General features: G+C 72.1%; 59 protein-coding genes and 1 riboswitch (2 of these 60 running past the window's edge). Of the genes, 30 read left to right on the forward strand and 29 right to left on the reverse strand.

Annotated elements, in window-relative coordinates; translation table 11 throughout:
• The 4 genes in view from OM076_RS26435 to OM076_RS26450 are tightly spaced (at most 51 nt apart) and all read right to left on the reverse strand, a layout consistent with a single transcriptional unit that may run on beyond the window.
• Positions 1–516, reverse strand: the 5' portion of a protein-coding gene (locus tag OM076_RS26435) for an exopolysaccharide biosynthesis polyprenyl glycosylphosphotransferase (RefSeq protein ID WP_270043104.1). 945 nt of this gene lie to the left of the window's left edge; only the first 516 of its 1461 coding nucleotides appear in the window; the start codon lies at positions 514–516; its stop codon lies beyond the left edge, outside the window.
• Between the two features lie 51 nt (positions 517–567).
• Entirely contained in the window at positions 568–1956 is a 1389-nt protein-coding gene (locus OM076_RS26440) for a hypothetical protein (RefSeq protein ID WP_270043105.1), read from the reverse strand.
• Positions 1957–2005: 49 nt separating this feature from the next.
• Entirely contained in the window at positions 2006–2548 is a 543-nt protein-coding gene (locus OM076_RS26445; RefSeq protein ID WP_270043106.1) for a hypothetical protein, read from the reverse strand.
• Positions 2549–2552: 4 nt separating this feature from the next.
• The gene (locus OM076_RS26450) at positions 2553–3086 is read right to left on the reverse strand and encodes a hypothetical protein (protein ID WP_270043107.1); all 534 of its coding nucleotides are present in this window, start codon (positions 3084–3086) and stop codon (positions 2553–2555) included.
• Positions 3087–3169: 83 nt separating this feature from the next.
• Here OM076_RS26450 and OM076_RS26455 point away from each other — a divergent pair, with 83 nt between their 5' ends.
• The 4 genes from OM076_RS26455 (at position 3170) to OM076_RS26470 (ending at position 8900) form a co-directional block, all read left to right on the forward strand.
• Positions 3170–5158, forward strand: coding sequence for an O-antigen ligase family protein (locus OM076_RS26455; RefSeq protein ID WP_270043108.1), 1989 nt, complete (start codon positions 3170–3172; stop codon positions 5156–5158).
• Positions 5155–5400 carry a hypothetical protein gene (locus tag OM076_RS26460; RefSeq protein WP_270043109.1) on the forward strand — a complete coding sequence of 82 codons (246 nt, stop codon included), beginning with the start codon at positions 5155–5157 and terminating at the stop codon, positions 5398–5400. Before OM076_RS26455 ends, OM076_RS26460 begins: the two co-directional genes overlap by 4 nt.
• 69 nt (positions 5401–5469) lie before the next feature.
• Positions 5470–6594: a glycosyltransferase gene (locus tag OM076_RS46325; RefSeq protein ID WP_270043169.1), complete on the forward strand. Its 1125-nt coding sequence runs from the start codon at positions 5470–5472 to the stop codon at positions 6592–6594.
• Complete coding sequence (locus OM076_RS26470) at positions 6591–8900, forward strand: glycosyltransferase family 4 protein (protein WP_270043110.1); 2310 nt, start codon at positions 6591–6593, stop codon at positions 8898–8900. The genes OM076_RS46325 and OM076_RS26470 overlap by 4 nt, the downstream gene beginning before the upstream one ends.
• Before the next feature lie 380 nt (positions 8901–9280).
• Here the strand turns inward: OM076_RS26470 and OM076_RS26475 are convergent, their stop codons facing one another.
• The 5 genes from OM076_RS26475 to OM076_RS26495 all read right to left on the reverse strand — a co-directional run bounded on the left by OM076_RS26475 (position 9281) and on the right by OM076_RS26495 (position 14697).
• Entirely contained in the window at positions 9281–11086 is a 1806-nt protein-coding gene (locus OM076_RS26475; protein ID WP_270043111.1) for a glycosyltransferase, read from the reverse strand.
• 15 nt (positions 11087–11101) lie between these two features.
• Positions 11102–11917 carry an FkbM family methyltransferase gene (locus OM076_RS26480; RefSeq protein ID WP_270043112.1) on the reverse strand — a complete coding sequence of 272 codons (816 nt, stop codon included), beginning with the start codon at positions 11915–11917 and terminating at the stop codon, positions 11102–11104.
• An 83-nt stretch (positions 11918–12000) separates the two neighbouring features.
• A complete protein-coding gene (locus OM076_RS26485; RefSeq protein WP_270043113.1) occupies positions 12001–13308 on the reverse strand; it encodes an oligosaccharide flippase family protein in 1308 nt (435 codons plus the stop codon).
• A gap of 10 nt (positions 13309–13318) precedes the next feature.
• The gene (locus OM076_RS26490) at positions 13319–14059 is read right to left on the reverse strand and encodes a glycosyltransferase family 2 protein (RefSeq protein ID WP_270043114.1); all 741 of its coding nucleotides are present in this window, start codon (positions 14057–14059) and stop codon (positions 13319–13321) included.
• On the reverse strand, positions 14056–14697 hold the full coding sequence (locus OM076_RS26495) for an HAD family hydrolase (protein WP_270043115.1): 642 nt from the start codon (positions 14695–14697) through the stop codon (positions 14056–14058). Before OM076_RS26495 ends, OM076_RS26490 begins: the two co-directional genes overlap by 4 nt.
• A gap of 105 nt (positions 14698–14802) precedes the next feature.
• On the opposite strand from OM076_RS26495, the gene OM076_RS26500 reads away from it, so the two are divergent.
• From OM076_RS26500 to OM076_RS26510, 3 genes are read left to right on the forward strand one after another with little or no spacing between them, the layout of a single operon-like run.
• Complete coding sequence (locus OM076_RS26500) at positions 14803–15723, forward strand: glycosyltransferase family 2 protein (protein ID WP_270043116.1); 921 nt, start codon at positions 14803–14805, stop codon at positions 15721–15723.
• Positions 15720–16691 carry a glycosyltransferase gene (locus OM076_RS46330; RefSeq protein ID WP_270043117.1) on the forward strand — a complete coding sequence of 324 codons (972 nt, stop codon included), beginning with the start codon at positions 15720–15722 and terminating at the stop codon, positions 16689–16691. The genes OM076_RS26500 and OM076_RS46330 overlap by 4 nt, the downstream gene beginning before the upstream one ends.
• Positions 16691–17851 (forward strand): glycosyltransferase family 4 protein, encoded by a 1161-nt coding sequence (locus tag OM076_RS26510; RefSeq protein WP_270043118.1) that lies wholly within the window; start codon positions 16691–16693, stop codon positions 17849–17851. Before OM076_RS46330 ends, OM076_RS26510 begins: the two co-directional genes overlap by 1 nt.
• Here the strand turns inward: OM076_RS26510 and OM076_RS26515 are convergent.
• Both OM076_RS26515 and OM076_RS26520 read right to left on the reverse strand, forming a co-directional pair.
• Positions 17785–19335, reverse strand: coding sequence for an O-antigen ligase family protein (locus OM076_RS26515; protein WP_270043119.1), 1551 nt, complete (start codon positions 19333–19335; stop codon positions 17785–17787). The two genes, OM076_RS26510 and OM076_RS26515, sit on opposite strands and share 67 nt — an antisense overlap.
• A gap of 7 nt (positions 19336–19342) precedes the next feature.
• Positions 19343–20935: a tyrosine-protein kinase domain-containing protein gene (locus OM076_RS26520; protein WP_270043120.1), complete on the reverse strand. Its 1593-nt coding sequence runs from the start codon at positions 20933–20935 to the stop codon at positions 19343–19345.
• Between the two features lie 202 nt (positions 20936–21137).
• Between OM076_RS26520 and OM076_RS26525 the strand changes: the two genes are divergently transcribed.
• Positions 21138–21779, forward strand: a complete 642-nt coding sequence (locus tag OM076_RS26525) for a class I SAM-dependent methyltransferase (protein WP_270043121.1) — start codon at positions 21138–21140, stop codon at positions 21777–21779.
• Here the strand turns inward: OM076_RS26525 and OM076_RS26530 are convergent.
• From OM076_RS26530 to OM076_RS26560, 7 genes are all read right to left on the reverse strand, one after another.
• Positions 21764–22465, reverse strand: coding sequence for a class I SAM-dependent methyltransferase (locus OM076_RS26530; protein WP_270043122.1), 702 nt, complete (start codon positions 22463–22465; stop codon positions 21764–21766). The two genes, OM076_RS26525 and OM076_RS26530, sit on opposite strands and share 16 nt — an antisense overlap.
• A 2-nt stretch (positions 22466–22467) precedes the next feature.
• Positions 22468–23631, reverse strand: coding sequence for a dTDP-4-amino-4,6-dideoxygalactose transaminase (gene rffA / locus OM076_RS26535; RefSeq protein ID WP_270043123.1), 1164 nt, complete (start codon positions 23629–23631; stop codon positions 22468–22470).
• 11 nt (positions 23632–23642) lie between these two features.
• Complete coding sequence (locus tag OM076_RS26540) at positions 23643–25631, reverse strand: glycosyltransferase family 2 protein (protein ID WP_270043124.1); 1989 nt, start codon at positions 25629–25631, stop codon at positions 23643–23645.
• 5 nt (positions 25632–25636) lie between these two features.
• The gene (locus tag OM076_RS26545; protein ID WP_270043125.1) at positions 25637–26434 is read right to left on the reverse strand and encodes a hypothetical protein; all 798 of its coding nucleotides are present in this window, start codon (positions 26432–26434) and stop codon (positions 25637–25639) included.
• A gap of 2 nt (positions 26435–26436) precedes the next feature.
• Positions 26437–26946 (reverse strand): RNA polymerase sigma factor, encoded by a 510-nt coding sequence (locus OM076_RS26550; protein ID WP_270043126.1) that lies wholly within the window; start codon positions 26944–26946, stop codon positions 26437–26439.
• Between the two features lie 22 nt (positions 26947–26968).
• Complete coding sequence (gene ftsH / locus OM076_RS26555; protein ID WP_270043127.1) at positions 26969–28870, reverse strand: ATP-dependent zinc metalloprotease FtsH; 1902 nt, start codon at positions 28868–28870, stop codon at positions 26969–26971.
• Positions 28871–28994: 124 nt separating this feature from the next.
• The gene (locus tag OM076_RS26560; protein WP_270043128.1) at positions 28995–29756 is read right to left on the reverse strand and encodes a tyrosine-protein phosphatase; all 762 of its coding nucleotides are present in this window, start codon (positions 29754–29756) and stop codon (positions 28995–28997) included.
• A gap of 71 nt (positions 29757–29827) precedes the next feature.
• Here OM076_RS26560 and OM076_RS26565 point away from each other — a divergent pair, with 71 nt between their 5' ends.
• The 3 genes from OM076_RS26565 to OM076_RS26575 all read left to right on the forward strand — a co-directional run bounded on the left by OM076_RS26565 (position 29828) and on the right by OM076_RS26575 (position 32301).
• Positions 29828–30331 (forward strand): hypothetical protein, encoded by a 504-nt coding sequence (locus OM076_RS26565; RefSeq protein WP_270043129.1) that lies wholly within the window; start codon positions 29828–29830, stop codon positions 30329–30331.
• 65 nt (positions 30332–30396) lie between these two features.
• Positions 30397–31182, forward strand: a complete 786-nt coding sequence (locus OM076_RS26570) for a hypothetical protein (RefSeq protein ID WP_270043130.1) — start codon at positions 30397–30399, stop codon at positions 31180–31182.
• A gap of 45 nt (positions 31183–31227) precedes the next feature.
• Positions 31228–32301 carry an HD-GYP domain-containing protein gene (locus OM076_RS26575; protein ID WP_270043131.1) on the forward strand — a complete coding sequence of 358 codons (1074 nt, stop codon included), beginning with the start codon at positions 31228–31230 and terminating at the stop codon, positions 32299–32301.
• 506 nt (positions 32302–32807) lie between these two features.
• On the opposite strand, the gene xseA is transcribed toward OM076_RS26575, so the two are convergent.
• The 4 genes from xseA to OM076_RS26595 all read right to left on the reverse strand — a co-directional run bounded on the left by xseA (position 32808) and on the right by OM076_RS26595 (position 36196).
• Positions 32808–34178, reverse strand: a complete 1371-nt coding sequence (gene xseA, locus OM076_RS26580; protein WP_270043132.1) for an exodeoxyribonuclease VII large subunit — start codon at positions 34176–34178, stop codon at positions 32808–32810.
• Positions 34179–34394: 216 nt separating this feature from the next.
• Positions 34395–34664: a hypothetical protein gene (locus OM076_RS26585; protein WP_270043133.1), complete on the reverse strand. Its 270-nt coding sequence runs from the start codon at positions 34662–34664 to the stop codon at positions 34395–34397.
• A 31-nt stretch (positions 34665–34695) separates the two neighbouring features.
• Positions 34696–35007: a hypothetical protein gene (locus OM076_RS26590; protein ID WP_270043134.1), complete on the reverse strand. Its 312-nt coding sequence runs from the start codon at positions 35005–35007 to the stop codon at positions 34696–34698.
• Position 35008: 1 nt separating this feature from the next.
• Positions 35009–36196: a cell wall-binding repeat-containing protein gene (locus OM076_RS26595; RefSeq protein ID WP_270043135.1), complete on the reverse strand. Its 1188-nt coding sequence runs from the start codon at positions 36194–36196 to the stop codon at positions 35009–35011.
• Between the two features lie 148 nt (positions 36197–36344).
• Positions 36345–36489: riboswitch (cyclic di-AMP (ydaO/yuaA leader) on the forward strand.
• A 49-nt stretch (positions 36490–36538) separates the two neighbouring features.
• Between OM076_RS26595 and OM076_RS26600 the strand changes: the two genes are divergently transcribed.
• The 7 genes from OM076_RS26600 (at position 36539) to OM076_RS26630 (ending at position 41602) form a co-directional block, all read left to right on the forward strand.
• Positions 36539–37114, forward strand: a complete 576-nt coding sequence (locus OM076_RS26600) for a hypothetical protein (RefSeq protein WP_270043136.1) — start codon at positions 36539–36541, stop codon at positions 37112–37114.
• A gap of 114 nt (positions 37115–37228) precedes the next feature.
• On the forward strand, positions 37229–38017 hold the full coding sequence (locus tag OM076_RS26605) for a PspA/IM30 family protein (RefSeq protein WP_270043137.1): 789 nt from the start codon (positions 37229–37231) through the stop codon (positions 38015–38017).
• Positions 38014–38292 carry a PspA-associated protein PspAA gene (gene pspAA / locus OM076_RS26610; protein ID WP_270043138.1) on the forward strand — a complete coding sequence of 93 codons (279 nt, stop codon included), beginning with the start codon at positions 38014–38016 and terminating at the stop codon, positions 38290–38292. Before OM076_RS26605 ends, pspAA begins: the two co-directional genes overlap by 4 nt.
• Positions 38293–38366: 74 nt before the next feature.
• The gene (locus OM076_RS26615) at positions 38367–39602 is read left to right on the forward strand and encodes a sensor histidine kinase (protein WP_270043139.1); all 1236 of its coding nucleotides are present in this window, start codon (positions 38367–38369) and stop codon (positions 39600–39602) included.
• Positions 39590–40243, forward strand: coding sequence for a response regulator (locus tag OM076_RS26620; RefSeq protein ID WP_270043140.1), 654 nt, complete (start codon positions 39590–39592; stop codon positions 40241–40243). Before OM076_RS26615 ends, OM076_RS26620 begins: the two co-directional genes overlap by 13 nt.
• Positions 40240–41067 carry a DUF4097 family beta strand repeat-containing protein gene (locus OM076_RS26625; protein ID WP_270043141.1) on the forward strand — a complete coding sequence of 276 codons (828 nt, stop codon included), beginning with the start codon at positions 40240–40242 and terminating at the stop codon, positions 41065–41067. The genes OM076_RS26620 and OM076_RS26625 overlap by 4 nt, the downstream gene beginning before the upstream one ends.
• A gap of 28 nt (positions 41068–41095) precedes the next feature.
• A complete protein-coding gene (locus tag OM076_RS26630; RefSeq protein WP_270043142.1) occupies positions 41096–41602 on the forward strand; it encodes a hypothetical protein in 507 nt (168 codons plus the stop codon).
• On the opposite strand, the gene OM076_RS26635 is transcribed toward OM076_RS26630, so the two are convergent.
• A complete protein-coding gene (locus OM076_RS26635) occupies positions 41599–41928 on the reverse strand; it encodes a winged helix-turn-helix transcriptional regulator (RefSeq protein WP_270043143.1) in 330 nt (109 codons plus the stop codon). The two genes, OM076_RS26630 and OM076_RS26635, sit on opposite strands and share 4 nt — an antisense overlap.
• A gap of 66 nt (positions 41929–41994) precedes the next feature.
• Here OM076_RS26635 and OM076_RS26640 point away from each other — a divergent pair, with 66 nt between their 5' ends.
• Together OM076_RS26640 and OM076_RS26645 are read left to right on the forward strand one after the other, a co-directional pair.
• Positions 41995–42831: an SDR family oxidoreductase gene (locus OM076_RS26640; RefSeq protein WP_270043144.1), complete on the forward strand. Its 837-nt coding sequence runs from the start codon at positions 41995–41997 to the stop codon at positions 42829–42831.
• Positions 42832–42876: 45 nt separating this feature from the next.
• A complete protein-coding gene (locus OM076_RS26645; RefSeq protein WP_270043145.1) occupies positions 42877–43629 on the forward strand; it encodes a class I SAM-dependent methyltransferase in 753 nt (250 codons plus the stop codon).
• On the opposite strand, the gene pspAB is transcribed toward OM076_RS26645, so the two are convergent.
• Both pspAB and htpX read right to left on the reverse strand, forming a co-directional pair.
• Complete coding sequence (gene pspAB / locus OM076_RS26650) at positions 43626–44198, reverse strand: PspA-associated protein PspAB (protein WP_270043146.1); 573 nt, start codon at positions 44196–44198, stop codon at positions 43626–43628. The genes OM076_RS26645 and pspAB overlap by 4 nt on opposite strands.
• Positions 44199–44207: 9 nt before the next feature.
• A complete protein-coding gene (gene htpX / locus OM076_RS26655; protein WP_270043147.1) occupies positions 44208–45107 on the reverse strand; it encodes a zinc metalloprotease HtpX in 900 nt (299 codons plus the stop codon).
• Positions 45108–45229: 122 nt separating this feature from the next.
• Here htpX and OM076_RS26660 point away from each other — a divergent pair, with 122 nt between their 5' ends.
• The 7 genes from OM076_RS26660 to OM076_RS26690 are packed head-to-tail and all read left to right on the forward strand — an operon-like array spanning position 45230 to position 52268.
• Positions 45230–46432, forward strand: a complete 1203-nt coding sequence (locus tag OM076_RS26660; RefSeq protein ID WP_270043148.1) for a murein hydrolase activator EnvC family protein — start codon at positions 45230–45232, stop codon at positions 46430–46432.
• A gap of 22 nt (positions 46433–46454) precedes the next feature.
• A complete protein-coding gene (locus OM076_RS26665; RefSeq protein WP_270043149.1) occupies positions 46455–47192 on the forward strand; it encodes a prolipoprotein diacylglyceryl transferase in 738 nt (245 codons plus the stop codon).
• 11 nt (positions 47193–47203) lie between these two features.
• A complete protein-coding gene (gene lysA, locus OM076_RS26670; RefSeq protein ID WP_270043150.1) occupies positions 47204–48430 on the forward strand; it encodes a diaminopimelate decarboxylase in 1227 nt (408 codons plus the stop codon).
• The gene (locus tag OM076_RS26675) at positions 48414–49637 is read left to right on the forward strand and encodes a homoserine dehydrogenase (protein WP_270043151.1); all 1224 of its coding nucleotides are present in this window, start codon (positions 48414–48416) and stop codon (positions 49635–49637) included. The genes lysA and OM076_RS26675 overlap by 17 nt, the downstream gene beginning before the upstream one ends.
• A 2-nt stretch (positions 49638–49639) precedes the next feature.
• Entirely contained in the window at positions 49640–50647 is a 1008-nt protein-coding gene (thrC, locus tag OM076_RS26680) for a threonine synthase (protein WP_270043152.1), read from the forward strand.
• A complete protein-coding gene (gene thrB, locus OM076_RS26685; protein WP_270043153.1) occupies positions 50644–51498 on the forward strand; it encodes a homoserine kinase in 855 nt (284 codons plus the stop codon). Before thrC ends, thrB begins: the two co-directional genes overlap by 4 nt.
• Positions 51495–52268 (forward strand): alpha/beta fold hydrolase, encoded by a 774-nt coding sequence (locus tag OM076_RS26690; protein WP_270043154.1) that lies wholly within the window; start codon positions 51495–51497, stop codon positions 52266–52268. The genes thrB and OM076_RS26690 overlap by 4 nt, the downstream gene beginning before the upstream one ends.
• Here OM076_RS26690 and OM076_RS26695 read toward each other — a convergent pair.
• From OM076_RS26695 to OM076_RS26705, 3 genes are read right to left on the reverse strand one after another with little or no spacing between them, the layout of a single operon-like run.
• Positions 52193–52564 (reverse strand): response regulator, encoded by a 372-nt coding sequence (locus OM076_RS26695; RefSeq protein ID WP_270043155.1) that lies wholly within the window; start codon positions 52562–52564, stop codon positions 52193–52195. The two genes, OM076_RS26690 and OM076_RS26695, sit on opposite strands and share 76 nt — an antisense overlap.
• A 14-nt stretch (positions 52565–52578) precedes the next feature.
• Positions 52579–53349 (reverse strand): ParA family protein, encoded by a 771-nt coding sequence (locus OM076_RS26700; protein ID WP_270043156.1) that lies wholly within the window; start codon positions 53347–53349, stop codon positions 52579–52581.
• A 16-nt stretch (positions 53350–53365) separates the two neighbouring features.
• The gene (locus OM076_RS26705) at positions 53366–53827 is read right to left on the reverse strand and encodes an FHA domain-containing protein (RefSeq protein ID WP_270043157.1); all 462 of its coding nucleotides are present in this window, start codon (positions 53825–53827) and stop codon (positions 53366–53368) included.
• A gap of 199 nt (positions 53828–54026) precedes the next feature.
• On the opposite strand from OM076_RS26705, the gene OM076_RS26710 reads away from it, so the two are divergent.
• Genes OM076_RS26710 through OM076_RS26720 form a run of 3 tightly spaced genes read left to right on the forward strand, consistent with a single transcriptional unit; the run spans position 54027 to position 55303 of the window.
• On the forward strand, positions 54027–54224 hold the full coding sequence (locus OM076_RS26710) for a hypothetical protein (RefSeq protein WP_270043158.1): 198 nt from the start codon (positions 54027–54029) through the stop codon (positions 54222–54224).
• 23 nt (positions 54225–54247) lie between these two features.
• On the forward strand, positions 54248–54739 hold the full coding sequence (locus OM076_RS26715; protein WP_270043159.1) for an SRPBCC family protein: 492 nt from the start codon (positions 54248–54250) through the stop codon (positions 54737–54739).
• Between the two features lie 12 nt (positions 54740–54751).
• A complete protein-coding gene (locus tag OM076_RS26720; RefSeq protein WP_270043160.1) occupies positions 54752–55303 on the forward strand; it encodes a hypothetical protein in 552 nt (183 codons plus the stop codon).
• Here OM076_RS26720 and OM076_RS26725 read toward each other — a convergent pair.
• Positions 55300–55378, reverse strand: the end of a protein-coding gene (locus OM076_RS26725) for a penicillin-binding transpeptidase domain-containing protein (protein WP_270043161.1). 1643 nt of this gene lie beyond the right edge of the window; 79 of the gene's 1722 nt are visible here — the last part of the coding sequence; its start codon lies beyond the right edge, outside the window; the stop codon is at positions 55300–55302. The genes OM076_RS26720 and OM076_RS26725 overlap by 4 nt on opposite strands.

Here is a 55378-nt window from a genome sequence, read left to right on the forward strand (position 1 = left end):
GAACAGGCAGCGCTCCTGCGGTGTCAGCGAGCGCGCGACGCCCCGCGCTCCGCGGCGCGCGAGCAGCGTGAAGACGAACATCGTGCCCCACAGGACGACCAGCTGCAGCGCGCCGAGGTCGCCCTTGAGCAGGTGGTCCTGCAACACGACGAACAGCAGCGTGTAGAGCGTCGCGAGCTGGAAGAGCTGCGGCGCCTGGTCGAGCGTCGTCTTGTTGACGACGATCTCGTCGCGGTCATAGACGCCGCCGAGCTTGGCGGCGATGAGCACGAGCGGCAGCGCGAGCAGCAGCTGGAGCCGGAGCTCGTCGGCGCCGACGACCGTCACGCAGATGACGACGGCGCCCGCGGCGGCGAGCACGTCCGCCGTCGCCAGCGCGCGGCGGAAGAGCGCGTCGCGCCGGCGCACCTCCGCGCGCGGGTCGCGCTCGCGGATCGGCGCCGGCAGGCGCGTCAGGCGCCGGCGGCGGCGCGGACTCGTTTCAGACGCCCGTGGGCCGTCGAGGAGTTCCGGCATGTCCGCGCAGACGCTGCCGACTCCGGACGCCCCGCGTGTGAATCTGTCGTGTCAGCGCACCCGCCACGCGAGCGTCTGATCGTCACCGAGCCGGGCGCGGACGCTGCTCGCGCCACTCGCCCTGATCGTCGTCTGGAACGTATTGCCCGCGGTGACGGTGAGCGTTCGGACCGTCCGCCACGCGGTGCCGGCCCGGCGTTCGATGCGGACCGTCCCGCTCGTCGGCGGCCGGCCCCAGAGCGCGACCTTGGCCTTGCTCGCGCGATGGGCGTAGAACGGGAAGCGGAACGACTTCTGGGCGGGCTTGGGCCGGCCGTCGAGGTAGTAGATCCCGGACTGGTTGGTGGCCGCGTAGCTCGGGTCGGGCGCCTGGTCGCGGACCTGGAACCAGAACACGGCGTCCACGCCCGCCTTGGCGAGGAGAAAGAACGTCTGCGACAGGTACCCGGCGTGCGTCGTCGCGGGGATGCCGTCCGGGTCGGGGGGCGAGGAGTCGTAGGAGACCTCGGTCACCCAGAGGCGATGGCGGGGCGCGCCGAGCGCGAGCTTGTCCCGCTCCGCCGCGCGCAGAACGGTGCTCAGCTTCCCGAGGTCGGGGATCGAGACGTCGTCGGGGTTGAGCGCCTTGCGCGTCGGAGCGCCGACCGAGTACGGGTGGTGCGCGAGCACGTCGAAGTGCGCGGGATCGGGGCACTCGGTGGCCTGCAGGGTGCGCTTGGCGGTCTGCCTCTCACACAGCAGCTCGCGCACGAAGCGGGCCGGCGGCATGCGGTTGCCCGTCGTGCCCGGATCGCCGAACGGCGCCGTCCCGGCCGTGACGACCAGCGCGCTGCTCGCCGTCGCATGGACCCCGCGGTAGAACGCGTTGAGCATGTCGCGGTAGTGGTTGGGCGCCACGGGCCGGCCGGCCTCCCACTGCGGGCTCAGGTACTTGCTCAGGTTCGGCTCGTTCCACGGTTGGAACGCCCGCACCTTCGGCAGCGTCTGGCCGGGCTCGGCGGGGTCCGGATAGGTGCCGTCGTAGCGGGTCGCCAGCGCGGTGCCGTACGCCTCCAGCGCCGCCGGGTCCGGGCGCCAGCTGGCGGGCGGGGCATCGGCGGGACGGTTGGGCCCCTCCGCCCACGTGGGCGCGCCGGTGAACGTCGCGAGGACGTCCAGCCCGTCGGCGACGGCGGCCTTGACCGATGCGTCGGCGCTGGTGAAGTCGTACGCGGGATCGGCCGGGTCGCGCGGGTTGGTGGGCGGCGTGGCGGCGTTCCAGCCGATGTCGACGCGGACGATGTCCGCCCCCGAGTCGGCGGCCCGCTGCAGCCACGGCCCCCGCTCGCCGGTCGAGAAGACGCCGTCGAGGAAGCCGAGCTGCAGCGGCGCCGCCTGGGCGGGCGCGGCGGTCGCGAGCGTGGCCGCCGCGACGGCCACCGCCAGGAGCCCGCGGTTCATAGGACGACCTCCGGTCCGTGGGTCCCTGGGCTGCGCGTGTGGGCCTCGCTCACATCGGCAACCGGCGGCGGCGCAGCGTCAGCGCGATCATCCCCACCAGGCTGGCCACCAGGATCACGGGAAAGAAGATCCCGAGCCCGCCGGCGTCATTGGGGCCGATCGCGGCGGCGAGCGTCGCCTTCACGGGCGAGGTCGCGCGTTCGTCCGCGACGGTCAGCGCCGTCGTGGCAGCGCCGGCGACGGGCGTGGTGACCGGCGGCGTGGTCGCGGTCCCGGTCGCCGGGGTGGACCGCTTCGCCGCGGGCTTGCCCGGCGCCGGCGCGGGGGGTGCCGTCTCGTCGATCAGCTGTGCGAGCTGCTCGCCGACCTCGCCCTCCCGCTCGAGGGCCGCGCGCTGCGGGCGGGTGAGCGCAGGCGACGGCGCCTGGCCCGGGGGGCGCGGCGACCGGTTGCCGGTCGCTCCCGGGACGGTCTCGACGTACTCGTCGATCGCGGAGTTGCCGGGCGGGGCCGTGGAGCCGGCCTGCTGCGCGTGGGCGGCGGGAGCGAGGACGGCGAGGCCGAAGGCGGCGAGGACGAGCGTACGGCGCATGTGACTAGGGATTCGTGGTGGACAGCGTGAACGTCAGGGTCTTGCCGTACGGGCCCGTGCGCAGCGGCTCGGACGCGGCGATCGACTGGGCGAACGCAATCGTCACCTGGTCGTTGCTGACCGGGCCGGAGTAGGCGAGCAGCGGCGTGGGCGCGGCGCTGGAGCCGACCGCGCCCTCGGTGCCGCCCGTCCCGGCGGGGCTGGTCGCCTTGGCGCGCAGCGGCGAGGCGAGCGAGAAGCTGCCGTTGACGAGGTGGCCGGTGGAGGTCGAGCTCGGATCGGCGACGGCGAGCGTGGCGTCGCCCGCGGTGGAGATCACGGTGCCGGTGGTCGAGGCGGTGTAGTCGGTGCTCACACCGGGAGCGAACGCGCCGAACGTCGCGGCGGGGCCGAGCGTGAGGCTCAGCGTCGATGCCACCGAGCCGCCGACGGTCGTCTCCTGGTATTCAGGAGCGTCGGTGCCAGGCGGGGTCTGGGCGGAGGCGGACGGGACGATCACGAGGGCGAGGCCGAGCAACGGGAGCAGCATTCGGTTCATACCGGCTCCATACGGGCGCGCGGCGCCGAAGCTGACAACGAGTCGTTGTCAGCCTGTTCACGCCTGATCCGTATGAAGGGGCGATGCAGGTCACCTACACCCGCTCCGCGCCCGCCCGGGCCGCGGCCCGGAGCCGCTCGCTGGCCGCGCGCGTGGACCCGCAGGCGCTCGCGGCGTGGACGCTCGCGTTCGCGCTCGTGTGCTATCTCGCGCTGCGCGGCGGCGGCTATGACACGGTGGTGCGCAGCGAGGTGGGCGTCGCGATCTGGTGGATCGTGCTGCTCGCCGCCGCGGCCGGTGTGCTGCCGATGCGCTTCCGCGTGCCGGGCCTGGTCGCCATCGGCCTGCTCGCCGGCTTCGTCGCGTGGACGGGGCTCGCCGTCACCTGGTCTGAGAGCAGCGAGCGCAGCGTCGTCGAGCTCGGGCGCGTCGCGGCCTATCTCGGCGTGCTCGTGCTCGCCATCGCGCTGCAGGGCGCGACCGCCGCGCGGCACACCGTCAACGGCCTGGCGTCCGCGATCGGCCTGATCACGCTGATCGCCGTGCTCTCGCGGTTGCACCCGCAGGCGTTCGGGCCCAACGACCACTTCGCGTTCCTGGCCGAGACGAGCGCGCGCAAGCTCAGCTACCCGCTCAACTACTGGAACGGGCTGGCCGCCTTCGCCGCGATCGGCGTCCCGCTGCTGCTGGCGGTCGCGGTCAACGCGCGCACGCTGCTCGGCCAAGCTGCTGCTGCGGCGGCGCTGCCCGTCACCGCGCTGTGCGTGGAGATGACGCTCTCGCGCGGCGGCGTGCTGGCCGTGGCGGTGGGCGTGGCCGCCTTCTTGGTGCTCGCGCCGCGCCGCCTGCACGCGTTCGCGACGCTCGCCGCGGCGGCCGCGGCGGGGGCGATCCTGATCTGGGCCGTCACACGGCGCGCCGCCCTCGACAGTGGCCTCCCGTCGCCGGCCGCGCTCACGCAGGGCTCGCAGGTCCTGTGGCTGCTCGTGATCGCGTGCGCGGGGGTCGGCCTGCTGCAGGTCGCGTTGGGCTTGACGGCGCGCCACGTCGCGCGCCCGCGGATGCTCTCGCTCGACCGTCGGCGGCTCGCCTTCGCGTGGCTCGCAGCGGGTGCGGTCATGTGCGTGATCGCGGTGGGAGCGGGTGCGCCGGGCAAGGTGCACGACCAGTGGCGCACGTTCACCGCGCCCGTCGGCACGGTCGCCCCCGGAGGCGAAGCGACGGTGTTCACGCGCCTGTCGGCCGCCAACGGCAACGGCCGCTACGAGTTCTGGAAGTCCGCACTGGACGCCAACGCCACCCATCCCTTCAAGGGCATCGGGCCGGGGACGTTCGAGCTGTGGTGGGCGCGCCATTCGACCGGCGGCGGCTTCGTGCGCGACGCGCACACCCTGTACTTCGAGACGCTGGCCGAGACCGGGATCGTCGGCTTCGCGGCGCTCGGCGGGCTCTTCGCCTTCCTGCTCGTCTTCGGTGTCGTGCGGCTGCTGCGCGCGCGTGGCGAGCTGCGGGTGACGCTCGCCGCCGCGCTCGCGGGCGTGGCCGCGTTCATGACCTCGGCGGCGCTCGAGTGGGTGTGGGAGCTGGCGGCGATCGCCGTCGCCGTGCTGGCGCTGGCGGCCGTGATCGTCGCGGGCCGCGAGGAGGCGCCGCCGGCGCCGGAGCCACGCGCACGCCCACTGCCGCGCATCGCGCTCTGCGCGCTGGCCGTCGTCGCGCTCGCCACCGTGGCGATCCCGCTCGCGAGCGCGCTGGCGATCCGCGACAGTCAGGCCGCCGCGGCCGACGGCCGCTACGTCGCCGCGCTCGAGGACGCGCGCACCGCCGAGCGCATGCAGCCCTACGCGGCCACACCGCACCTGCAGCAGGCGCTCGTGCTCGAGCAGGCCGGCGCGATCGGCCCCGCCGTCACCGCCGCCCGGGCCGCGACCGGCGACGAGCCGACGAACTGGCGCACGTGGGTCGTGCTCGCACGTCTGGAGGCCCGCAGCGGCGAGAACGCGCAGGCGCTGGCCGCCTTCACCAAGGCCAAGCAGCTCAACCCCAACTCCAATCTGTTCAGGACGCCATGACCGTGCAGCGCGACATCCGCGACGACCTCGAGCCCGGCAGCAGCGACGATCTCGTCGCGCTGGCCCGGCGCCTGCAGGCGCAGCGCCCGCTCCCGGCGCCCGCGTTCCGCGGGCGGCTTCGCCGGCGCTTGATCGCGCAGACCGCTCCGCGCGGCCTGGGGGTGCGCATCGCGGCGTTCGCGGGCTCGGGCCTTGGCCTGCTGGCGCTCGCCGCGGCCGGCGCCGCCGGATTGGGTACGTAAAGTCTCTCGAACTTCACAGTAAGCGGGCCGCTCACAAATAGCGTCCCGCGGGTGAATGACACCGGTCGCGTGGCGCTCGTCCACGACTACCTCAACCAGCGCGGTGGGGCCGAACGCGTCGTACTGGAACTCGCGGCGCTGTTTGACTCGGCCCCGATTTTCACATCGCTTTACAGACCGGATTCCACGTTCCCGAAATTTCGTGAACATGTGATTCACACTTCGCCGCTCGACCGCCTCAAAGTGGATCGCGGCTTCCGTAATTGCTTTCCGCTGTATCCCGCCGCGTTCCGGTCGTTCGGGGTGCTCGACCACGACCTCGTCATCTCCAGCTCGAGCGCCTGGGCGCACGCGGTCCGCACCGCTCCGGGAGCACTCCACGTCGTCTACTGCCACACCCCGGCGCGCTGGCTCTACGGCACGGAGTACCTGGGCTCCTCGCGCCGCCAGGCGGCGCTGACCCCGGCGCTGGGCGCGCTGCGCCGCTGGGACCGGCGCGCCGCGCGGCGCGCGGACCTCTACGTCGCCAACTCGCACGAGGTGCGCCGGCGGATCGAGCGCAACTACGGCATCGACGCGGCCGTCGTGCACCCGCCGGTCGACGTCGACCGGTTCGTCGCCCGCCCGCGCGGGGAGCGCCTGCTCGTCGTCTCGCGGCTGCTCCCCTACAAGCGCGTCGACGCGATCGTCGACACCGCCACGCAATTCGGCATCGGGCTCGATGTCGTTGGCATCGGCCCGTCGCTCGAGGACCTCCAAGCCCGCGCCGGTTCGACCGTCACCTTCCACGGCCGGCTCCCCGATCGCGACGTGACCGCCCTGATGCAGAACTGCCGCGCGCTCTGCCTGCCCGGCTATGAGGACTTCGGCATCACCCCGGTCGAGGCGCAGGCCGCGGGCAAGCCGGTGGTGGCGTTCGCCGCCGGCGGCGCGCTGGAGACGATCGAGGAAGGCCGGACCGGCGCGTTCTTCAAGCGCTACGACACCGAGGACGTCCTCGACGCGATCCGTCGCTGCGATGCCCTGGAGACCTCGCCGGACGCGATCGCCGCGGGCGCGCGCCGCTTCTCCCGCCAGGCGTTCCGGGAGCGCCTGCTGGCGGTGATCGGGCTGCGCTCCGCGGCGCGCGAGAAGGCGGGGCGCTTCGCGCCCGCACGCGGCCTGGAGCCCGGCTTCGCGCCGTCGCGTCCATGAACGATCGCCCGCTGCTGCTGGGCAAGGGCTGGTTTCCCGACCAGCTCGGCGGGCTTGACCGGTATTACCGCGACCTCCTGGAGCACCTCCCGGAGGCCCGCGGCATCGTCGTCGGGGGTACGGCCGCGCAGCCCGAGCGGGTGGGCCGCGGCGCGGGCGGCGCGCTGGGGAGCGCGCCGCCCGCCCGGGTCGTGATCGCCTCCGGGCACGACCGGCCGCTGCCGCACCGGCTCGTCGCCTACTGGCTCGCGGCGGCTCGCGCCGGGCGCGGGGTCGACGTCGTCGACGCGCACTTCGCGCTCTACGCGCTCGCGCCGCTGTATCTCGGCCCGCTGCGCCGCAAGCGCGTCGTCCTGCACTTCCACGGGCCGTGGGCCGACGAGAGCGTCGCGGCGGGTGAGCGCTCGCGGGTGAAGGTCGCGGCCAAGCGGGCGCTCGAGCGCGCCGTCTATCGCCGCGCCGACCACGCGGTGGTGCTCACCAGCGCGTTCAAGCGCGTGCTGGTCGAGCGCTACGGCGTCAAGCCGTGGATCGTCGCCGTCGAACCGCCTGGGGTCGACCTCGAGCGTTTCAGCCTCGGCTCACCTGCCGCGGCGCGGGAGCGGTTCGGCCTGGGCAACGAGGCGTTCGTCGCCGTCGCCGTACGGCGCCTCGTCCCGCGCATGGGCCTGGAGGTGCTGCTCGACGCGTGGGAGGACGCGCGGCCGTCGCTTCCCCCCGGCAGCACGCTGCTGATCGCCGGCGACGGGCCGCTGCGGGGCGCGCTCGAGGAGCGGGCGGGAACCGGCGTGCAGATCCTGGGCCGGATCGGCGAGGACGAGTTGACCGACCTCTACCGCGCCGCGGACGTCGGCGTCGTCCCCACGCTCGCGCACGAGGGCTTCGGGCTCGTCGTGATCGAGGCCGCCGCGTGCGGGACGCCGAGCATCGTCACCGCCGTCGGCGGCCTGCCCGAGGCGGTCGCCGGCCTGGACGAGACGCTGATCGTGGAGCCGGGCAACACGGCCGCGCTGGCGGACCGGCTCATCAGCGCCCAGCACGACCGGCCGACCCCGCGGACCACCCGCGAGTACGCCGAGCGCTTCGCGTGGCCGCGGGTCGCCGAACGCCACCGGGCGATCATGCGCGGCGGGGTCGGCGACGAGCGGATGAAGGTCGTCTACGTCGACCACGTCGCCCGCCTCTCCGGCGGCGAGATCGCGCTCCTGCGGCTGCTCCCGCACCTCGATCGCGTCAACCCGCACGTGATCCTCGCCGAGGAGGGGCCGCTGATCGACGCGCTGCACCGCGAGGGCATCTCGACCGAGGTCCTGCCGCTCGACGACGCCGCCCGCAGCCTGCGCAAGGCGCGCGTCCAGGCCGGTGGCGTGTCGCCCCGCGCCGCGGCGGCGACCGCCGCCTACACGCTGCGGCTCGCGCGCCGCCTGCGTCAGCTCCGCCCCGATCTCGTGCACACCAACTCGCTCAAGGCCGGCGTCTACGGCAGCGTCGCCGCGCGGATCGCGGGCGTCCCGGTCGTCTGGCACGTGCGCGACCGGATCGCCGACGACTACCTGCCCACCCACGCGGTCCGGCTCGTGCGCCGCATGAGCCGTCACCTCGCGACCGCGATCGTCGCGAACTCCCGGAGCACGATGGCGACGCTCGAGGCGGGCAGCGGTCCGACCGTCATCTACTCGGTGGTGCCCGAGGTGATGCACCGGATCGGCACCCCGACCCGCATCGACCGCCGCCCGATGACCTACGGGATCGTCGGGCGACTCGCCCCCTGGAAGGGCCAGCACCTCTTCCTCGACGCCTTCGCGCGGGCCTTCCCGGAGAGCGGCGAGCGCGCGGTCGTGGTCGGCGGCGCGCTGTTCGGCGAGGACGACTACGCGCGTGAGCTGAACCGGCTGGCGGGAAGCTTCGGCATCGCCGACCGCGTCGAGTTCCGCGGCTTCCGGCCCGACGTGTGGGGCGAGCTCGAACGCCTCGACGTGCTCGTGCACGCCTCGGTCACGCCGGAGCCGTTCGGCCAGGTGATCCTCGAGGGCATGGCCGCCGCCGTCCCCGTGATCGCCGCCCGCGCGGGCGGGCCCGCGGAGATCCTCGCCGACGACCTCACCGGCCTGCTCGTCGAGCCCAACGACGTCGGCGAGCTCGCCGCGGCGATGGTCCGCATGCAGGATCCCCAGCTGCGCGCGCGGCTGGCGATCGCCGCGCGCCAGGAGGTCCGCCGCTATGAGCCGGACGTGGTCGCCGACCAGTTGCAGGCGCTCTACACGAAGGTAACCGCGCAGCACCGCCGCGCGGAATCGCCGCGCTAGCGGGCCGAACGTCAACTGCGCCGGGTGGGGAGGGGGAAGTGCGAGCCACCGGTCCCGGGCTGCCGTGAGTCCGGCGCGCCTCTCGGCTCTGTTGCCTCGAACTCTTGCGCCGGGACACCGACAGGTACGGGCTACGGAGACAGAAAGGGCGTTCTCACGCGCGCCGCTCACCCCGCGGGACCGGATTGCGAGGGGGTGCGTAACGAGAGCGTCCTCTCAGGAACTTCTCGTTACACACCCCCATCTGCGCGCCAGCTCGAACAGTGCGAACCTGATCGAAACTTGCGACCCGTGCCTCAAACGCGCACGGTCGACCATGGCGAAGGCAGACCCGGAGGGGGCGCCACTCCCCTTCCCCCACCCGGCGCAGTTGACGTTCGTCAATTCCCAACGACGGCGGTACGCCGGTAGACCACGGTCGAGTCGGCGCCGTTCACGCGCGTGAAGCCGGGCGGTGTGTCGCCGAGCTCGCGGACGAGCCGCACCGGACCGGAGTCCTCGTCGGTCCACCCGTGCTCCATGAACAGCGCGTCGTGGAGCACCACGTGGCCGTCCGGCGCGACGAAGGGCGTCCACTCCTCCCAGTCGCGCTTGACCGCGTCGTAGGCGTGGTCGCCGTCGATGAACAGGAAGTCGATCGGCGCGCGCCACCCGCGGACGGCTTCGGTGCTCAGCTGGCGCAGCCAGTGCACCGTCACGCCCTTGCGGCTCGCCTTGCCCACGAGCCGGCGCGCGGTGACGAGCGAGAAGCTGACGCCGACCCGGCCCTTGGGGTAGGGGTCGATGAGGTGCAGCGTGGCGTCGTGCGCGACGACGTTGGCCAGCTCGTACGCCGAGCCGCCCTCGGAGACCCCGATCTCGACGACGCAGCGCGCCCCCGCTCCGTACTTGACCAGCAGCGCGGCCTCGCGCTCGGAATGCTCCGCCGCGGGCCGGCGCAGGCCGGCCGCCGCAACCACCCGGTGGCGCTGCCAGCCGAGATCCGGACGGTGAAGTATCGCCTGTGTCATGTGCTCTCCTGTGCGCGGCCGGTGCAGGGATCGGTAGTACGCCCGCAGCGCTTGCTGCGCCGTGCGCTGCCACGTGAAGTGCCGCGCCGTCTCACGCGCGCGGGCGCCGAGGTCGGCCCGTAGCGCCGGGTCCGAGGCCAGGCGGCCGAGCGCCGTCGCGAGCGAACGGGCGTCGCCGGCCCCGACGAGCAATGCGCCGGCGCGCTCGGGCTCGGCGGCGCCGAAGATCTCGCGATGCCCGCGGGCGTCGCTGACCACGCACGCGAGCCCGGCCGCCGCGGCCTCGAGCGTCGACAGCGGCATGCCCTCAAACCACGACGGCAGCACGTACGCGTCGTGGTCGGCGAGCAGCTCACGCAGGGCCGCGCGCTCGAAGCGCGGCACGACGGAGACCGAGGCGCGAGCCGGCTGCGGGAAGGCGTCGAGGACCGCGGTCTCCGGCACCGAGGCGCCGAGCACCGAGAGCCGCGCGTCAGGGAAGCGCCGGCTGGTCTCGGCCCACGCCTCGACCAGCTCGGGCACCCCCTTGCGATCGATCCAGGTGCCGATGAACGCCGCGCGCAGCGGCCCGCCCGCAGCGGGCGGCGGCGCCGCGAAGAACCCGGGTTCGACGCCGGTCGTCGCGATCGTCACCGTCTCCGGATCGCGTCCGCGCTCGATCAGGAACGCGGCATCGTCGGAGTTGAGGACGATGACCGCGTCGGCATGCTTGAGCGCGTAGCGCGATTGCGGGAGCCGCGTCAGCGGGACCGAGAGGCGCGATTTCCGGCTGACCCGCCTGCCCTTGGCGCGCGCACGCGCCAGCAGGGCATGCCAGTACGGCTCGTCGAGGCCGTGCGACTGGACGACGCAGGGCGGCATCCCGCGTCCGCCCAGCAGCTTGCGCAGCCAGCAGTAGACCGCCGCGCTGGACTCGTGGATCTCGACGACGTCGATCGGGTGCCGCCGCGCCAGCGCGCGGCAGCGCAGCGCGATCGCGAACGGCGCGACGAACCGGCGGGCAACCGGGGGAACACGTTCAGTGAGGATGTCGCGGCTGAACAGGTACAGCACGCGGTGACCGCCGCGCGTCAATTCCGCGCCGCTCTGCAGCATGAAGCCGGTCATCCCGCCGTTGGCGTCGGCCTCGACGTCGGCGACCTTCAGAACGGTGAGGCGTTCCTTGGCAGGAGGCATTGCGCGAGGGGGGACTCAGGTCCGGACCCAGCACGCCGCGGGCCCGCGGCCCGGTATCGCGCCAGGGCGGAAGGGGAGGCCGGAGCGGTCGAGCAACGCGCTGATCGCGTCGGTGTCGGCATGCCCGAGATGGAGCTCGCCCTGAAAGCAGTGGATGCGGTCCAGCCACGACAGGTCGCCGCGGAAGACCGCATCCTCGCCGCCTTCGATGTCCATCTTCAACAGCACCTGACCGGGGTGGTCCGGGAGCAGGTCGAGGATCGAGGCGATCGACAGGACCTCGACCTCCAGACCTCCCGCGGTGTCCAGCCGGCCGACATTGGAGTCGCGCTCGCGGCGGAAGCTCGCGCGCCCGTCGACGGGCCCGGCGGCGGCCTCGAGCACCAGCGCCGGCACTCGGTTCTGCGCGAGGTTGCGGCGCAGGATGGCGGCGTTGGCGGGATCGGGCTCGACGGCGATCACGTAGTCCGGCTTCAGCTGCCGGTGCAGGTACACCGACGTCAGGCCGATGTTGGCGCCGAGATCCACGACGTAGCGGACGTCGCGCGCCTCCGGGGGCGGGATGTAGGCGCCCTCGATCCAGATCTCGCGGATCGCCTGCAGGTCACCGCGGTTGAGCCGGTAGGTGAGCCGCGAACCGTCGCGCATGCCGATGGTGCGCGCCGTGTCCTCGCGCGGGAGCGACGTGAAGCGCAACGCTCGATACCAGAGGATGTCCAGCGCGAGCCGCGGGCGGTCCACCGGCTGCAGTCGCTGGGTGACCGTCAGTTCGCGAGCGATGCCTGCGAGGCGGGACAGCGGCATGACCGTGGGTGTGGTGTCTGCGCTCATGTGATGACCGGCCGCGGCAGAGCTTACGTACGACCCAGAGCCACATCGCGGGCCAGACTCGCGATGTTCACAACGCCACGAACTCATGCGCTGGGCTGGCGGCGTTTGAACCGTGCGGACCGCCGCCGCACCCGGCCGGAGAGCTCCCACGCCCACTGCAGATCCTCCCGCGACGGCACCAGGTACTGCCGCAGCGATGCCGGCCAGCGCCGCCGCGCCGCCACGAGCTGGAACACGAAGCTCGCGGAGTACGCCACGAGGCTCACGATGGCCGCCCCGACCGCGCCGAGCGGGCCGAGCGTCAGCCACAGCCCGCCGACGGTGATCACGAGCGCCAGCCCTTCGGCCAGCGAGGGGACGGCGGGCGCCCCGTCGCCCTGGAGCGCCGCCCCGATCACGGCGCCGCCGGCCAGCGGGATCGCTGCCGCGAGCAGGATGAACGTCATCAGCGTCGCGGCCCCGAACTCGGGGCCGAAGAGCACGCGCAGCAGGATCGGCGTCACGGCGGCGATCGCGATCGAGATCGCCGTGGTCGTGAGCAGCGTGATCCGCAGCGTCTGCGGCAGGATCGTCTGCCCGGCGGCGGTACGGGTCAGCAGCGGCGGCGTCACCGCGCTCGTGAACGCGGTGCTCGCTCCGGCCAGGCTGGCGGCGACCGCGTAGAGGCCCAGCTCACGCGACGAGACCGCGGTGATCATCACGAGCTGGTCGAGTCGCACGTTCGCGGTGTAGGCCAGCCCGCCCAGCCACGTCTTGAGCCCCATGACGATCCCCTCACGCGCGACGGCGGCGTCGAAGACGGGGCGGCCGCGCTCTGCGAGCAGCGACGCGGCCGGTGCGATCACGAGCACCCCCGCGACCATCGTCGCCGCGGCGGCGGTGGCCACGGTCAGCCGGCCGACGGCGAACAGCACGACGATGGCCGCGAACGGCACGCCGAACGCGATCGTGCGCGCGACGAGCCAGCGGTTCCAGCGCTCGAGGCCCTGGAGGCAGGACATCAGCAGGATGCCGAGCATCCAGACGGGGAGCCCGAGAAAGGCGACGATCAGGCAGACGCGAACCGTCTCCCGGCCCTCGGCGAGCGCCGTCGCGGCGGGCACGGCGAAGGCCGCGCCGATCAGGCCGAGCACCAGCATCACGGCCCCGACGGAGCCGAGGACCTCGTTGACCGGCCGTCCGCGCGCCGTCTCGCGGTTGGCGTAGTACGGCAGGGCGAGGCTCAAGAGCACCGGCGCCAGTCCCAGCGGCACCAGGATCGCCGCCAGGTCGCCGCGCCCCTGCGGCCCGAGCGCTCGCGCCAGCAGCGGCCCGGTGAGGAACCCGGTGGCGGCGGTGAGGATGTTGACGACCGCGAGCCGGCCGACCACGGCGCTGAGCCGTGGCGTCATCGCCGCCGCGTCATGCCCGTACCGCGTGCAGGTGTTCCTCGTACGCGGCGACGCCCTGCGGCATGGCGAGCGAGAAGTACGCCGTGCGGTCGATCTCGTGGACGCCGATGCGTGCCTGGCGCAGCACGAGCTCGTTGTAGGCGGGGCAGATGAAGAACCGCCCGTTGACGTGGGCGTCCTTGCGGATCATCGCCATCGTCGCCTCCAGGAAGCTGCCGCCGCGTGCGAAGTAGTAGGTGCCGGCGGTCGCCAGCGTGCTGATCGGGCGCTTCTCGGCCGCCTCGACGACCAGCCCGTCCGGCCCCGTGCGCACGTAGGACCAGCGCGGGTGCACGGCGTTGAAGACGACGACACCGCCATCGAGCTCGCGCGCGGCGAAGTCGTCGACGATCGCGCCGAGGTCGTCCTCGACGATCTGGTCGCCGTTGTAGATCAGCAGCGGCTCCTCGGGGGCGATCTCCTCGATCGCCAGCAGCGCCGTGCAGGCTGCGCCCGACTCGAGGTCGGGCACGAGCAGGACCGTCGCGCCCGGGACGAGCAGCCGCAGCACGTCGGCGGTACGGAATGCGTCGTCCTCGGAGCGGCGCACGATGAAGATCGGTCGCGCGCCCGCGTCCAGCAGCGGCCGCAGGCAGCCGACGACGCGTTCGATCAGCGGCAGGCCGTCGATCTCGATCAGGTTCTTCGGCCAGGCGTGCCCTGCCTCCTCGAAGCGCCCGGAGTCGCCGGCCATCAGGACGAGGACGTTCATGCGACGGCCCCGGCGGTCTCGGCGGCGCGGATGCGCTCGACGATCCGGTCGTAGACGACGTCCTCGGGCCGCTGTACCACCATCACGTGCGCCCCGGAGGCGCGCCCGGCCTCGATCCCGTGTGGGTTGTCCTCGAGCACGAGCGTCTCGCTCGGCGCGACGCCCAGGCGCCGCATCGCGACCTGGAAGATCTCGGGATGGGGCTTGGCGTGCTCGACATCCTGGTTGGACAGGATCACGTCGAGGTACGGCGTGAGGCTCGCGCGCTCCATCATCAGCTCGACGCTCGCGCGCACCGAGTTCGACGCCACCGCGAGCCGCAGCCCGTCGGCCTTGAGCGTGGAGAGCGCGAACTCGTGCTGGAACATCGGCTTGCACTCGTTGTGGACGATCTGCAGCGTGTACTGCTGCTTGAGCGAGTTGATGAACGCGTGCAACTGGCGCGGCAAGCCCCGTTCGAGCGAGAGCATCTCGAGCTTCTTGCGCGTCGGCAGGCCGTCGTAGGTCGCGATGTGGTCGTAGCGGCTGATCGCGTGCCCGAGCAGCCCGAGCGCGCGGTTGAGCGCCTCGTAGTGCCACTCCTTGGCGTCGATCAGGACGCCGTCCATGTCGAACACGATCGCGCGGATCGGAGCCATCCGGGCCGACTCTAAGTCGGCACCTGGGCGCCCACGTTCTCAGCGTGTGAATGTTCACCGGTCCGCTACTTCGTGTCCGCGTGGGTGCCTCAGGCTCAGCCGCATATGGCGCCGCGCCCCCGCATCTCCGTCGTCGTTCCGGTCTTCAATGGCGCCCGCGATCTCGGCGGCTGTCTGGAGTCGATCCGGGTCGCGCTGACGCGGGTGCCGCGCTCACGGATCGAGGTGATCGTGTGCGACAACTGGTCGACCGACGCCTCGCGCGAGATCGCCGAGCGCGCGGGGCTGTCGTGCGACTACCGGATCATGCGTCCCGCGCAGCACGAGCCCAACCGCACGCGCAACTGGCGCGCCGGGCTCGCGCAGGCGCGCGCCGACTGGATGATGATGCTGCACGCCGACGACGTGCTCGCCCCAGGCGGCCTCGCCGCCCTGCTGCGGGCCATCGAGCGGCCCGAAGCCGAGCGCGCGACGCTGATCGGCGGCCGCCACCGGACGTTCCGCGAGCCCGGCGAGCCCGACGGCGGGCTGCATCCGTACTGGCCCGCGACCTCGCTGCTGCCCGGCTCGCTGCTGGTCCGTTCCGTGCTCCCGCTGCACTGTCCGTTCGTGCCGTTCCTGCTCATGCGACGTAAGGCCTACGAGGCGGTCGACGGCCTCGACGAGCGGTGGGAGCTCGTGCAGGACTGGGAGCTGTGGATGCGGCTGCTCGGGCGCGGCGACGTGCTCTTCGTGCCGGACGAGATCGGCTGGTGGCGCGTGCATCCGACCTCGCCGCGCTACCGCGAGATCAACGCGCGCGAGCACGTCGAGCTCGCGCGGCGCGTGGCGCCGCGCGCGCTGCCCGTGGCGCTGGCGCGCGCCGCCGTGCACCTCGACGGGCTCGACGCCGACACGCCCTGGCTCAACGGCGACCGGCTCCCGACCGTCGACGCCGCCAACGCGTCCCTGCGGCGCACGCTGCGCCTCGTCTCGGCGCGGCTGTACGCGCTGCGCGCGGTCGGCGTCGTGCGCCGCGTGCTGTGAGCGCGGGGCTGGTCGTCTACCGCGCGCTCGGCGGCATCGACGCGATCGACGAGCACTCGCGGCGGCTGGTCGGGGCGCTGCGCGCCGCCGGCGTCGAGGCCCGCTACGTCCCCGAGGGGCTCGGGGGTGTCCGCGGGACCCGCGCGCCGTGGGTGCTCCTGCAGTACAACCCGTTCCGGTTCGGCCGCGCCGGCTTCGCGCCGCGGCTGCTCGCCCAGGCGCTCGCGCTGCACGCGCCGCTCGCGCTGATGGTGCACGAGGCCTGGATCGACATCCGCGACGCGCGCTCGCTGCTGATCGGTGGCTGGCAACGGGCGCAGCTGCGCGCGCTGCTGCTGCGGGCGGGGACGGTGCTCGCGAACACCCAGTCGCTGGCCGCCGAGCTCGGTGCCACGCACGTGCCGGTCAGCTCGAACATCACGCCGCTGCCGGTCTCGAAAGCGATGGCGCGTCAGCGGCTCGGCCTCGGCGACGGGCTCGTGGTCGGCCTGTTCGGGCGCTCGAACCCGAGCCGCGCGCTGGACCACGCGGAGACCGCCGTCGCCGCCCTGGAGCCACAGACGGTGCTGAACCTCGGCGCCGACGCGCCGTCGCTGAACGCACCCGGGGAGGTCCGCACGCCGGGCGCCCAGGCGCCGGACGAGCTGTCGCTCGCGCTGCGCGCCTGCGACCTGCTGCTGTTGCCGTTGACCGACGGCGTGTCGACGAAGCGCACCACGTTGATGGCCGCGCTCGCGCACGGCGTGCCCGTCGTGGGCCTGGACGGTCAGCGGACCGACGCCATGCTGCGTTCGGGGCCGTTGACGCTCACGCCCGCCGGCGACCCGCAGGCCTTCGCCCGGGCCGCGGTCGCGCTCGCCGCCGACCGCGACCGGCTGCGCGCGCAGGGCGAGGCCGGGCGGCGCCTGTACGAGCGCGAGTTCGACTGGCCGCACGTGGCCCGGCGCGTCGCGGCGGCGCTCGGTTGATGGACGTCACGCTCGTCGCGCATCACATCGGCCCGGTCGGCGGGATGGAGCTGCAGGTGGCGCAGCTCGCGACCGGGCTGCTCGCGCGCGGCCATCGCGTAACGACGATCGCGCAGGCGAGCGAGCTGCCCGAGCACGAGCTCCTGACCAGGCTCCGCGTGCCGGTGCGGCGAGTGCCCTTTGCCCTGTTCTACCCGTGGTTCGCCGCCGCCGCCGCACCGCTCGTCGCGCGCCACGCACGTGGGATCGTCCACACCGCGGGGGCGATCGTCCCGAACGCGGTCGACGTCGCCACGATCCACTTCCTGCATCGCGCCTACGCCGAGCTGCACACCGCGCCGCGCGTCAGCCGCGACACCGCGGCGCATCGTCTCAACGCGCGCGCGTCCCGTGCGCTCAGCCTCACGGCCGAGCGGCTCGCGTACCGCCCGGCGCGACTGCGTTCGGTCGTCGCCGTCTCCGGCGGCGTGCGCCGCGAGGTCGAGCGGTGGTTCCCCGGTGTGCCTGCGACCACGATCCCGCACGGCGTCGACCTCGAGCGCTTCCGGCCCGACGCGCCGCGCCGCGCCGCCGAGCGGCGCCGGCTGGGGATCGCGCCGGACGCGCTGGTGGCCGTCTTCGTCGGCGGCGACTGGCCGCGCAAGGGCCTCACGCACGCGATCCGCGCCGTCGCCGCGGCCGCGCGGTGGCAGCTGCTGGTGATCGGGCGCGGCGACGAGGCGGCGTTCGCGCGCGTCGCCGCCGAGGCGGGCGCGGGCGAGCGGGTGCACTTCCTCGGCGTCTCGCGCGACACGGCGGCGCAGTACGCCGCCGCCGACGCGTTCGTCCTGCCCACCCGCTACGAGACGTTCTCGCTCGTGACCTACGAGGCGGCCGCGTCAGGGCTGCCGCTGCTGGTGACGCGGGTCAGCGGCCCGGACGAGCTGATCGTCGAGGGCGTCAACGGCGCGTTCATCGGTGACGACGCAGCCGTCACCGCGCGCTGGCTGGAGCGGCTCGCCGATCCTGAACTGCGCGCGCGCCTCGGCGCGGCGGCGCGCGCGGCGGCCGCGCCGTACTCCTGGGACGCGGTCGTGGACCGCCACGTGGAGCTCTACGCGGAGCTGGCGGCTGCGCGCAACGCTGCACGCAGCGCGGCGGGCCGCTCGATCAGCCAGTAGGCGACCACGCCGCCGATCGTCCACAGGTACGGCGCGTAAGGCGTGGTCGCGGTGAGCCCGCCGCCGGTCCAGTAGAGCGCGAGCAGCGCAGCGAGCGGCGCCAGCATCGCGGCCAGCAGCGCGCGCGCCTCGGGATCGGGTTCCTTGCGGATGCGCACGAAGCCGAGCCACAGAAGCGTGATCGTGAAGCCGAACACCGTCAGCAGGCCGGGAATGCCCGTCTCGACGACGATGAATGAGAACCACGACTCGGTGTCGACCGTGTCGATCAGGGTCGTGCCGCCCTTGTAGCTCGCCGCCGGCCCCACCGAGCCGAGCCCGGCACCCAACGGGTAGTCGACGATGTTCTGCGGGATGACCGCGATCGAGCTGCCGCGCGCCTCGCCGGCCGTCGCGACGATCTTCGACGGGGTGAGGCCGGAGTAGCGGAAGGCGTCGTCGGCGCCGCTCTGGGTCGCCGAGCCGGCGATCCCCTGGAACACGAACAGCACCACGACCGCGGTGACGCCGAGCCCCACCAGCGTCGCCAGTCGCCCGCCGGCGGTGAGCGTCAGGAGCCCGTAGGTCACGACGATGATCGCCGCGGCGAGCACCGGCGCGCGTCCCTGCGAGGTGACGATCGCGGCGATCACACCCAGCGCCAGCACCGCGGCGAGCAGCAGGTACCGCATGCGGGTGAAGCGTGTGATCAGCACTAGCAGCGCGCCGAGCGCGAACGCCCCCATCACGCCGCCCGCGCCCGCGTCGCTGCCCAGGCCGAAGGGGCGCACGAGCCCGGTCGTGTCGCCGGAGGTGAACGTCCGCCCGGCGTCGACGAAGGCGCCGCGGCCGAGCACACGGTCGGCGTAGCCCGGACCCCACGCGGCGAACTCCTGCGCGGTCAGGTTGAACTGCAGGTAGCCGGCGACGCCGTTGGCGGCCCCGATCACGAGCAGGAGGATCACAAAGCCGCGAAGCGCCGCCTTCGTGCGCAGGAACGCGAACGCGAGGAAGAACAGCGGGACGAACTCGAGGTGCTGGCGCACACCCGCGAGCGAGTGCGTGAACGTCCCGCCACTCGGGTTGAGCACCTGCGCGAACACCACGACCACGAACGTGATGACCCAGGCCGACAGCGGCGGCACGCGCACCGGCTTGCCGCTCACCTGCGCGCGGACGAGCACGCCGGCGACGATCGCGAACAGCAGCGCGTCGCGTACGAGGGAGACGACGGTCGAACCCGTGGACAGCTTCGCGTAGCCGTCCACCATCCCGATGTAGGCCATGAACACGGCCAGCGCGACCAGCGTGCGGCGCGTCGCCGCGAACCAGCACAGGGCGACGAGGAACAGCCCCATGCCGATGCCCTTGCGGGCTCCCCAGTGGTCGATGAAGTACGTCGAGCCCGCGGCGACCGCGACGACCAGCAGCGCCGCCGTGGTGTCGGTCAGCGCCCGCCGGGTTCGGTCGCCCCGCAGCGGGAGGGGCAGGGCGAGCGTCCCCATCGGAGCCCTAGACGGTCTCGGCGAGCTGCTTCGCCTTGCGCCGCGAGCGCTTGTCCTCGCCGTAGCCGTACCCGTATCCGTAGCCACTGCCGTAGCCGTAGCCCGCGGCCTCGAAGTTCGACAGGTCGTTGGCGACGACACCGAGCAGGTCGACGCCCGGCACACGCTCGAGGAACTCGGTCAGCCGGCGCGCGGTGTCGCGGCTCGTGACGCCGAGCCGGCAGACGACGATCGCGGCGTCGGCATAGCGCAGCAGCGGCACCGTGTCCGTCACGGCGAGCAGCGGCGCGGAGTCGATCAGCACGATGTCGTGGTGCTCGCGTACGAAGTCGAGCACCTCGGCGACCCGCTCGGAGCCGAGCACGGCCGGCGGGTTGGCGGGGCGCGGGCCGCTGCGCACCAGCGTGATCGTCCCGGTGTGGGCGCCGTGCCCGTTGCCGTTGCCGTTGGGCCGTGCGTCGTGATGCTCGAGGTCGAGCCGCACGAGCTCGTCCATCCCGGGCATCGCCGTGCCGATCTGCACCGCCACGTCGGCCAGCTCGGCGTCGTGGCGCAGCACGTCGGTCAGGCCCGGCCCGGCGTGATCGCCGAACAGGGCGGCGAGCGTCGGATGGCGCAGGTCGCCCTCGATCACGGCGACGCGCTTGCCCGTCTCGCGGAACGCGAGCGCGAGGTTGCGCACCACCGTCGACTTGCCCTCGCCCGGCACGGCGCTCGTGATCACGATGGTGCGCGGCGGCGCATCCAGGCGTGCCAGCTCGACGTTGGTGCGCAGCACCCGGAACGCCTCCTGGAACTCCGGCCCCAGCGCCGCCTCGCCCGCTTTGAAAGGCACCGGCTTGTCCGTGTGCGGCAGCGTCGCGAGCAGCGGTGCGTGGTAGATGCCCTCGACCTCGTCCGGGCGCTTGAGGCGGCGGTCGAAGCGCTCGAGACCGAACGCCGCGGCGACCGCGAGGATCAAGCTCAGGGCGAAGGCGAACAACGCGTTGCGCCTGGGCTGCGGCTCCGACGGCGTCTGCGGCGGCAGCGCGGGGTCGACCTGGCGCGTGATCGTCGGCGGGACGTCCGTGGCGATCTCGAGCCGCTGGATCTGCGCCTGCAGGTTCGAGCGCGTGGCCGCGTTGATCGGCCCGCGCGGGAGGTCGCGCAACTGCGTGCGGGTCAACTCGAGCGCGCGCTTGACGCGGTCGGACTGCGAGTTGTTGATGTAGTCGACGAATTCCTTCGCGTAGGCGTTCGCGATCAACGCGGCCTCAGCCGGCGTCGGACCGGTGGCCACCACGTTCACGAAGTCCTGGCCGACCTTGGAAGTGATCTGGATCCGCCGCAGCAGCTGGCCGGGCGTGCCGTTGAAGTTGATCTTCTCCGCCACGCTCGCGGCCGTGGCGCGCGAATACAGCAGCGACGCCTGGTTGGAGACGGCGCGGTCGGTGCTCTGCAGGCTCGGCGTGCCGTTCACCGGATCGCCCGGATCCTTGACATACACGAGCGTCCCGGTGCGGTAGACCTTCGGCTTGTGCGCGTAGTACGCGTAGACGCCTCCGGTGGCGAGCGCCACGGCGAGCAGGATGAGCCACTTGTGCGACCAGAGGGGGCGCAAGTAGTCGGCGATATGCGGTTGTTGAGTGGCGGTATCCATGGCGAAGCCGTCTCCGCCCAGGCGGATAGGGAACGCAAGCTGCGTTGCCCGGGGAGACCGGTGGAGGCATCCAATCAGCACGCCTCCGGGACGACGCTTACAACCTGTGAATACACGTGTTGGACACGAGTCCCCGGGTGGGCGCGGGTAGCGTCGCGCCGCGATGGACGCCACCTTCATCAGGCGGGTCGCGGCGGCCGCGCGGCGGCACGGCCCGGGGGGCCTCCCGGTCGCCGCGGTGCGCCGGGTCGCGGCGGTCGTCGGTGACCGGCGTGAGCGCGCTCTCGAATGGAGCTTCGACCGCCGTCGCGGCATCGACACCGCGGGTGTCCTGCGCGACGGCGCGACGCCGTACCAGCCCGTGCACCCCGCGGCGTTTCGTGAGCTCGTCTCGCACGTCCCGGCGCGGGACACGTTCGTCGACATCGGCAGCGGCCGCGCTCGGGCGCTCATCCTCGCGGTCGAGCACGGCTTCCGGGGCGCGGTCGGCGTCGAGATCGACGCCGAGCACCACCGGACCGCTGAGGCGAACGTCCGGCGCTACCCGACGATCCGGCTCGTGCATGGCGACGCGCTGCGGTTCCGGTTTCCCGAAGGTCCGCTGACGATTCTCGTCTACAACCCGTTCCCGCGCTCGGTGATGGAGGCGTTCGTGGACCGCATCCCCGCGGACGCGTGGGTCATCTACGAGGCGCCGCTGGATCGCGACCTGTTCGACGCGCGCTTCGAGCTCGTCGCCGAGCGCACCGAACGCGCCGGCGCCTCGCCGCGGCGGCCGCGCTTCGCGATCTACCGGACGCGCTGATGCAGGCGTGAGGCGCGCCGGCGCAGCGCGTGGTAGCGCCCGCCCGCATAGGGCAGGAAGATCGCCGGATGCACGCGCGCGGGGCAGCGCCCGAAGCCGCTGTGGTCGCGGATCGCCGCGCTCGCGACGCCGCTGTCGACGAACAGCAGCGTGTTCTGGGCGTACCACGGCCCGACGTCGGGATCGTCCCAGATCTCGTCGCGCACGCAGTCCACCGGCGTGAAGCCGCAGCTGATGAACCGCTGGGCCCAGTACGCCGGCCACTGCTCGTTGACGTGCCCGTTGCCGCCCTGGTGCGGGATCGCGGCCGAGAAGAGCACGAGCGGCGCGAGCCGGCAGAGGTCGGCGACGAAGTCCGCCGCTCGCTGCCGCGGCAGGTAGTGGGCGACCTCGAGGCAGATCGCGAGGTCGAAGGAGCGCTCGACGCGCAGTGACAAGGTGAGGTCGCGGGCGAGGAAGCGCGACTCGGGGATGGCCAGCTCCGTCCGGTCGACGTAGTCGCCGTCGATGCCGAGCACGTCCGGGACGCCGAGCGCCGACGCGGTCGCCGCCCATGCGCCGAACAGGCACCCCACGTCCACGACGCTGCCCGGCCGGCTCAGCTCGAACACCCGCGGCAGGACGACCTGCGCGGAGGCCGTGCTCGCCGCGCTCCATGCGCGCAGTTGCGGGGCCGAGAACGGCACGCTCAGACCGCGACCGCGCACGCCCCGAGCGCGGTGCGCACGGACGCGATCACGCGGGCGACGCGCTCCTCGCCGAGCCCGGCCCACAGCGGCAGCCGGACCAGACGGTCGCTGATGTCGTCGGTGACCGCCAGCGACCCGCCTTCGCGCCCCAGCTTGCGGCCCGCCGGCGACGAGTGCAGCGGCACGTAGTGGAAGACCGCCTGCACCCCCTGCTCGTCGAGCGCGGCGATCAGCGCATCCCGGCGCGCGCGGTCGGGGAGCAGCAGCGCGAAGATGTGGGCGTTGTGCTCGCACTCGTCCGGGACGACGGGCCGCTGGACGGTGCCTTGGCGCTCGAGCTCGGCGAACGCCTCCCAATACGTGCGCCAGAGCGCCCGGCGCGCCTCGGTCACGGCGTCGGCCTGCTCGAACTGGGCCCACAGGTACGCGGCGTTGAGCTCGCTCATGAGGTAGTTGGAGCCCTCGCCGACCCACGTGTAGCGGTCGACCTCGCCGCGCGCGAACTGCGCGCGGTTCGTGCCGCGGTTGAGCATGATCTCGGCCTCGGGCACGAGCGCGGGCTCGTTGACGAGCAGCGCGCCGCCCTCGCCGCACTGCAGGTTCTTCGTGTCATGGAAGCTGAGCGTGCCGAGGTCGCCGATCGTGCCCAGCGCGCGGCCCCGCCACGTCGCCCCGACGCAGTGGGCGGCGTCCTCGACGACGATCAACCCGGCGCGCCGCGCGACGTCCATGATCGCCTGCATGTCCGCGGCGACGCCGCCGTAGTGGACCACGCTGATCGCTCGCGTCCGCGGTCCGATGGCGTTCGCGACCGCGACGGGGTCGAGGTTGAAGGTCTCCGGGTCGATGTCGACGAACACCGGCCGTCCGCCGCAGCGCACGACGGCGCTCGCGGTCGAGACGAACGTGAACGAGGGCATGATCACCTCGTCGCCGGGGCCGACGCCGGCGAGCCGGGTGGACATCTCCAGCGCCGCCGAGCACGACGACGTCATGAACGCCCTGGCCGTGCCCGACCGCCGTTGCAGCCACTCGGCACAGAGGCGCCCGAACGTCCCGTTGCCCGAGAGCGCTCCGCCCTCGACGGCCTTGCGTACGTACGTCGCTTCCGCGCCGTGGGCCTCGGGCACGTTGAAGGGGATGCGTTCGGGGATCCGGGGCATGCCACTGGCTTCTAATGAAGCGCGGAAGCGCGCTGGTTTTCTTCCTGTGTAGAGCGGGATTGACGGTCCGCTTTATGCGACTTCCACGCATCGAGGCGTCCTGACTGCGTCGACGTGAAGCGCGTCCACGGCCGCGCGATCCCGGTCGCGGCGTGGCGAATGAGGTTGGCGAGCCCGGGCGCGTCGTACGTACCGACGCCGAAGCCCCAGAGCGAGAACACGACCCGCTGCGACAGTGAGAAGTAGTCGAGCAGTTGCAGGCCCTCGTTGTGCGCGGCGTCGCGGATCGCCTCGCCCGAGACGTCCTCGCGCTCGCGGCCGAAGCCGCGCGACTGCGGGTAATGGCGCACCACGATCGACGGGTCGTAGAGCAGTCGCAGGCCACGCCGGCGCAGCGGGAGGCAGATCGAGAGCTCGCTGTGGACCTCGACCCCGCGGCCCCGGAGCCGGTCGTCGAAGCCGTGCGCGACGACGTCGGTGCGCCGGAAGCTCATGTTGACGCCCTTGAGGACGTCGACGTCGCGGGCGCCGCCGACCCCGATGTGGTGGTTGCCGAGCATGCGGCCGAACCACTGGATGCGGCCGACGTGCGGCGGGCCGAACGTCCGCACGAGCACCCCCTCGTCACCGCGGTTGCGGATGTGCCCGTCGACGCTGATCACGTCGCGGCCGCCGACGCCGGCGAGCGCTCCATCGCGCACGTAGTGCGAATGCAGCCGCTCGACCCAGTCCAGCTCCGGGATCGCATCGTCGTCGACGAAGGCAACGATCTCCTCCGTCGCCGCGAGCAGGCCCCGGTTGAGCGCGGCGACGAGCCCCGGCGGGGTGACGGTCACCCGTCGCAGCTGCGGCCACTCGGCCGCTCGCGCGTCGACGAACGGGGCGCTCTCGTCATCGGAGGCGTGCACGACGACCACGACGTCGTCGGGCGGCCGCGTCTGGGCGGCCAAGGCGTCGAGGCATGGCCCGAGCGTGCGAGTGCGGCGGTACGTCGTGACCACCACCGTGATGGTCGGATCCGCCTCGCGTAGCGCGAACGACTGACGCGGCGTGTGCCGGTGCGTCCGCCACGCGTCGCGGCGCGCCTGCTGTGCGGCGCGGAAGCAGGTCCACGCGCGGCGGCCCGCGAGCCCGTGCCGCGCCAGCGACACGAGGCCCGGAGCGCGCTTGGTGCCGACGAGCAGCCCCCAGGCGGCGAAGGCTGCGCGCCGCGGCGGCGTCAGATGGTCGAGCAACTGCAGCGCTTCGTTGTAGGTCCAGTCGTAGACGGCGTCGTGGTCGGAGATCACGCGGCTGTCGCCCGCGGGCCGCGGCGCGGGGTGGTGGTGCACGACGATCGCCGGGTCGTAGACGAGCCGAAGCCCGCGCCGGCGCAGCGGCAGGCAGATCGACAGTTCCGAATGCGGTTGGGCGCCTGGCCCGCGCAGGCGCTCGTCGTACCCGTGAGCGGCGACCGCGTCGCGCCGGAAGGCCATGTTCGCGCCCTTGAGGACGTCGACGTCGCGGGCGGCGCCCTCCCCGATGTGGTGATTGCCGATGTGCCGCCCGGACCACTGGATCCGCCCGACCGCCGGTGCTCCGCGGAAGCGCCCGAGGAACCCCTGGTCGTCGCGGCCGAGGATCTTCCCGGAGGTGTGGACGACGTCGCGCCCGCCGACCGCGGCGATCCGGGGGTCCTGGGCGAACGTCGCCTTGATCCGCTCGAGCCATTCCGGCACCGGGATCGCATCGTCGTCGACGAGGGCGACGAGGGTTCCCGTGGCCGCCTTGAGCCCGGCGTTGAGCGCGGCGACCGACCCGCTCTCGGTCACGGCGACGACGCGCACCTCCGGCCAGCGCTCCATCGCGATGGCGCTCGCCTCGTCGGACGCGTGCAGCACGACCACGAGCTCGTCCGGGCGGTGCCGCTGCGCTCGCAGGCCCTCGAGGCAGTTCTCCAGCGCGTGCGGGCGCCGGTAGCTCGTCACGACGACGGTCACCGTCGGCGATGGCTCCGCCATCGCGGTCAGCCGCGGATGAGCGCGGAGGTCGACGCGCCGCACGTCAGCGTCTTCGACCGCGTGACGGACGCGACCGTCACCCGCACCCGCTGATTGCGGGTCTTTGCGGAGCGGCTGAACGCGAAGGTCCCGTCCGTGCGGCTGGTCGTGCGCGCGAGGACCTTGGAGCCGCGCTTGAGCGTGAGCTTGCGCTTTGAGCGGCAGGTGCGCTCGCTCGCGTTCAGGCGGCCGCTGATCTTGCGTGCGTCACGGTGCACGGCGACGCTGGCGAGGATGGTGCGGCGCTTGGGCGTGCTGCCGCCGCCGGGGTTCGGGCTCGAGCCTCCGCTGCCGGACCCCGGGTCCGAGGGCTCGGGCGTGGGCGTCGCGCCGGGCAGGGGCGGGGCGTCTTCGCCCGGCGTCGCCACCGACCACGCGACGGCGCCCGTGTCGCAGGCCGACGCGCCCGAAGACGCGACGCGGCGGAGCCGGATGGTCCCCGTCGCGGTCCTGCCGTCGAAGCGGCCGCTGAGCTCGATGCGGTCGTAGAACGTGTAGATGAAGCGGCCGTCGGCGCCGATGGCGGCTCCGTCCCAGACGCCCTCGTCACCCTTGGCGACGAACGAGCACGTGTCGCCGTCGACGGCGGGGAACGAGTACGCGACGACGCGCTTGCCGTCGGCGGAGACCTGAAACTCGGCCTTGCCGCCGCGGCCGGCGTCGTGCGTGCCGGTGTAGGTCTTGCCGCCCACCTGGGCGAGCGCGGCGCGTGCGCCGAACACCGCGACGGCGGCGAGCGTGAGTACGAGGACGAGGCGGCGCACGATCAACGGACCTCCGCGGCGTGAGCCGCCTCCATGCTGGCCCGCATCCGTCGCAGCGAACGCGAGAGCAACTGTTGGACATTGGCCAGGGTCAGGCCGGTGAGGGCCGCGATCTCCGGGCCGGTCAGATCGCCGCCGAACCGCATCGCGATCAACTCGCGCTCACGGTCCGACAGCGTCGTGAGCGCGCGCTCGAGGACCGGGTCCAGGCCGATGCGATGCCGATCCTCGGCGGCCGGCAGCAGCGACTCGGGCACCTCGTCGACCGCCCGCTGCGCCGCGCCGCGGTCGCTGCGGACGTGGTCGATCAGGAGATTGCGCGCGATCGCGATCAGCCACGTCTGCACCGAGGCCAGCGACGCGTCGTAGCGTGCGTACGCGCGCAGCGCGCGCTCGAACGTCATCTGCGTCAGGTCCTCGGCGTCCGCGCGCGAGCGCAGGCGGTAGGCGAAGAAGCCGTAGACGTGCCAGACGTGCTCGTCGTACACGATGGAGAAGTCGGGGTGGGGCATGCGGCGCGCACAGCGGTGGCGGTCATGACTCCCGGCGGAGGTGGATCGGCGAGCGGTGGCTGGTGTCCTTGATCAGCGGCTCCGGCCAGCCGGCGACGGCTTCCATGTACACGTCCAGCGACGGCCCGGAGAGCGTCTCCGCCTTCAGCAGCGAGTTCGCGAGATCCTCGAGCACGTCGGTGTTGATCGACAGGATCTGGCGCGCCGTCTCCTCGGCGTCGAGCACCATCCGGCGTGTCTCGGTGTCGACCAGCGCGAGCGTCTCGGCGGCGACGTTGCCCATGTTCGCGAGGTCGCGGCCGATGAACACCTCGCCCGGCGTCTCGCCGACCGAGACCGGCCCGATCGCCGGGCTCATGCCGTAGACGGCGACCATCGAGTGGGCCATCTTCGTCGCCTGGTTGAGGTCGTCCTCGACGCCCGTGGAGAGCATGCCGAAGACGTAGGCCTCGGCGGCGGCGCCGCCCATCGACGTGATCAGGCTCTTCTGCAGGTCCAGCTGGGTCTGCATGAGCTGGTCGGTGGAGGCGTAGATCGTCGCGCCGCCGCGGCCGCGCCCGCGCGAGACCACCGAGAGCTTCTGCAGCGCGACCGGGTAGTCGATCGCCTCGGCGACGATCGCGTGCCCGGACTCGTGCACGGCGATCCGCCACAGCTCGTCCTGGGTGAGCAGATGCGACTTGCGCGCCGGGCCCATCAGCGTGCGGTCGATCGCCTCCTCGAGCTCCTCCTGCTCGACCATCGGCTTGCCGGCGCGGACCGCGAGCAGGCTCGCCTCGTTGACGACGTTGGCGAGGTCGGCGCCCGACATGCCCGGCGTCTGGGCCGCGATCCGGCCGAGGTCGGCCTGCGGGGAGACGGGGCTGGTGCGCGCGTGCAGCTGGAGGATCTCGGTGCGCCCGTGGACGTCGGGCAGGTCGACCACGACCTGGCGGTCGAAGCGGCCGGGGCGCAGGAGCGCGTTGTCGAGGATGTCCGGGCGGTTGGTGGCCGCCATCACGACCAGGCCGGCCTCGGCGCCGAAGCCGTCCATCTCGACGAGCATCTGGTTGAGCGTCTGCTCGCGCTCGTCGTGGCCCTGGCCCATGCCGGCGCCTCGCTGGCGGCCGACGGCGTCGATCTCGTCGATGAAGATGATCGCGGGCGCGGCGAGGCGGGCCTGGCGGAACAGGTCGCGGACGCGGGCGGCGCCGACGCCGACCAGCGACTCGACGAACTCGCTGCCGGAGATGCTGAAGAAGTTCGCCTGCGCCTCGCCGGCGACGGCGCGGGCCAGCAGCGTCTTGCCGGTGCCGGGAGGGCCGACCAGCAGGACCCCCTTCGGCGCGCGGGCGCCGAGCTCGGAGTACTTGCTCGGGTTCTCGAGATAGTCGGTGAACTCGCGCAGCTCGACGAGCGCCTCGGGCGCGCCGGCGACATCGGCGAACGTGAACCGGCCGCTCCCGGCTTTCTGGCCCTTGCCGCTCCATTTGGAGAAGCTCGCGAACGCGCCGCCCTTGTCGCGGGCGAGCACGGTGAAGAGCGCGAACAGCGTCGCCAGGATCAGGATCGGCAGCAGGAACTGGACCACCGCGCGCAGCGTCGGCTTACCCGCCTGGCTGTCGACGGTGGTGTTGATCTTGTGCGCGCCCAGCGCGTCCAGCAGCGCGCTCGTGTACGAGTCCGAATGCGGGTACGAGGACCACAGCTGTTCGCCGCTGTAGGTGTCCAGCTCGAGCCGCGCGTCCTGATCGCGCAGGGTCGCTTGAGAGACCGGGTTGTCCTTCTTGGCGTCGATCAGCGTCCGCGCCTCCGACAGCGGTATCTCGTGGCCTGGCGACTTGGGCTGCAGCAGCGTCAGACCGATGAAGAAGAGGGCCAACAGCGTCGTCGCGGCGATCGCGAGGCCGAGGAGGAGGGCGTTTTGCGCAAGCGATCCCCACACGTCGTACAGGGAGTCCTGTAGACGGCGTGCGAAAGAGCGCCGCGCCAGAGTGTTCTGGGCGGGCATCGACTTGCCGGGACCTTCTTGCACCGCACGCTCGCGCGGGTGAAGTTGGCGTGAAGTTTCAGCGCCCGAACAGCCGGCGGCGCGGGCGGCGGGGTTCGGGCGCGGCGGGGGGCTGGGCGCCGGTGAGGATGGCGTTCGGGACGTCGTGGGCGAGCCAGGCGGTGAGGTGCGGCTCGACGCCCGCCTGCTCGAGCTCGCGCGCGATCGTGGCGGGGCGGTGCGCGCCGTGGCCGTCGGAGGCGGCGACGTGGACGCTGCGGGTCTCGAGCATCCGGTGGGCGACCTCGCGGACGGTGCGCCCGAACTGCCCGCTCAGCGACCCGGCGGTCACCTGCGCGAGCATGCCGTGTTGGTTGACGAGCTCGTCGAGCCGCTCCGGGTGGGGCAGGAAGACCGGGCTGCGCTCGGGGTGGGCGAGCAGGAGCTTGTGACCGCGGGCGGCCAGGGCCTTGGCGGTGGGGATGAAGGCGGGCGCGGCGATCGAGCTGAGCGGACACTCGAGCAGCAGCCACGGCCCGCCGCCGAGATGCAGCGCGCGCAGCTCCTCGTCCGCGAGCACGAGCGCGTGCAGCGCGTCGACCTCGCCGCCGGGCACGAGCTTGACCGCGATCCCGGCCGCGTCGAGGCGGGGCTGGAGCGCGACGATCCGCGCCCACACGAGCGCCGCGTCGTTGTTCGGATACTCGGGGTGGATGTGCGGCGTGGCGGCGATCGTCGTGATGCCGTCGCGCTGGGCGTCGCGGGCCAGGTCGAGTGCGGCTTCGATCGTCGGCGGGCCGTCGTCGATCCCCGGCAGCACGTGGCAGTGCAGATCGATCACGGCGGGCATCTTGGCGCGTGCCCCGGTTCTTCACGCCTCGGAAACGAGTCTGGCCGAGGATGGCGTCTTGCGTGCGGGGTGCAGTCTTCATCGAAGCGGCGCTGGTGGCCGCGGTGCTCGTGCCCGTCGCGGCGAGCGCGCGGGTGCGGGCCGGCGCGGTTGCGCTCGGGCGCCCGCGACAGGTCGTGCTCGGTTCGATGCTCGTGCTGGCGCTGGCGGCGCAGTTCGGGCTCTCCTCGCGGGCGTTCCCGTTCGTCGACTGGCGGATGTACTCGTCGCTGCCGCACGGGGATCCGGTGGTGTTGGCGTACGACGTCGAGCTGCGCGGGGGCGGGCGGGACGCTTTGGTGCCCGGGCGCTTCCTGGGGCCGGAGAGCGCGGATCGCTTCGTCGAACGGCTGCGGCGGGAAGTGGTGGGCGGCGATCCGTCCGGGTCGTTGCGGGTGCTGGCGGGGCTGTACGAGGCGGGGACGGGGCGGCGGGTCGCGGCGGTCGTCGTCTCGGAGCGGCGCGTGTCGATCGGGTCCGGCCGGGCGGGCGCCGCGCGGGAGCGGCTGCGGGTGGTGGTGCCGTGACGGCCGTGGCGGCGGTGTCGCGACCGGCGGCGCGCTCAGCGGACCCCGCGTTTCGCCTCGGGGTCGTGCGGGTCGCGATCTACGCGATGTGGCTGCTGGTCGTCGTGCCCGACCCGCTCGCGTATCTGGCGGATCTTGCCCCGGGCGCGCCTGTGGGTGTGTTCCGCTGGCTGCCCGACGCGCTCGTCACGTCGGCCGGGTTGGGCGCGTTGAAGGTCGCGCTGGTCGTCGTGCTCGTCGTCTGTCTGGTCGGCGCGCCGGGGTATCGCGTCTGGGCCGTGGTGGCCTCGGCGCTGCTGACGGTGCAACAGGCGCTGTTGCGGGAGTACACGTTCGTCAACCACGAGGAGCTGGCGCTGCTCGTGTGCACGTGGGTGCTCGTGCTGTTCCCGGCCGCGGACGGGTGCTCATGGCCTCGGCGCGCGGGTGGGTCGCCGGGGTCGCATGCGCTCGCCCTGGAGGTGCTCACGGCGTTCTTCGTGCTCCCCTACACATTGATCGCCGCGCACCGGCTGGCCTACGCGGCGCCGGACGTCTTCACGGGAGAGAGCCTGCCGTACTGGCTGGCGTCGCTGAACTCGCTCGACCGGGACGGCTGGGGCGTCGGCGTGTGGGCGCTGGGCCACCCCGCGCTGGTCGATGGCTTGAAGGTCGGCTTTTTCGTCACGACCGTATTCGAACTCCTCGCGCCGCTCTGTCTGGTGTCGAGGAGCTTCACGCTCGTGTGGGTGGCCGTGGTGGCCGGATTCCACGTGGTCAATGAGTTCACGCTGAACCTGTTCTTCTGGCAGAACGCGGTGCTCGCACTTTTGTTGGTCGGGTGGTCAAGAGGTGCGCGGTTTCGCCGATGACTCCAGGCAGTGCGTCTGATCCCTTCTCGCAAGATTCGCGACGGTGTGGAGCTCGCCCGCGACATCGTCGCGGGGCCGCCCGGCACGGCGCCATTGCTCCGGGCCGGGGTCAAGCTCTCAGCGCGCTACGCGGAGCTCCTGCCGAAGGCGGGGGTCGGGTCGGTCTGGATCGAGGACGACCTCGGTGAGGCGATCGAGATCGCCGAGCCGCTGTCGGTCGAGACGCGCGCCAAGGTCCATAAGGCGACCGGCGCCGCACTGACCGCCGCGGGCGCCGCGTTGCGCAGCGGCTCTGGGATGCCCGCCCCGATCGTCGAGTCCCTGAACGACGTCGCGGGCGCGATGGTCGACGATCTCCTGGACTGCCCGGACGCCGCGCTCGCGCTGGACGATCTCTCCTCCTTCGACGACTACACCCACCGCCACAGCGTCCAGGTCACCGTCCTCGGCCTGCTGATCGCGCGCCGCGCCTGGACCGTCGACGGCTGGACGGACTTCCGCGGCCGCCTCCGCCACGACCGCCTCGAGGAGCGCATGCGCAAGCTCGGCCTCGGGCTCCTCGTCCACGACGTCGGCAAGCTCGCGGTCCCGCCCGAGATCCTCAACAAGCCCGGTCGCCTGACCGGCGAGGAGATGGAGGTGATGAAGACCCACGCCCACGCGGGCGTCGAGCTCCTTCGCCCGGCCGACCTCTCCCCGATCGCGATCTCCGTCGTCCGCGACCACCACGAGCGCATCGACGGCTCCGGCTACCCGGAAGGCCTGCACGGCGCCCAGGTCCAGGAGTTCCCGCGCATCGCCGCCGTCGCCGACGTCTACGACGCGGTCACCTCCGAGCGCGTCTACAAGCCGGCCGCGCCGCCGCACGTCGGCGTGCACGTGATCCGCGACGGGACGGGCGCCAACTTCTGCCCGTCGATCGTCCGCCACTTCCGCGCCGTGGTCATGCCCTATCCCGTCGGCCACGAGATCAAGCTGCCCGACGGCCGCACCGCCGTCGTCTCCTCCGTCGACATCCATGTTCCGGACGTGCCCACCGTGCGGGTGATGGGCGCCGCGGGTGTGGAGGAGTTCTCGGTCGATATGACCGCGGGTGCTGAGCGGGTCGCGGCGCTCTAGGGACGAAAGTCAACTGCGCCGGGTGGGGAGGGGGAGTGGCGCACCCTCCGGGACTGACTCGCCGTCGTCCGCCGCTCGGCGCGGCTCTGTTGGCTCGAAGTGCCGTGCTGGGATACCGACAGTTACGGGCGTGGGCTGGCCAGTGTGTCCCGCACTCGCGCTGTCCCGGGTCGCCGTGGTCGACCGTGCGCGTTTGAGGGACAGGTCGCGGATTTCGATCAGGTTCGCACTGTTCGATGTGGCGCGTCGGTGGGGGTGATGAACAATTGAGTCCTCACAGGACGCATTTGTTCATCACCCCCTCGCGCATGACTTCTTTGCTCGCCGAAACCGATCACCGCAAGGCCCGGCGCGGATCGGGGTGTCAGCACCACGCCCGTAACTGTCGGTACCCCAGCACGCCAATTCGACCCCAACAGAGCCGCGCGCCGAGCGGGTTCACGCCAGCCAGGGACGGGTGGCACTGCCACTCCCCCTCCCCCACCCGGCGCAGTTGACTTTCGTCCCTAGAACAGCGTCTCGCCGGAGGACGGAACCACCGTCACCCGCCCATCGTGCATCCGCACGGTCAACGTCGCCGCCGCCCGCGCCGCCTCAGCGCTCGTAACCGGCTCGCCGTCCGCACCCTCGACCAGCGCATACCCCCGCTCCAAGGTCCTCTGCGGGTCATGTGCCGCCAACGTCGCAAGCACACGATCGAGCTCTCGGCGGCGCCGCTCCAGCGCCACACCCGAGGCCCGCTCCAATGCCACACCATCCCCAAGCGCACGACGCCCCGCCCGCTCGCTCGCCACCGACGCCGCGGTCGCCTTGCGCTCCAGCGTCGCCGCGCGCGACAAGGTCTGTCGCTCGCCGGTCGTGACCGCCCGGCGCGTCGCCGCGCGCAGCTCGCGCACCTGCTGGTGCAGGCGGGTGCGGTGGCGGGCGATGTGATGGCCCGGCGCGCGTGAGAGGCGGGCGAGCGTGCGGGCGCGCTCGAGCACGGCGCGGCGGCCCTGGCGCTCCAGCCGTCTCGTGGCGTTGACCAGCGCGACGCGGGCGGCCGTGCAGTCCACCGGGACCGCGGTCTCGGCCGCGTGGGTGGGGGTCGAGCAGGCGACGGCCGCGACGTCGTCGAGCAGCGTGCGGTCGGTGTGGTGACCGACGCTCGAGATCACGGGGACGCGCAGCAGCGCGACGGTGCGGCACAGGGTCTCGTCGCAGAACGCGAAGAGGTCCGCGAGCGAGCCGCCGCCGCGGGCGACGACGATCACCTCGACCTCCTCGCACGCCGCCAGGTCCTGCACCGCGCGGGCGATCGCCGGCGCGGCGTGGCGGTCCTGCACCGGCGCGAAGCCCCACACGAGCCGCCCCGCCCAGCCGCGGCGGCGCAGACCGGCGAGGACGTCGTCGCGCGCCTTGCCGGATTCACCGGTCACGACGCCGATGCAGCGCGGCAGCTTCGGCAGCGTCAACGCCTTCTGCGGCTCGAACAACCCCTCGGCGTGCAGGCGGCGCCGCAGCTGTTCGAGCTGGGCGAGCAGATCGCCCTCGCCGGCGACCCGCAGGCGCGTGACGGCGAAGCTGAACCCGGGCGACGCGGTGCGCGACCCGGGGTAGTAGTCGCACCCGCCGGCCACGACCACCTGCGCGCCGTCCTGCAGCGTGCCGAGCCGCAGCTTCTCGAAGTCCTCGCGCCACATCGAGCAGGGCAGCGCGCCACCCGCGTCACGCAGCTCGAACCACACCTTCGCCCGCCCGGCCTTGAAGCCGAAGACCTCGCCGAACACCTGCACGCGCGTGAAGCCCCGCAGCCGGTCGCGCAGCGCGGCCGCGTAGGTGCCGACGGGATAGGGCCCGGTGAGGACCGATCCGGGGATGCCGTCGGGAGCTTCCATCGCGTCGGTGACGGTAGCCGGGCGGGTGGACGGCGAGCGCGGGCGCCGCGGCCGCCGGGCGCAACGAACGTCAACTTGATCGGGTAGAGCCCGATCAACCTTGCTCTCGCGCCGCTGGTGAGCGCCAACGCGCCAACACCGGCGAAGCGGCTCAAGGTCCACGCCTCGCCTGCCGATAACAAGAACTAGGCCGCCCCCCAGAGGCGGCCTTACTCGTTAACCGCGAGGACGGCGGCCGCTCAACGCGGAGCGGCCCGCGTGGTGCGACTTCGGCGCCTTGCCGCCGCGCCGCGGCGCGCGCGGCGAGCCGTGAGGCGGGCCGTCGTGGCCCGCGTCGGCGAGCAGATGCGCAAGCAGGATCGTCAGCACGACGTCGCGCGCCGCGTCCGCGTGCCGGCCGGAGCTCGCCCGCAACGCGAGCGCGAGCAGCTCGCGCAACCGCGCGGCGTCGGCGGTCGAACCGCGCGGCACACGCGGCTCGGTCAACGGGCGGGCTCGCCGCGCGCCGGAGCGGTTCTCAGCCGTCGACGGCACCCTTGAGGTAGCGCGGCTGCTCGGTCTCGTTGACCGACGGCAGCTCCCGCATGCCGGGCTGTTCGGGCGTCCCGCGCACTTCGCCGGTGAAGCCGAGCGACTGCATCTTCGCGATCTCCGCCTCGGCGTAGAGCCGCACGGGCGAGTCCGCCGGAAGGCCCTTCGTCAGCGTCTGGATCCGGTTGCGGATCTGGTAGGCGAAGTGGGGGGTGGCGGACGCGACGAGCTGGCGCACGTCATCGACGGTGACCTCTCGGCCGCCGCGTAGGCGTTCGGGTTGCTCGGCTTCGGCCATCTCAGGGGGCTCCGGTGTCGACGGGCTGGATCTCCAAGAGCGTATCTATCCGGGCCTGGACCGCGGCGGCGATCGCGCTCTCGTCGCCGATGATCCAGCCGTGGTTGTAGACGCCCCGGACCGGGTCGGCGTCGTAGCCGGGCTGGATGTCGAGCAGGTAGTCCTGCAACGGCTGGGGCAGCACGCCCGCGTCGGGGAGCAACAACAGCGGCCCGTAGGTCCCCGTGGAGGAGAGCGCCGCGGCCGCGGCGGCGTCCTGCGGGCGGCGCGTCGAGGCGAAGACCAGGCCGTGGCCCGGGTCGACCACCGACCAGCCGAACCCGCCTTCACCGTCGGAGTAGCGCGCGAACGTGATCGCCGACGAGACGGCGTCCGTGCTCGCCACCCGCTTGACCGTGCCGAGCTTCTCCAGCTCGGTCATCACGGAGTCGGGCACGACGTCGGCCGGTCCCAGCACGTAGATCTTGGCCGACTTGTGCGTCTTGATCGCCGCGGCCGTCTCCGGCGGGACGGCCGTCGGGCTCACCCACAGCAGCGGCACGCCGGCCTTGGCGGCGTAGGCCGCGGCGGGCATCGCGTACTCGGGACGCTCGGAGTTGGCGATCATCACCGCGCCCGAGGCGGAGCCGGCCGCGGAGGTGCGCAGGCGATCGACCGCCGCCGCCAGGGCGGGCGGGTCGGCGGCCGGGACGTCGGTCGTCTTGTAGCCCGGGACGGGCGCCTTGGTTCCCACCCGGATCACCTGCGCCCCGCCCACCTGCTTGGAGCCGGTCGGCTGCAGCGCGTCCAACGCCGCCTTCGTCGCGTCGGGGATCGTGTCGCCGTCGGCGAACAGGATCGGCGCGCCGATCGGCTTTCCGACCAGCACCGAGGCCGCGATGCCGGTGTGCCAGTCGCGCACCTCGGCGAGGATCACGGCTGCGGGCTTGGACTCGGGTGTGCGCGAGGGGTAGGTCGCCAGCGCGACGGCGGCCGCGTCGGCGATCGCGTCGCCTCCGGCCACCCGCGTCGTGTTTTTTGTCGCGAAGACCGGGAAGCCCAGCGGCGGCCCCGCCGCGGGGACCTCGTCTCCGCTCTGACCAGCCACGGGAGGGGTCGAGATCGGGTCGGCCTTCTTGGGGGTGCCACCACCGCCACAACCGGCTATGAGCAGGGAAAGAGCCGCGAGGGCCAGGGGCAGCGAACGCACGTGGACCCGAGCGTAGTGGGTCATGTGTAAAGAGCGGATACGCGCCAGGGATTCAAGGTCCCGCTAGGATCGCCGATCTCAAGTTGGGACTGGGTCGCCCGCAAAAGCGGCCCGTACTACTGGACATAAGACCGCGGCTTCGTATAAGTTGCCGCTCACGCCGAGCCTCTGGTTGGTCGCCAGGGGGCGGGGGACCCAAGTAGTTGGGGCTAATCGTGCCGTGGTGGCATGAGACGCAGGCTCTTTCAGCGTCAGCCCGTCAGCTAACCCCGCAGGCCGACGAAAGAGGAATACGGCTTGAAACCGCTGCGGGCATTTGCCCTGTGTGTCACGACATCTTTGATGCTGGTCCTGCCCGCGGCGGCCTCGGCGCAAGCCCCGGGTACCGATAAGTCCGGCGGCGCCGCCTACGCGGAGCCGACCCCGACGCCCACGCCGCCCCCGCCGCCCGCGGACATCACGGTTCCCGGCGCAGTGGCGCAGATCCTCCCGGACGGCTCGGCCGCAGCTCCCGCCGCCGCCCCGCCGCAGGTGCAGCAGGCGATCTTCGCCGCCAACAAGATCCAGGCGATGCCCTACGTCTACGGCGGCGGGCACGGGGACTTCGAGGACGACGGCTACGACTGCTCCGGCACCGTCTCCTACGCGTTGCACGGCGGCGGCCTGCTCGACTCGCCGCTGGACTCCGGCAGCTTCATGAGCTGGGGCGAGCGCGGCAAGGGCCTGTGGATCACGGTCTACACGAACCCGGGCCACGCCTACGCGGTGATCGCCGGCCTGCGCCTGGACACCAGCGCCGCCTCGGTGACGAAGTCGAACACGCGCAAGTTCAAGAAGGCGCTCGAGCGCGGCCCCCGCTGGCGGCCCACCGAGCGGTCCTCGCGCGGCTTCAAAGCGCGCCACCCGCTCGGCCTGTAGCGCACCCCTCCACCTCCCTGGGGCTACCCGCCCGTCGGCGCCTAAAGATGCCGAGTACGCTAGGTCGGACTCCATAAGTCCGACCACACAGGGAAGGGAGGTGCCGTGGCCGGCATGTCCGGGCGGTTCTCCACAGTAATCAAGGCCAAGATCAACCGGATGCTCGACAAGGCAGAGGATCCGGCTGAGACGCTGGAGTACAGCTACCAGAAGCAAATGGAGCTGCTCCAGAACGTCAAGAAGGGCATTGCCGACGTCGTCACCTCGAAGAAGCGCCTGCAGCTGCAGCAGCAGAAGCTCGAGCAGCAGGTCGTGAAGCTGGACACCCAGGCCCGGCAGGCCCTCGCGCAGAATCGCGAGGATCTCGCGCGCGTGGCGCTGGAGCGCAAGCAGTTCGCGCAGGGCGAGCTGCAGGGGTTGGACACCCAGGTCCAGGAGCTCGAGGCGCAGCAGCAGTCGCTCGTCGACAAGGAAGCGAAGCTGCGGTCCAAGATCGACCAGTTCCGCACCAAGAAGGAGGTCATCAAGGCGCAGTACTCCGCCGCCGAGGCCTCCGTGAAGATCTCCGAGGCCGCGTCCGGCGTGGGCGAGGAGATGGCCGACGTCGGCATGGCGATGCAGCGTGCGGTCGACAAGACCGAGAACATGCGCGCCCGCGCCAACGCGATGGACGAGCTGGAGGCCTCTGGCGCCTTCGACGACCAGCTCAGCCTCACGGCCGGCCAGGACGACATCGACCGCCAGCTGCACGAGCTGTCCTCGGCTTCGGCCGTGGACGATGACATGGCTCGCCTGCGGGCCGAGCTCGGTCAGGGCCCCGCGCCGCAGCCGGCGCTCGGCTCCGGCGATCCGGCGGCCACGCCGGCTCCCGCGCCCGCCCCATCCCAGGAGAAGCCGGCGTGATCGTCCGCATCGCCACCGAGGGGCAGTACGACTTCCCCGACGACGACGTAGACAAGCTCAACGAGCTCGACAACGAGGTCGTCGAGGCCGTCGAAGCGGGTGACGAGGAGGCCTTCCAGACCGCGTTCGCGTCGCTGCTCGAGCTGGTGCGCTCCGACGGCAAGCCCGTCGCCGACGACGTGCTCGAAGAATCCGACGTGATCATCCCCCCGCCCGATCTGACGTTCGCCGAGGCGGGCCATCAGTTCACCGGCGACGGGCTGATCCCCGACTAGGGCTAACCACCGTTGAAAGATGCGGGGTGGCCGGTCTGGTCGCCGCCCCGCATCCGCCATACCGTTCACAGCGCATGAAGCTGCGAGCGACGTTCTCCGTCCAGGCCTTTGAGGCGACCGCCTACGTCGCGCTCAGCGCGGTCATCGGCATCGCGGCCTTCTGCTTCCTGCTGCCGACGCTGCTCGTCGGCACCGCGCTGCTGGTCGTGGCGCTGGCGGGGCTCCCGCTGATCGTCCTCGCGTTCGCGTTCTCGCACCTGATCGCCCGCCTAGAGCGCCGCCGCGTGGCGGCGGTGTTCGGGATCGACTTCCCCACCCGTCAGCTGCCGCGCGACGGCAACGTGCTCAACCGCGCGCTGCGCTGGCTGGGCTCGCGCGGGGCCTGGCTGGAGCTCACCTACGCGCTCGTCGCGCTGCCGTTCGTCGGCTGGATCGGCTCCGCCCTGGTCTTCTTCGCCTGGGGCGCCGCGATCGCGATGCTCAGCTTCCCGCTGTGGGGGCTGTTCGCCGACGGCGCCGGCGTGATCTTCGGCGCGAACATCGGCTACCTCCCGTCCGCGGTCGCGCACGTCGCGGGCGGCGCGGGCGCGCTGTACGCGGCGCCGTGGCTCGCCCGCGGCGTCGCCGCGGTGCAGGTCGCGATGGCCCGCCTGCTGCTCGAGCAGGGCGAGCGCGAGCGCCTCACCGCGCGCGTGGGCGCGCTGGAAGAGACCCGCGCCGGCATGGTCGCCGCGGCCGACGCGGAGCGCCGGCGGATCGAGCGCGACCTCCACGACGGCGCGCAGCAGCGGCTCGTCGCGCTGGCGATGACCCTCGGCCGCGCGAAGGCGACCGAGGACCCGGCGCTCGCCCGCACGCTGGTGGGTGAGGCGCACGGCGAGGCCAAGGAGGCGCTCGTCGAGTTGCGCAACCTCGCCCGCGGCATCCACCCCGCGGTGCTCACCGATCGCGGCCTGGACGCGGCGGTCAGCGCCCTGGCGGCGCGCTGTCCGATCCCGGTCGCGGTCGACGTCGACCTGCCCCACCGCGCGAGCGCCCACAGCGAGGCGATCGCCTACTTCGTCGTCGCCGAGGCGCTGACCAACGTCGCCAAGCACGCCCAGGCGACCCGCGCGTGGCTCACCGTCGAGTACCTCGGCGACCGGCTCGTGGTCGAGATCCTCGACAATGGCCGCGGCGGCGCGCTGGCCACCGGCATCGGCATCAACGGCCTGCGCGACCGCGTCCGCGCCGTTGACGGCGACCTGCATCTTTCCAGCCCGCCCGGCGGGGGAACGACCCTGCGAGTGGAGCTGCCATGCGAGCCGTAATTGCCGAGGACGCCGTGTTGCTGCGCGAGGGCCTCGCGCGGCTGCTCGAGGAGGGCGGCTTCGACGTCGTCGACTGCGTCTCGGACGGCGAGTCGCTCCTGCGCTCCGTCGAGAAGAACCAGCCGGACGTCTGCGTCGTCGACATCCGGATGCCGCCGACGTTCTCCGACGAGGGCGTGCGTGCCGCGCTGGTGATCCGCAAGCAGTGGCCCGACGTGTCGCTGCTGATGCTCTCCCAGTACGTCGAGGAGCGCTACGCGGTGGACCTGCTGGCCGGTGACAGCAGCGGGATCGGCTACCTGCTCAAGGATCGCGTGGCCGACGTGTCGGAGTTCCTCGAGGCGCTGCGGCGGGTGGCCGCCGGCGGCGCCGCGCTGGACCCGGAGGTCGTCACGCAGCTGCTCGTGCGCTCCGGCCGCAAGGACCCGCTCGAGCCGCTCTCGCCCCGCGAGCGCGAGGTCCTCGGGCTGATGGCCGAGGGGCGCACGAACAGCCTGATCGCCGAGTCTTTGGTGGTGACCGAGGGCGCGGTCGAGAAGCACGTCACGAACATCTTCCTCAAGCTCGGCCTGCCGCCGGCCGACCAGGCGCACCGCCGCGTGCTCGCCGTGCTGCGCTACCTGGAGCACGATCACAAGTGACCGCTCGGGGCCAGCGTGCGGTCGCGCTGTTCTGCGGGCTCGGGCTCGCGCTGCTCTTCGCCGCGATCGCCGCCGTGCAGGTCGCGGGGTGGACGATCGGCGCGGTCGAGCGCACGACCTCACAGAAGCTCCCAGGCCCGATCGATCAACTGGTCGTCGAGGCCGACGGCGGGGACATCACCATCGTGCCGTCGCTCGCGGACGTCGTTCGTATCAACTCGACCGTGAAGGGCTCGATCCACACGCCGGAGCCGCACGCCTTCCGCGAAGGCAACACGGTGCACCTCAACGGCAAGTGCCCGGACATCAGCTTCGGCCCCTGCCGCGCACGGATCATGATCTACGTGCCGCAGGGCACGCCGGTCGAGGTCCACTCCGGCTCGGGTGACCTGACCGCGAGCGGGCTCACGGGCCGCGTCGATCTCGACACCGGGTCGGGCGACGTCAACGCGACGGGCCTGACCGGCGCGGCGAACCTGCAGACCGGCTCCGGCGACATCAACGTCCGCGGGCTCACCGGCACGACCAAGCTGCAGTCGGGGTCGGGCGATATCTCCGGCGAGGATCTCGGCGGCAGCGTCATCTCGGCCGACACCTCCTCGGGCGACGTCGATTTCGCCTTCCGCTGGAGTCCGACCGTCGTCGAGGCCTCGACCGCCTCCGGCGACGTCAACATCGCCGTCCCCAGTGGCGACGCCTACCGCGTCGACGCCGACCCGGGCAGCGGGGACCAGCAGATCGACGTCAAGACCGACCCGAGCGCGGACCGCACCATCACCGCAAGCACGTCCTCTGGCGACGTCACGGTCGCCTACGGGAACTAATCCAGCTCTCACGTTGTAGAACGGGTACATGCTGCCCGTCCTGCTCGCGTCGCTGGCGGCCGCGGTGCCGACCGCCGACTGCTCGCAACACGTCGAAGGTCCGCCGATTTCCGCCGAGACGCGTGCCGCCGCCCTCCGGCAGTCGGTGCGCGTGCACGGCGCGACGTTCTTCGGCCTGCGCAGGGCCCGCACTGCCGACTTCGAGGGGAAGCGGGCGAACCCGGTCATCAAGTCCGGCCTGAGCGTGCGAGCGGGTGCGCCGATGCGGATCAAGGTCGCGGCACGCGATCGCGACTGGCTCGCGCTCGACTACGACCGCACGGACAAGTCCGGCGAAGGCGCGCCGATGGTGCGGGTCGTGCCCTGCGCGCCCGACACGCCGCGCTTCAGCGATGACGGCGTCGTCGGTGACGAGACCGGCTGGGCCGGCGGCTTCGTCGTGCGGCGCAACGGCTGCGCGACGCTGCTCCTGCGCCGCGAAGGCGAGGAGCGGTGGCGCACGGCGCGGGTGGCGTTCGGCGCTCGCTGCCGCTAGCGCAGCGTCAGGTCGCGATCGCCCCAGGCGGCCATCGCCTCGAGCACCGACCGGAAGCTCTGCCCGCGCTCAGTGAGCTCGTAGACGACGCGCGGCGGGACCTCGGCGTACACCGTGCGGGTGAGCACGCCCTGGTGCTCGAGGATGCGCAGGCGCTCGGTGAGCGTCTTCGGGCTGCCGATCTGGAGCGCCTTCCGGAGCTCCGTGAAGCGCTTCGGACCGCCCAGCAGCTCGCGGATGATCAGCACCGACCACTTGCCGTCGAGCACCAGCAGCGCGCGTTCGACGGGGCACTCGGCAGTCGGGCGGGGGTCGAGAACGGCCATGGTTCCCTCGAGGATACTGCATCCCTTTCTGGGTACTGGTACCGATCGGGAACTATAAGACGTGGCATGACCAAGACCATTGCCGTTCACGGCGCGACGGGCTCGCAGGGCGCGCCCGTCGCGGATGCCTTCATCGCCGCCGGCCACGTCGTCCGCCCGCTCACGCGTGCCACCGGCGCGGACCTCCTCGACCGCGCGTCGTTGGAAGCCGCGTATGCCGGCGCCGACGCCGTCGTGCTGCACCTGCCGATCGTCTACGACGAGCGCGTCGTCGCCATGGCCGACAACGCGGCGCGCGCGGTCGAGGCCGCGGGCGTGCGTCACCTCGTCCTCAACACCGGCGGACCGGCGCCGGGAGAGAAGACCGGCGTGCCGTTCCTCGACGCCCGCGTGCACGCCGCGGCCGCCGACGTGCCGCTCGTCACCGTGCTGCTGCCGACCGCGTACATGGAGAACCTCAGCGCGCCCTGGTCGGCCGAGCGCCTCGTGCGCGACGGGGTCGTCGCGTACCCGCTGCCGGCCGAGGCGCCGATGCCGTGGGTCGCCACCGCCGACGTCGCCGCGGCGGCCGTGCGCGCCGTGGAGGACGCGGTGACCGGCTGGTTCGCGCTCCCCGGCGTCCCGGTCACCGGGCACGAGGTCGCCGCCCAGCTGGGGGCGGTGCTCGACCGCGAGCTGCGCTGGGAGCCGATCGCCCCGCGCGAGTTCGGCGAGCGCCTGCGCCCGTTCCTCGGCGACCACGCGGCCGAGGGAACCGCGACGGTCTACGAGATGCTGGCGGCGGCGCCGCGCGGTCCGGCGCCCGATCCGGCCGCGGCACGCGAAGCGCTCGGCTGGGCGCCGCGCAGCGTCGCCGAGTGGGCGAGCGAGGTGTCCTGGCCGCTCGCGCGCACCGCGGCCTGAGCGCCGCGGCCAGGTCTATCGCTGGTCCGCGTAGACTCGCCGGTCGTGCCTGGGCCCAGCACGACCGAGACCTGGGACGCGTTCTTCAGCGACTTCTACCTGCGCGCCTACGCCGGTGACGCCCGCGACGAGAAGGCCGAGACCGACGCCCTCGCCGCGGCGAAGCTCGCCGGGGTCGAGCCGGGCGCGGACGTGGTTGACGTGCCGTGCGGGTTCGGCCGGCACACGCTCGCACTGGCCCGCGCCGGGTATCGCGCCGTCGGCGTGGACCGCTCCGGCACGCTGCTCGACGAGGCCCGCCGCCGCAGCGGAGGGGAGCGCTGGCCGAAGTGGACCCGCGCCGACTACCGCGACCTTCCCTTCGCCGACGAGAGCTTCGACGCCGCGTTCAACCTCTTCACGTCGCTCGGCTATCTCGGCGACGAGGAGGACACCAAGGTCCTGGCGGCGATCCGCCGCGTCCTGCGCCCTGAGGGCAAGCTCGTGTTGGAGACGATGCACCGCGACCGCCTCGTCACGAACTTCAGCGAGTCCGACTGGCACCTGATGGGCGAGGGACGCCTGCTGCTCGAACAGCGCACGTGGGACCCGATCACGGGCGTCGCGCAGTCGACCCAGACGCTGATCACCGGCGCGGGCGACCGCGAGACCCGCACGTTCAGCGTTCGTACCTACAGCGCGACGGAGCTGATGGCGATGCTCCACCGTGCCGGGTTCTCCGACGCCAAGGCGTACGGCAGCTTCATGGCCGAGCCCTTCACCACGAGCTCACGGCTCGTGATCGTGGCGACGCGCTAAATCGGGATTCCCCACAAGGGGAACCAGCGTTCGAGCTCGGGCTCGACCGGCAGGTCGGCGCCGATCTGGGCCTTGAGCCGCAGCTCGCGCTCGGAGTCGCGCTGCTGCGCGCCGCCGGCGGGGACGAACGGGTAGAAGCCGCCGCGCTTGTAGTTGTAGATCCAGTAGACCGGCTTGCCGCGGTTGTCGCGCAGGGCGAAGACTGCGCACAGCACCCGCTCGCCGTACCCGCCGCCCTGGATCGCCGTGGAGACCGCGTTGACGCCGACGACGAGGTCCTCCATGTCGTCGTCGGAGAGGATCATCCAGCGGTAGCCGAACTCGTCGTCGGTGGAGGTGACGACGGTGCCGGTCTCGTCGCCGGTGCCCTTCACGACCTCTTCCATGTCGCGCACGATGCCCTCGAAGTCGGCGGTCGCGAGCGGCTGGAAGACGATCGCCGCCTTGCCCGAGGTCTTCATCTCGAGCTCCAGCTCGAGCTTCACGTATGCGGTCGACATCGCGAACAGCCGGTCCGCGGCAGGCATCTTGATTTCACGCTTGCCGCGGAGGACGTCGAAGAAACCCATGACGCCAGGCTACTTGAGCTGGCCCTGCAACTGCGACTCCAGACGCTGAAGGGCGGCGATCCGCTTCTCCATCGGCGGGTGGGTCGCGAACAGGCCGCTGATGCCCTTGCCGACGCCCGCGGGGAAGATGAAGAACGCGTTCAGCTCACTTGCGGCGCGCAGGTCGCGCTGCGGGATCCGCGACATGCCGGACGAGATCTTCACCAGCGCGCTCGCCAAGGCGGACGGGCGACCCGTGATCAGCGCCGCGCCGCGGTCGGCGGCGAACTCGCGATAGCGCGACAGCGCCTGCATCAGCAGGAACGAGACCGCGTAGACGACGAGCGACACGAGGACCAGGACCATCGCCGAAGGGCCATCGTCGTCGTCGGACGAGGTGCCGCCGAAGAGGAAGCCGAACTGGACGATGTAGGCCGCGATCGTCGCGAAGAACGACGCGAGCGTCATCACCATCACGTCGCGGTTGATGACGTGGGTGAGCTCGTGGGCCATGACGCCCTCGAGCTCGGCCGGCGTCAGCAGCTCCATGATGCCCGTGGTGGCGCAGACGGTCGCGTTCTTGGGCGAGCGGCCGAGCGCGAACGCGTTCGGCATCGCGGTGTTGGCGACGGCGACCTTCGGCTTGGGCATGTCGGCCTGGATGCACAGCCGCTCGATCATCGCGTGCAGCTGCGGGGCTTCCTGCGGCGTGACGACGCGGCCGCCCATCGCGGCCAGGGCGAGCTTGTCGGAGGTGAACAACTGCAGCGCCGCCAGGCCGCCGACGACGACGACCATGATCAGCACACTGCCGGACGCCGCGAAGAGCACGCCGGCGAAGACGACGTACAGCGCGCCCAGCAGGAAGAACGTCAGCCCCATACGAAGCTGAAGTCCGGTGTCCTTGCCGAAAGAAGTGGGTCTGGGCATCACATGAAAGTTTGGCAGGCGCGCAAGGGGCCTTAGGAACTTTTACGGCCATCTGAAAGACCTGCACCGTGCAGGGATCCATGCAGAGCACGCCGTAGGTGTTGCCTAGAGTGCTCGCCCGCATGCGGCTTCGGCTCACGCTGCTCGTCCTGGTCACGAGCCTCCCCTTCGTTCTCTGGTCGGTCCTCCCGGTCGGCTCGTCCGCGCAGAACCCCGGGACGATCCAGAAGAAGATCGATCGCAGCCAGTCCCTGATCGGCGGCCACAAGGCCAAGGAGCGGGTGCTGACGACCGACATCTCCAGCCAGACCAAGCGGATCAACGACCTCCAGTCGGACATCACCCGCCTTTCGACGCGCCAGCAGACGTTGCAGACGAGCCTGGATCAGAAGCGCGCCCAGCTCGCCGTCGTCCAGCGCAAGCTCCGCGAGGAGCGCGCCCGCCTCACCCGCCTGCGCGCCCGCCTGCTGGTCGTCCGCCGCGCCCTCGCCGACCGCCTCGTCCAGCTCTACAAGGCCGACGCGCCCGACGCGATCACGGTCGTCCTGGAGTCCGACGGCTTCGCCGACCTGCTCAACCGCGCAGACTTCATGGAGCGCGTCTCGCGGCAGGACTCGAAGATCATGGGCGTCGTCGCCAGTGCCAAGACCGACGCGACGACGACCGCGAAGAAGCTCGACGGCCTCGAGAAACAGCAGGCGAAGGTCACCAAGGACATCCAGAACCAGCGCGACGAGGTCTCCACCGTCCGGGTCGGCCTCGTCGACCGCCGCGACCGCATCCAGACCGCCCGCTCGCAGAAGAACCAGCTGCTGGCGAGCTCGCGCGACCGCCGGCACAAGCTCGAGGACGACGTCGAGGTCCTGCAGAAGCAGCAGGCGAAGATCCAGGCCAAGCTCGCCGGCTACTCCGGGCCGATGACGTCCGGCCCGGCGAAGCCCGGCTCCGGCGGGCTGATCTGGCCCGTCAATGGCCCGATCACGTCGCCCTTCTGCGAGTCCCGAGCGTGGGAGTCCTGCCACCCGGGCATCGACATCGGCGTCCCGTCCGGCACGCCGATCCACGCCGCGGCGGCCGGCAAGGTCGTGCTGATGCAGTCCGAGGCGGCCAGCGGCGGCTACGGCAACTTCACCTGCATCCAGCACACGGGGTCGCTGTCGACGTGTTACGCGCACCAGTCGCGCTTCGCGACCTCGCTCGGCGCGCAGGTCAGCCAGGGCCAGGTGATCGGCTTCTCCGGCTGCACCGGGCGCTGCTACGGCGACCATCTCCATTTCGAGACCCGGGTCAACGGATCGGTGGTCAATCCGCTGAACTACCTGTGACGCCGCTAGCCTCGGAGCAGCGTTGCAGCCTGAACTTCACTTCTTCGGCCTGACGATCCAGAGCTTCGGCCTCTGCCTCGGCGCGTCGTTCCTCGTCGCGGGCTGGATGGTCGCCAAGCGCCTGAAGGAGCTCGGCCGCAACGTCGACTTCGCCTACGAGGCGGTCTTCGCCGCGCTGATCGGCGGGATCATCGGCGCGAAGCTCTGGTACATCGCCGAGAACGGCGGCCCGCTCTTCAGCGGCACCGGCCTGGTCTTCTACGGCGGCCTCTTCGGCGGCGCCCTGGCCGTCTGCGCCTGGGCCTGGTACCGGGGCGAGCTGGACCTGCAGCTCGCCGACATCGTCGCTCCCTCCCTGGCCGCCGCGTACGCGATCGGCCGGATCGGCTGCCAGCTGGCGGGCGACGGCGACTACGGCAAGAACTGGGACGGCCCGTGGGCGATGGCCTACCCGCACGGCACGGTCCCGACGACCGCCACCGTCCATCCCACGCCGATCTACGAGATCATCGTCATGGGCGGCTTCGCCCTGCTGCTCTGGCACTGGCGGGACCGCTGGCGCCCCGGCACGCTGATCGGGGTGTACGTCTTCGGCGCGGGCCTGGAGCGCTTCCTCGTGGAGTTCCTGCGCCGCAACAGCGACGCGGCCTTCGGACTGACCCAGCCGCAGCTCGTCTCCGTCGTGATGATGCTCGCCGGCGGGGCCTGGCTGGTCTTCCGGCGAGGCGCCGTGACGGCACCCGCAGCGCGCGCCGCCTAACCTCCCCGGCCGTGCTGTACCCGCAGGACTCCCAGATCGCTGGCGGACGCCTGTCGATCGGCGGCTGTGACGCGCAAGACCTCGCGCGCGAGTTCGGCACGCCCGCGTACGTCGTCGCCGAGGAGGATCTCCGCTCCCGCGCCCGGGAGTTCACCGCCGCGATGGGCGACGGCGAGGTCGTCTTCGCCTCCAAGGCCTTCCCCTGCACCGCCGTCCTGCAGGTGTTCCACGAGGAGGGGCTGAGCGTCGACGTCGCCTCCGGCGGGGAGCTCGCGCTGGCCCGCAAGGCCGGGTACACCGGCGAGCGGATCGTCTTCCACGGCAATGCCAAGTCCGCCGCCGAGCTGCGGGCGGCGAGCGAGGTCGGCGCCCGGATCGTCGTCGACAACTTCGACGAGCTCGACAAGCTCGAGCGCCTGCAAGCGCCCGTCGAGGTGCTGATCCGGGTCACGCCCGGCGTCGTCGCCGACACCCACGCCGCGATCCTCACCGGTCACGCGGGCTCGAAGTTCGGCTTCAGCCTCGCCCAGGCGCCGGAAGCGATCCAACGGCTCACCGACGCGCCGTGGGCGGACCTGAAGGGCCTGCACATGCACATCGGATCCCAGCTGTTCGACCTCGAGCCGTGGCGGCTGGCGGTCGAGGCGATCGCCACGCTCGGGACCTTCGGCACCTACGACCTCGGCGGCGGCCTCGCGGTGGCCTACACCCACGACCGCCAACCGCCCACCGTCGCCCAGTACGTCGAGACGATGAAGGCCACCGCCGACGAGCTCCTCGGCCCCGGCAAGACCCTGTCGATCGAGCCCGGCCGCGCGCTGGTGGCCACCGCCGGCGTGACGCTCTACACGATCGAGTCGGTCAAGGACGTCGACCTCGAGGACGGCGCCGTCCGTTTCGTCGCCGTCGACGGGGGCATGTCGGACAACATGCGCCCGATGCTCTACGACGCGCCCTACGACGCCGACCTCGCCCACCGTGTCGGCGAGCCGGGAACGCCGTGCACCGTCGTGGGCAAGCATTGCGAGTCGGGCGACGTCCTGATCCGCGAGACCACGCTCCCCGATCCCAAGCCCGGCGACGTGCTCGCCACGCCCGTCACCGGCGCCTACGTGTACGCCATGGCCAACAACTACAACGGCGTCCCGCGGCCGCCCGTCGTGTTCTGCTCAGGCGGCAGCGCACGGCTCGTCGTCCGCCGCGAGACCTACGAGGACCTGTATGCCAGAGACGTATAGGGTCGGCCTGCTCGGCCACGGCACCGTCGGCGCCGCCTTCGAGCAGCTGCTCGCGGAGCGCGCCGACGCGATCGCCCACATCACCGGCTACCAGCCGCAGGTCACCGGCGTGCTCACCCGCTCGCGGGGCGACTTCGACGAGATCCTGGCCAACTCGGACCTGATCGTCGAGCTGATCGGCGGCATCGAGCCCGCGCGCGACTACGTGCTGCGCGCGATGCAGGCGGGCAAGCACGTCGTCTCCGCCAACAAGCTCCTGCTCGCCACCTACGGCGAGGAGCTGTGGAGCTGTGCGCGCTCCAACGAGGTCCAGCTGCGCTTCGAGGGCGCGGTGGCGGGCGTCGTGCCGGTCATCCGCGTGCTCCAGGAGTCGCTGGCGGGCGCCCACGTGGAGCGCATCCACGGGATCGTCAACGGGACGACGAACTTCATCCTCACCGAGATGGCCCGGGCGGGTGCGACCTACGAGGGCGCACTGCAGCGCGCGCAGGAGCTCGGGTACGCCGAGGCCGACCCGACCGACGACGTCACCGGCCGCGACGCCGCCGCGAAGATGGCGATCCTCGCCCGCCTGGCCTTCAGCACCCCGGTCCACCTCGACCAGGTTCCCTACGAGGGCATCGAGCACATCACGGCCGAGGACGTCGCCTACGCCCGCGATCTCGGGCTGGGCCTGAAGCTGATCGGCACCGCGGAGCGGGTCGACGGCGGCATCTCCGTCCGCGTGCACCCCGCGTTCCTCTATCCCGGCCACCCACTGGCCAGCGTCAACGGCTCCTTCAACGCCGTCACGATCGAGTCCGACGCGATCACCGAGATCACCCTCTCCGGCCCCGGGGCGGGCGGCGCGCAGACCGCCAGCGCCGTGCTGGGCGACGTGATCAGCGCGATGATCCCGCCCGCTTCGACGCCCGAGACGAGCGAGGCGCTGGCGATCGTCGAGGACGTCGAGAACGCGTTCTACCTCTCGATGGAGGTCGACGACCAGCCGGGCGTGCTCGCCCAGGTCGCCGAGGTGCTCGGCATGCAGGGCGCGTCGATCAAATCGGTCCTGCAGCGCGGGATGGACGGCCACGCGCGGCTGACGATGGTCCTGCACCCGCTGCTGGAATCGCGGTTCTACGGCGCCGTCCAGCTCGTCTCGCGGATGGCGTTCGTCCGCTCCCAACCCCGCGCGATCCGGGTCATCGAAGAGGAGTTCGAGTAGTCATGGGTCTCATCACGCGCTATCGCGAGCGGTTGCCGTTCGCTCCGGGAGACCCGGTCGTCTCGCTCGAAGAGGGCTCGACGCCGCTGGTGCTCGCCGAGCGGGTGTCCGAGCGCGCCGGCGTCGAGGTGTGGCTGAAGCTCGAGGGCGCGAACCCCACCGGCTCCTTCAAGGACCGTGGCATGACCTGCGCGGTCTCGGACGCCGTCCGCAACGGCATGGAGGCCGTGATCTGCGCCTCCACGGGCAACACCGCCGCGTCGCTGGCGGCCTACGCCGCCCGCGCCGGGCTGCGCGGGGCGGTGATCGTGCCCGAGGGCAAGATCGCCACCGGCAAGCTCGCCCAGGCGCTGATGCACGGCGCGAAGGTGATCGCGCTGCGCGGGAACTTCGACGAGGCGCTCAAGCTCGTGCGCGAGCTCTGCGAGCACCACCCGATCGGCCTCGTCAACAGCGTCAACCCGTTCCGCCTCGAAGGCCAGAAGACCGCCGCGTTCGAGGTCCTCGACGAGCTCGGCGAGCTCGACGCGCTGTGCATCCCGGTCGGCAACGCGGGCAACGTGACCGCGTACAACAAGGGCTTCGTCGAGATGGGCGTGCGGCCGCGGCTGTTCGGCTTCCAGGCCGAGGGGGCGGCGCCGCTGGTCCACGGGGCGCCGGTCGCGAACCCGGAGACGGTCGCGAGCGCGATCCGGATCGGCAACCCCGCGCGCTGGGAGGAGGCGATGGAGGCCTTCACGTCCTCCCGCGGCGCCGTCAGGGCCGTCTCCGACACCCAGATCCTCGACGCCTACCGCTTCCTGGCCGCCCACGAGGGCGTGTTCTGCGAGCCGGCATCGGCGGCCTCGGTCGCCGGGCTGCTGACCCACGGGGTCGACGGCGCCGAGCGGGTCGTCTGCGTCCTCACCGGGCATGGGCTGAAGGACCCGCAGACCGCGCTCTCGCAGGCGGGCGCCGTGGTGCCCTGCGAGCCGCACATCGCCGCGGTCGAAAAAGCCGTCTTGGGTTGAACCGCAAGCGGACAGTCCGCGTCCCCGCGTCCTCGGCCAATCTCGGCCCGGGGTTCGACGTCATGGGCGCGGCGCTGGACCTGCACATGGAGGTCGACGTCGTCGAGACCGGGAACTTCGCCGTCCACACCGACCTCAAGATCGCCCGCGATCGCCGCAACCTGATCGTGCGCGGCTTCGCGGCGCTGCACCCGGTCGACGGCTTCGAGTTCACGATCCGCTCGGACATCCCGCTCTCCGGCGGCCTTGGGACGAGCGCGGCGGCGATCGTCGCCGGCCTGGTCGCGGCCGACTCGATCTTCGAGCTCGGCGCCGATCTGCTGGCCGAGGCGACCCGCCTGGAAGGGCACCCGGACAACGTCGCCGCGGCGCTGCTGGGCGGCTTCGTGCTGTGCACCAACTCGCATGCGGAGCGCTTCGAGCCGCCGCCCAACCTCGAATGCCTGCTCGTCGTGCCTTCCCAGGCCGTGCGCACGCAGAAGGCGCGCGAGGCGCTCCCGTCGCGGATCCCGGTCGCCGACGCCGTCTTCAACATCGCCCACGCGTCGCTGCTGGTCCTGGGTCTCGCACAGGGGGACCTGAGCCTCATCTCGCGCGGGCTGGGCGACCGCATCCACCAGCCGCGCCGCGCCCACCTCTACCCGCGGTCGTGGGAGCTGGTGCAGTCCGCGCGCGACCTCGGCGCCCTCGGCGCGACGATCTCCGGCGCCGGGCCGACCGTCCTGGTGTGGTGCGACTTCGAGTCCACCAGCACGGTGGCGGAGCGGCTGCAGGAGCTCGTCGCCGACGGCTGGGCCGAAGTCCACCGCGTGCCGTTCACTCCCACGGGGGCCGAAGTCCGCTCGTTGTGATCGTCCTGCTGCACGGGTTCATGGACTCGCCGCACACGTGGGACCTCGTGCGGCCGTACCTGCCCGACGACGTGCTCACGCCGGCGCTGCCCGGCCACCTCGGCGGCCCGCCGCTGAACGGCGACCTCGACCTCGCGGCGCACGTCGAGCGGGTGATGGACGCGGCGGGGGTCGAGCGCGCCCACATCGTCGGCAACTCGCTCGGCGGCTACCTCGCGCTGGTGCTGGCCGCGCGGGGGAGAGCGGAGTCCGTGGTCGCGCTCGCGCCCGCCGGCGGGGGCGATCACTCCGAGACGCTGGCGCTGCAGGAGCGCCTCGCGGGGGTCGCGGGCGTGGCGGGAACGGGCCGCGCGAGGGTGCCGCTGCCGGTGGAGATCACGCCCGCGGTCGCCCGCCGCGCCACGGCGCTCCTCACCGTCCGCTACGAGCATCTCCCGCCTGAGGCGATCGCCTATCTCGTGGCCGGCGCCGCCGCCTGCGACGCCGCGCCGCTGCTCGCCGACGCCCGCCAGCACGGCTGGCCGCTGGATACCGCGAAGGTCCGCTGCCCGGTGCGGGTCATCTGGGGCCTCGCGGACCAGCTGCTGCCCTGGCCGGCGTCCGCGGAGGGCTACCGGCGCTCACTCGACGCCGAGTGGGTCGAGCTCGACGACGTCGGGCACGCGCCGCAGCTGGACATCCCGCTCGAGACGGCTCAGCTGATCCTGGGCTTCACGACCGCGCGGATCGCGTCGAGCAACGGGCCTTCCTCGTCGCCCTTCTCGAGGTAGCCGTCGGCGCCCTCGCCGACCGTGCCCTCCTGCATCAGCCGGACGTAGCCCGAGTAGACGATCACCTTGACCCCGGGCACGGCGTCGCGGATCGCCAGCAGCAGCGTGTCGTCGCCGGGCCGCCCGAGCGTGTCGAGCAGCACGACGTCCGGTCGCGCTCCCGGGAGCGCGGCGAGCGCGTCGGCGGCGGTGTGCGCCTCACCAACATGCTCCATGTCGTCGTGCTCGGCGAGCCAGAAGCCCACAAGGCGCGTGAACGCCGCCGAGTCATCACAGTGGAAGACGCGGATCCCCATCGAGGGGCGTCAGTCTACGAAAGTCGAGCGCGAGCGTCTGCGCGCCCGATTCGCTCCAGCACCTCGGCGGCCAGAAGCTCGTAGTCAGCCCCGAGATCCGGGCGATAGTCCAGGATCGAGAGTGCCTTCTCCGCCGATTCGGCGTACGCGATCGAGGACCGGATGACGGTCTCGAACACCCGCTCGCCGAACGCCTCCTTGAGTTGCGTGAAGGCGTCCTGGGAGTGCTTGGTGCGCATGTCGGCGATGTTCATCAGCACGCCGAGCACCTGCAGATCGTCGTTGTAGTACTCGCGGGCCTGCTCGATCACCTCGAGCGCGCCGTTGACGCCCTGCATGGCGAAGTACTGCGCCTCCGAGGAGACGATCGCCCAATCGGCCGCCACGAGGCCGTTGACGGTCAGCAGACCGAGCGCGGGCGGGCAGTCGATCAGGACGATGTCGTAGGCCTTGCGGGCGTCTCTGAGCGCCTTCTTGAGCACGACCTCGCGGCCCATCTTCCCGCTCAGCGAGCGCTCGACCTCGGCGAGGTTGAGCGTCGCGGGGACGATGCCGCCGTCGTAGGTCGCGTCCTTGACCTTCGCGTCGCCCGACAGGACGTCGGCGATGCTCGGCGCGGCGTCCGGCGGAACGTCGAAGTAGTCCGACAGGTTGCCCTGCGGGTCGAGGTCGACGGCCAGCACCTCGAGGCCGACGCGCCGGAGCACGTCGGCCAATGTGCGGACGGTCGTCGTCTTGCCCGTGCCGCCCTTGAGCGACAGGACCGCGATCGTGTCTGCGGCCATTGCGGCCGCAGACTACTTACTCGGCCAGCGCTTTCGGCCGGCCGACTGTGGGTGTGGACACAGTGTCCAAGAAGAACAGCGTGTGCCGGCCGATCGTGAGCTCGTCGCCGTCCACCAGCGGGCTCCACTCGACGCGCCGGCCATTGACCGAGATCCCGTTGAGCGAGCGGTCGTCGAGGACACGTACCCCGGTTTCCTCGTTGGCGATCAGCGCGTGACGGCGCGAGACCGTTGCGTCGTCGAAGCGCACGTCGGCGGCCAAGGACCGGCCGATGCGCGTCCACTCACGGCTCACGGCCGCCACGACGATGCGGTCGTCCTGCTCGAACGCGAGATAGCGCCCGGGGGCGGTGAGACCCGCTCTGGTCTCCTCCAGCCATGCCGGAGGCTCCCGCCTGGCCGAGAGGTCGAGCGCGCCCGCGCCGATACCCGGCAGTGTGCCGGTGGTCTGGGCGTCATGGTCGAATCGTGGGTCCATCAAGACTGCTTCCTCCCTGGGTCCGACTGACCCCTCCGCTCAGGAAGCATAAAGCTCCGAGGGTGGGGCTGCGACCCCAATTGGCTCTCGTCTTGCACAGGCAGGGGAGGACGACCCCCCGCCGAATTCCGGACTCATGCCCCAGCTCTCGGTTCTCAAACCCTTCGGGCCTCCCGAGCTTTCCTTCGTGCGTTCGAGCATGCGCGCCCTGAAGGGCACCGCCGAGGGCTGCGAGGGCTGTCATCGCACCCCGCTGATGGGTGAGACGGTCTACTTCTACGCCGAGCGGATGGTCTGCGAGCTGTGCCGTCCGCTGCGCGACGACACCCCGACGCGCAGCGAGGTCGTGCACTCCGCCGAGCACGAGCTCACCGTCAGACGGCGAATCGCGGCCTGAACGGACTATTCTGCGGGGTCGAAATGGACCCCGTGACCGCACACGTCGTGATCGACCGGCCTCGTGAAGAGGTCTTCGACTATCTGGCCGACATCGCCAATCACCCGGAGTTCTCCGACCATTACCTGACGGAGTGGCGGCTGACCCGCGTCGATTCGGTCGGCCGCGGCGCCGGTGCCCGCTTCAAGCTCGAGACGCGCGACCGCTTCGCCTGGGGCGACATGACCTTCATCGAGGTCGAGCGGCCGCACAAGATCGTCGCCGCGGGTCGCGAGGGGAAGTTCAACCGCAACAAGACGTGGACGACGTGGACGCTCTCGCCGTCGGGGAAGGCCACGCGGGTGGAGGTCTCAACCGAGTCCGAGCCGGCGCTGATCACCGACAAGTTCATCGAGGCGGTCTCGCGCCGTCGCGGGTGGACCAAGCGCGGCCTCCGCAAGGCGCTGAGCCGGATGCAGTCGATCCTCGAAGAGGACATCGACCGCGGCAAGCGCGCCACGGTCGGCGGGCTGTAACCTCCGCCGCCAATGTTGCGCAAGCTCGTCCTCCTCGCATGCGTCGCCGTCTTCGTCGCCGGCTGCGGGTACAAAACGGCCGTCACCACGATCGCCGAGACCGAAGGCGTCTACGTCGACGTCGCCGGCTTGACCTACCAGATCCAGCTGTCGCGCTACCTGAACCCGGGCGACGTCGAGGACAAGCAATACCTCCAGGGCCTTCCGCCGGGCGTCAGCCCCAATCTGCCGGGCGACGAGATCTGGTTCGGCGTGTGGATGCGCGTCAAGAACTACTCGGACGTCCCACTCATGCCGACGGACACGTTCGTGATCACCGACACCGAAGGCAACAAGTACGAGCCGGTGCCCCTGGACAGCGCGACGAACGTGTTCGTCTACGACCCCATCCTGCTGCAGCACGCGCAGGTCCTGCCGACGCCCGACTCCGCCGCGTCGAGCGGTCCCATCCAGGGCTCGCTGATCCTGTTCCGCCTGAAGACCACCTCGCTGCAGAACCGCCCGCTCAAGCTCTCGATCGAGCATGAGGGCGCGGAAAGCGCCGAGGTCGACCTCGATCTCTAGCTCAGCGCGGCTTTGAGGACGGCACCCGCCGCGGGCGCGGCGGTGTCGCCTCCGGTGCCCTGTCCGACGAGCATC

The sequence above is a fragment of the Solirubrobacter ginsenosidimutans genome (assembly GCF_027587205.1).

Bases quoted from the DNA above. Each gene is read 5' to 3' on its own strand.
- pspAB (WP_270043146.1), bottom strand. From the start codon at position 44,198: ATGGGTTTCTTCGACGTCCTCCGCGGCAAGCGTGAAATCAAGATGCCT.
- OM076_RS26440 (WP_270043105.1), bottom strand. From the start codon at position 1,956: ATGAACCGCGGGCTCCTGGCGGTGGCCGTCGCGGCGGCCACGCTCGCG.
- OM076_RS26490 (WP_270043114.1), bottom strand. From the start codon at position 14,059: ATGAACGTCCTCGTCCTGATGGCCGGCGACTCCGGGCGCTTCGAGGAG.
- OM076_RS26470 (WP_270043110.1), top strand. From the start codon at position 6,591: ATGAACGATCGCCCGCTGCTGCTGGGCAAGGGCTGGTTTCCCGACCAG.
- OM076_RS26455 (WP_270043108.1), top strand. From the start codon at position 3,170: ATGCAGGTCACCTACACCCGCTCCGCGCCCGCCCGGGCCGCGGCCCGG.
- htpX (WP_270043147.1), bottom strand. From the start codon at position 45,107: ATGCCCAGACCCACTTCTTTCGGCAAGGACACCGGACTTCAGCTTCGT.
- OM076_RS26720 (WP_270043160.1), top strand. From the start codon at position 54,752: ATGTTGCGCAAGCTCGTCCTCCTCGCATGCGTCGCCGTCTTCGTCGCC.
- OM076_RS26475 (WP_270043111.1), bottom strand. From the start codon at position 11,086: ATGCCTCCTGCCAAGGAACGCCTCACCGTTCTGAAGGTCGCCGACGTC.
- OM076_RS26605 (WP_270043137.1), top strand. From the start codon at position 37,229: ATGTCCGGGCGGTTCTCCACAGTAATCAAGGCCAAGATCAACCGGATG.
- xseA (WP_270043132.1), bottom strand. From the start codon at position 34,178: ATGGAAGCTCCCGACGGCATCCCCGGATCGGTCCTCACCGGGCCCTAT.
- OM076_RS26620 (WP_270043140.1), top strand. From the start codon at position 39,590: ATGCGAGCCGTAATTGCCGAGGACGCCGTGTTGCTGCGCGAGGGCCTC.
- OM076_RS26515 (WP_270043119.1), bottom strand. From the start codon at position 19,335: ATGGGGACGCTCGCCCTGCCCCTCCCGCTGCGGGGCGACCGAACCCGG.
- OM076_RS26715 (WP_270043159.1), top strand. From the start codon at position 54,248: ATGGACCCCGTGACCGCACACGTCGTGATCGACCGGCCTCGTGAAGAG.
- thrC (WP_270043152.1), top strand. From the start codon at position 49,640: ATGGGTCTCATCACGCGCTATCGCGAGCGGTTGCCGTTCGCTCCGGGA.
- OM076_RS26600 (WP_270043136.1), top strand. From the start codon at position 36,539: ATGCTGGTCCTGCCCGCGGCGGCCTCGGCGCAAGCCCCGGGTACCGAT.
- OM076_RS26525 (WP_270043121.1), top strand. From the start codon at position 21,138: ATGGACGCCACCTTCATCAGGCGGGTCGCGGCGGCCGCGCGGCGGCAC.
- OM076_RS26460 (WP_270043109.1), top strand. From the start codon at position 5,155: ATGACCGTGCAGCGCGACATCCGCGACGACCTCGAGCCCGGCAGCAGC.
- OM076_RS26700 (WP_270043156.1), bottom strand. From the start codon at position 53,349: ATGGCCGCAGACACGATCGCGGTCCTGTCGCTCAAGGGCGGCACGGGC.
- OM076_RS26500 (WP_270043116.1), top strand. From the start codon at position 14,803: ATGGCGCCGCGCCCCCGCATCTCCGTCGTCGTTCCGGTCTTCAATGGC.
- OM076_RS26675 (WP_270043151.1), top strand. From the start codon at position 48,414: ATGCCAGAGACGTATAGGGTCGGCCTGCTCGGCCACGGCACCGTCGGC.
- OM076_RS26660 (WP_270043148.1), top strand. From the start codon at position 45,230: ATGCGGCTTCGGCTCACGCTGCTCGTCCTGGTCACGAGCCTCCCCTTC.
- OM076_RS26445 (WP_270043106.1), bottom strand. From the start codon at position 2,548: ATGCGCCGTACGCTCGTCCTCGCCGCCTTCGGCCTCGCCGTCCTCGCT.
- OM076_RS26480 (WP_270043112.1), bottom strand. From the start codon at position 11,917: ATGAGCGCAGACACCACACCCACGGTCATGCCGCTGTCCCGCCTCGCA.
- OM076_RS26710 (WP_270043158.1), top strand. From the start codon at position 54,027: ATGCGCGCCCTGAAGGGCACCGCCGAGGGCTGCGAGGGCTGTCATCGC.
- OM076_RS26540 (WP_270043124.1), bottom strand. From the start codon at position 25,631: ATGGCGGAGCCATCGCCGACGGTGACCGTCGTCGTGACGAGCTACCGG.
- OM076_RS26550 (WP_270043126.1), bottom strand. From the start codon at position 26,946: ATGCCCCACCCCGACTTCTCCATCGTGTACGACGAGCACGTCTGGCAC.
- OM076_RS26590 (WP_270043134.1), bottom strand. From the start codon at position 35,007: ATGGCCGAAGCCGAGCAACCCGAACGCCTACGCGGCGGCCGAGAGGTC.
- OM076_RS26695 (WP_270043155.1), bottom strand. From the start codon at position 52,564: ATGGGGATCCGCGTCTTCCACTGTGATGACTCGGCGGCGTTCACGCGC.
- OM076_RS26485 (WP_270043113.1), bottom strand. From the start codon at position 13,308: ATGACGCCACGGCTCAGCGCCGTGGTCGGCCGGCTCGCGGTCGTCAAC.
- rffA (WP_270043123.1), bottom strand. From the start codon at position 23,631: ATGCCCCGGATCCCCGAACGCATCCCCTTCAACGTGCCCGAGGCCCAC.
- OM076_RS26705 (WP_270043157.1), bottom strand. From the start codon at position 53,827: ATGGACCCACGATTCGACCATGACGCCCAGACCACCGGCACACTGCCG.
- OM076_RS26495 (WP_270043115.1), bottom strand. From the start codon at position 14,697: ATGGCTCCGATCCGCGCGATCGTGTTCGACATGGACGGCGTCCTGATC.
- OM076_RS26630 (WP_270043142.1), top strand. From the start codon at position 41,096: ATGCTGCCCGTCCTGCTCGCGTCGCTGGCGGCCGCGGTGCCGACCGCC.
- OM076_RS26510 (WP_270043118.1), top strand. From the start codon at position 16,691: ATGGACGTCACGCTCGTCGCGCATCACATCGGCCCGGTCGGCGGGATG.
- OM076_RS26635 (WP_270043143.1), bottom strand. From the start codon at position 41,928: ATGGCCGTTCTCGACCCCCGCCCGACTGCCGAGTGCCCCGTCGAACGC.
- OM076_RS26640 (WP_270043144.1), top strand. From the start codon at position 41,995: ATGACCAAGACCATTGCCGTTCACGGCGCGACGGGCTCGCAGGGCGCG.
- OM076_RS26450 (WP_270043107.1), bottom strand. From the start codon at position 3,086: ATGAACCGAATGCTGCTCCCGTTGCTCGGCCTCGCCCTCGTGATCGTC.
- OM076_RS26615 (WP_270043139.1), top strand. From the start codon at position 38,367: ATGAAGCTGCGAGCGACGTTCTCCGTCCAGGCCTTTGAGGCGACCGCC.